Source organism: Ruegeria sp. CDSC051 (assembly GCF_059610665.1).
The window spans coordinates 113,647-166,777 of the sequence record NZ_JBXWOC010000009.1 but is presented as its reverse complement, the minus strand read 5'-3'; the positions used below and the strand labels follow the sequence as shown (position 1 = coordinate 166,777).

63 protein-coding genes (1 of these 63 cut by a window edge) are annotated in these 53,131 nt (G+C 57.5%); 26 read left to right on the top strand and 37 right to left on the bottom strand.

Going from position 1 to position 53,131, the window contains the following annotated elements:
• A partial coding sequence (locus AC2FH0_RS18300; protein WP_496692212.1) for a hypothetical protein occupies positions 1-197 on the top strand: 197 nt, incomplete at its 5' end.
• Here the strand turns inward: AC2FH0_RS18300 and AC2FH0_RS18295 are convergent.
• Both AC2FH0_RS18295 and parC read right to left on the bottom strand, forming a co-directional pair.
• Positions 194-784: a hypothetical protein gene (locus AC2FH0_RS18295; protein WP_496678806.1), complete on the bottom strand. Its 591-nt coding sequence runs from the start codon at positions 782-784 to the stop codon at positions 194-196. The two genes, AC2FH0_RS18300 and AC2FH0_RS18295, sit on opposite strands and share 4 nt — an antisense overlap.
• 95 nt (positions 785-879) lie before the next feature.
• A complete protein-coding gene (parC, locus tag AC2FH0_RS18290) occupies positions 880-3,228 on the bottom strand; it encodes a DNA topoisomerase IV subunit A (protein WP_496702993.1) in 2,349 nt (782 codons plus the stop codon).
• 201 nt (positions 3,229-3,429) lie between these two features.
• Here parC and AC2FH0_RS18285 point away from each other — a divergent pair, with 201 nt between their 5' ends.
• The 6 genes from AC2FH0_RS18285 (at position 3,430) to AC2FH0_RS18260 (ending at position 7,744) form a co-directional block, all read left to right on the top strand.
• A complete protein-coding gene (locus AC2FH0_RS18285; protein ID WP_496692211.1) occupies positions 3,430-4,032 on the top strand; it encodes an SH3 domain-containing protein in 603 nt (200 codons plus the stop codon).
• A gap of 68 nt (positions 4,033-4,100) precedes the next feature.
• The gene (locus AC2FH0_RS18280; protein ID WP_496692210.1) at positions 4,101-4,928 is read left to right on the top strand and encodes an SDR family NAD(P)-dependent oxidoreductase; all 828 of its coding nucleotides are present in this window, start codon (positions 4,101-4,103) and stop codon (positions 4,926-4,928) included.
• 80 nt (positions 4,929-5,008) lie between these two features.
• Complete coding sequence (locus AC2FH0_RS18275) at positions 5,009-5,212, top strand: twin transmembrane helix small protein (protein ID WP_142639289.1); 204 nt, start codon at positions 5,009-5,011, stop codon at positions 5,210-5,212.
• Positions 5,213-5,785 carry a cob(I)yrinic acid a,c-diamide adenosyltransferase gene (locus AC2FH0_RS18270; RefSeq protein WP_281973486.1) on the top strand — a complete coding sequence of 191 codons (573 nt, stop codon included), beginning with the start codon at positions 5,213-5,215 and terminating at the stop codon, positions 5,783-5,785.
• A 265-nt stretch (positions 5,786-6,050) separates the two neighbouring features.
• On the top strand, positions 6,051-6,815 hold the full coding sequence (locus tag AC2FH0_RS18265) for an electron transfer flavoprotein subunit beta/FixA family protein (protein ID WP_496790034.1): 765 nt from the start codon (positions 6,051-6,053) through the stop codon (positions 6,813-6,815).
• Positions 6,815-7,744, top strand: a complete 930-nt coding sequence (locus AC2FH0_RS18260; protein WP_142639283.1) for an electron transfer flavoprotein subunit alpha/FixB family protein — start codon at positions 6,815-6,817, stop codon at positions 7,742-7,744. The genes AC2FH0_RS18265 and AC2FH0_RS18260 overlap by 1 nt, the downstream gene beginning before the upstream one ends.
• A gap of 61 nt (positions 7,745-7,805) precedes the next feature.
• Here AC2FH0_RS18260 and AC2FH0_RS18255 read toward each other — a convergent pair whose 3' ends face one another.
• A complete protein-coding gene (locus AC2FH0_RS18255; RefSeq protein ID WP_496692209.1) occupies positions 7,806-8,627 on the bottom strand; it encodes a DUF6473 family protein in 822 nt (273 codons plus the stop codon).
• 162 nt (positions 8,628-8,789) lie between these two features.
• Between AC2FH0_RS18255 and AC2FH0_RS18250 the strand changes: the two genes are divergently transcribed.
• Positions 8,790-9,665 (top strand): 3-hydroxybutyryl-CoA dehydrogenase, encoded by an 876-nt coding sequence (locus tag AC2FH0_RS18250; protein ID WP_496709635.1) that lies wholly within the window; start codon positions 8,790-8,792, stop codon positions 9,663-9,665.
• A gap of 65 nt (positions 9,666-9,730) precedes the next feature.
• On the opposite strand, the gene AC2FH0_RS18245 is transcribed toward AC2FH0_RS18250, so the two are convergent.
• From AC2FH0_RS18245 to AC2FH0_RS18215, 7 genes are read right to left on the bottom strand one after another with little or no spacing between them, the layout of a single operon-like run.
• Positions 9,731-10,630 carry a lysophospholipid acyltransferase family protein gene (locus AC2FH0_RS18245; RefSeq protein ID WP_271951305.1) on the bottom strand — a complete coding sequence of 300 codons (900 nt, stop codon included), beginning with the start codon at positions 10,628-10,630 and terminating at the stop codon, positions 9,731-9,733.
• Between the two features lie 39 nt (positions 10,631-10,669).
• Entirely contained in the window at positions 10,670-10,939 is a 270-nt protein-coding gene (locus AC2FH0_RS18240) for an HPr family phosphocarrier protein (protein WP_142639277.1), read from the bottom strand.
• A complete protein-coding gene (locus AC2FH0_RS18235; protein WP_142639275.1) occupies positions 10,936-11,349 on the bottom strand; it encodes a PTS sugar transporter subunit IIA in 414 nt (137 codons plus the stop codon). The genes AC2FH0_RS18240 and AC2FH0_RS18235 overlap by 4 nt, the downstream gene beginning before the upstream one ends.
• A complete protein-coding gene (rapZ, locus tag AC2FH0_RS18230) occupies positions 11,346-12,227 on the bottom strand; it encodes an RNase adapter RapZ (RefSeq protein WP_496790033.1) in 882 nt (293 codons plus the stop codon). The genes AC2FH0_RS18235 and rapZ overlap by 4 nt, the downstream gene beginning before the upstream one ends.
• Positions 12,224-12,694, bottom strand: a complete 471-nt coding sequence (locus AC2FH0_RS18225; RefSeq protein ID WP_496690309.1) for an HPr kinase/phosphorylase — start codon at positions 12,692-12,694, stop codon at positions 12,224-12,226. The genes rapZ and AC2FH0_RS18225 overlap by 4 nt, the downstream gene beginning before the upstream one ends.
• A 4-nt stretch (positions 12,695-12,698) precedes the next feature.
• Complete coding sequence (locus AC2FH0_RS18220; RefSeq protein WP_496698416.1) at positions 12,699-14,417, bottom strand: sensor histidine kinase; 1,719 nt, start codon at positions 14,415-14,417, stop codon at positions 12,699-12,701.
• A 32-nt stretch (positions 14,418-14,449) separates the two neighbouring features.
• Positions 14,450-15,154, bottom strand: coding sequence for a response regulator transcription factor (locus AC2FH0_RS18215; protein ID WP_142639269.1), 705 nt, complete (start codon positions 15,152-15,154; stop codon positions 14,450-14,452).
• Between the two features lie 347 nt (positions 15,155-15,501).
• On the opposite strand from AC2FH0_RS18215, the gene AC2FH0_RS18210 reads away from it, so the two are divergent.
• The 3 genes from AC2FH0_RS18210 to AC2FH0_RS18200 all read left to right on the top strand — a co-directional run bounded on the left by AC2FH0_RS18210 (position 15,502) and on the right by AC2FH0_RS18200 (position 18,330).
• On the top strand, positions 15,502-17,100 hold the full coding sequence (locus AC2FH0_RS18210; RefSeq protein ID WP_142639267.1) for a phosphoenolpyruvate carboxykinase: 1,599 nt from the start codon (positions 15,502-15,504) through the stop codon (positions 17,098-17,100).
• A 360-nt stretch (positions 17,101-17,460) separates the two neighbouring features.
• Positions 17,461-17,751, top strand: a complete 291-nt coding sequence (locus AC2FH0_RS18205; protein ID WP_142639308.1) for a hypothetical protein — start codon at positions 17,461-17,463, stop codon at positions 17,749-17,751.
• Positions 17,752-17,787: 36 nt separating this feature from the next.
• Complete coding sequence (locus AC2FH0_RS18200; RefSeq protein WP_281973493.1) at positions 17,788-18,330, top strand: hypothetical protein; 543 nt, start codon at positions 17,788-17,790, stop codon at positions 18,328-18,330.
• Here the strand turns inward: AC2FH0_RS18200 and AC2FH0_RS18195 are convergent.
• Complete coding sequence (locus AC2FH0_RS18195; RefSeq protein ID WP_496702978.1) at positions 18,327-19,091, bottom strand: sulfite exporter TauE/SafE family protein; 765 nt, start codon at positions 19,089-19,091, stop codon at positions 18,327-18,329. The two genes, AC2FH0_RS18200 and AC2FH0_RS18195, sit on opposite strands and share 4 nt — an antisense overlap.
• A 144-nt stretch (positions 19,092-19,235) precedes the next feature.
• Here AC2FH0_RS18195 and AC2FH0_RS18190 point away from each other — a divergent pair, with 144 nt between their 5' ends.
• Positions 19,236-20,927: an acyl-CoA dehydrogenase family protein gene (locus AC2FH0_RS18190; RefSeq protein WP_496692202.1), complete on the top strand. Its 1,692-nt coding sequence runs from the start codon at positions 19,236-19,238 to the stop codon at positions 20,925-20,927.
• A gap of 214 nt (positions 20,928-21,141) precedes the next feature.
• A complete protein-coding gene (locus AC2FH0_RS18185) occupies positions 21,142-21,696 on the top strand; it encodes a hypothetical protein (protein ID WP_496709632.1) in 555 nt (184 codons plus the stop codon).
• 2 nt (positions 21,697-21,698) lie between these two features.
• On the opposite strand, the gene AC2FH0_RS18180 is transcribed toward AC2FH0_RS18185, so the two are convergent.
• Positions 21,699-22,928, bottom strand: coding sequence for an SGNH/GDSL hydrolase family protein (locus tag AC2FH0_RS18180; protein ID WP_496790031.1), 1,230 nt, complete (start codon positions 22,926-22,928; stop codon positions 21,699-21,701).
• Positions 22,929-23,160: 232 nt separating this feature from the next.
• Between AC2FH0_RS18180 and AC2FH0_RS18175 the strand changes: the two genes are divergently transcribed.
• Complete coding sequence (locus AC2FH0_RS18175; RefSeq protein ID WP_496790030.1) at positions 23,161-23,553, top strand: META domain-containing protein; 393 nt, start codon at positions 23,161-23,163, stop codon at positions 23,551-23,553.
• Here AC2FH0_RS18175 and recO read toward each other — a convergent pair.
• The 13 genes from recO to folK form a co-directional block, all read right to left on the bottom strand.
• A complete protein-coding gene (gene recO, locus AC2FH0_RS18170; RefSeq protein WP_496714049.1) occupies positions 23,537-24,262 on the bottom strand; it encodes a DNA repair protein RecO in 726 nt (241 codons plus the stop codon). The genes AC2FH0_RS18175 and recO overlap by 17 nt on opposite strands.
• A 96-nt stretch (positions 24,263-24,358) precedes the next feature.
• The gene (locus AC2FH0_RS18165; RefSeq protein ID WP_496790029.1) at positions 24,359-24,748 is read right to left on the bottom strand and encodes a SemiSWEET transporter; all 390 of its coding nucleotides are present in this window, start codon (positions 24,746-24,748) and stop codon (positions 24,359-24,361) included.
• Positions 24,749-24,830: 82 nt separating this feature from the next.
• The gene (locus AC2FH0_RS18160) at positions 24,831-25,160 is read right to left on the bottom strand and encodes a DUF1491 family protein (protein WP_142639253.1); all 330 of its coding nucleotides are present in this window, start codon (positions 25,158-25,160) and stop codon (positions 24,831-24,833) included.
• Positions 25,157-26,065 (bottom strand): GTPase Era, encoded by a 909-nt coding sequence (era, locus tag AC2FH0_RS18155; protein ID WP_496703723.1) that lies wholly within the window; start codon positions 26,063-26,065, stop codon positions 25,157-25,159. The genes AC2FH0_RS18160 and era overlap by 4 nt, the downstream gene beginning before the upstream one ends.
• Positions 26,066-26,267: 202 nt before the next feature.
• The gene (rnc, locus tag AC2FH0_RS18150; RefSeq protein ID WP_496678783.1) at positions 26,268-26,948 is read right to left on the bottom strand and encodes a ribonuclease III; all 681 of its coding nucleotides are present in this window, start codon (positions 26,946-26,948) and stop codon (positions 26,268-26,270) included.
• Complete coding sequence (gene lepB / locus AC2FH0_RS18145) at positions 26,945-27,784, bottom strand: signal peptidase I (protein WP_271951346.1); 840 nt, start codon at positions 27,782-27,784, stop codon at positions 26,945-26,947. Before lepB ends, rnc begins: the two co-directional genes overlap by 4 nt.
• A 57-nt stretch (positions 27,785-27,841) precedes the next feature.
• A complete protein-coding gene (acpS, locus tag AC2FH0_RS18140) occupies positions 27,842-28,261 on the bottom strand; it encodes a holo-ACP synthase (RefSeq protein ID WP_496707227.1) in 420 nt (139 codons plus the stop codon).
• Positions 28,258-28,881 carry a LysE family translocator gene (locus AC2FH0_RS18135; RefSeq protein ID WP_271951355.1) on the bottom strand — a complete coding sequence of 208 codons (624 nt, stop codon included), beginning with the start codon at positions 28,879-28,881 and terminating at the stop codon, positions 28,258-28,260. The genes acpS and AC2FH0_RS18135 overlap by 4 nt, the downstream gene beginning before the upstream one ends.
• Entirely contained in the window at positions 28,878-29,624 is a 747-nt protein-coding gene (locus tag AC2FH0_RS18130; RefSeq protein ID WP_281995877.1) for a pyridoxine 5'-phosphate synthase, read from the bottom strand. The genes AC2FH0_RS18135 and AC2FH0_RS18130 overlap by 4 nt, the downstream gene beginning before the upstream one ends.
• On the bottom strand, positions 29,617-30,315 hold the full coding sequence (locus AC2FH0_RS18125; protein ID WP_142639238.1) for a DUF2062 domain-containing protein: 699 nt from the start codon (positions 30,313-30,315) through the stop codon (positions 29,617-29,619). The genes AC2FH0_RS18130 and AC2FH0_RS18125 overlap by 8 nt, the downstream gene beginning before the upstream one ends.
• A 16-nt stretch (positions 30,316-30,331) precedes the next feature.
• On the bottom strand, positions 30,332-32,464 hold the full coding sequence (locus AC2FH0_RS18120) for a RelA/SpoT family protein (RefSeq protein WP_142639236.1): 2,133 nt from the start codon (positions 32,462-32,464) through the stop codon (positions 30,332-30,334).
• A gap of 26 nt (positions 32,465-32,490) precedes the next feature.
• On the bottom strand, positions 32,491-32,844 hold the full coding sequence (gene rpoZ, locus AC2FH0_RS18115) for a DNA-directed RNA polymerase subunit omega (RefSeq protein WP_142639234.1): 354 nt from the start codon (positions 32,842-32,844) through the stop codon (positions 32,491-32,493).
• Positions 32,845-32,938: 94 nt separating this feature from the next.
• Positions 32,939-33,508 carry a 2-amino-4-hydroxy-6-hydroxymethyldihydropteridine diphosphokinase gene (gene folK, locus AC2FH0_RS18110; RefSeq protein WP_496787658.1) on the bottom strand — a complete coding sequence of 190 codons (570 nt, stop codon included), beginning with the start codon at positions 33,506-33,508 and terminating at the stop codon, positions 32,939-32,941.
• Positions 33,509-33,648: 140 nt separating this feature from the next.
• On the opposite strand from folK, the gene AC2FH0_RS18105 reads away from it, so the two are divergent.
• The 6 genes from AC2FH0_RS18105 (at position 33,649) to AC2FH0_RS18080 (ending at position 37,475) form a co-directional block, all read left to right on the top strand.
• Positions 33,649-34,218, top strand: a complete 570-nt coding sequence (locus AC2FH0_RS18105) for a LabA-like NYN domain-containing protein (protein WP_142639223.1) — start codon at positions 33,649-33,651, stop codon at positions 34,216-34,218.
• Between the two features lie 190 nt (positions 34,219-34,408).
• Complete coding sequence (gene ispH / locus AC2FH0_RS18100) at positions 34,409-35,359, top strand: 4-hydroxy-3-methylbut-2-enyl diphosphate reductase (RefSeq protein WP_271951367.1); 951 nt, start codon at positions 34,409-34,411, stop codon at positions 35,357-35,359.
• Positions 35,356-35,808, top strand: coding sequence for a DUF3429 domain-containing protein (locus tag AC2FH0_RS18095; protein WP_496678771.1), 453 nt, complete (start codon positions 35,356-35,358; stop codon positions 35,806-35,808). The genes ispH and AC2FH0_RS18095 overlap by 4 nt, the downstream gene beginning before the upstream one ends.
• Positions 35,805-36,389: a class I SAM-dependent DNA methyltransferase gene (locus tag AC2FH0_RS18090; protein ID WP_282022241.1), complete on the top strand. Its 585-nt coding sequence runs from the start codon at positions 35,805-35,807 to the stop codon at positions 36,387-36,389. The genes AC2FH0_RS18095 and AC2FH0_RS18090 overlap by 4 nt, the downstream gene beginning before the upstream one ends.
• Entirely contained in the window at positions 36,382-36,849 is a 468-nt protein-coding gene (rnhA, locus tag AC2FH0_RS18085; protein ID WP_281973505.1) for a ribonuclease HI, read from the top strand. The genes AC2FH0_RS18090 and rnhA overlap by 8 nt, the downstream gene beginning before the upstream one ends.
• Entirely contained in the window at positions 36,846-37,475 is a 630-nt protein-coding gene (locus AC2FH0_RS18080; protein WP_496790026.1) for a trimeric intracellular cation channel family protein, read from the top strand. The genes rnhA and AC2FH0_RS18080 overlap by 4 nt, the downstream gene beginning before the upstream one ends.
• 7 nt (positions 37,476-37,482) lie before the next feature.
• On the opposite strand, the gene AC2FH0_RS18075 is transcribed toward AC2FH0_RS18080, so the two are convergent.
• From AC2FH0_RS18075 to def (AC2FH0_RS18055), 5 genes are read right to left on the bottom strand one after another with little or no spacing between them, the layout of a single operon-like run.
• Positions 37,483-37,719, bottom strand: coding sequence for a GlsB/YeaQ/YmgE family stress response membrane protein (locus tag AC2FH0_RS18075; protein WP_282022239.1), 237 nt, complete (start codon positions 37,717-37,719; stop codon positions 37,483-37,485).
• Between the two features lies 1 nt (position 37,720).
• The gene (locus AC2FH0_RS18070) at positions 37,721-37,957 is read right to left on the bottom strand and encodes a hypothetical protein (RefSeq protein WP_282022238.1); all 237 of its coding nucleotides are present in this window, start codon (positions 37,955-37,957) and stop codon (positions 37,721-37,723) included.
• A 6-nt stretch (positions 37,958-37,963) separates the two neighbouring features.
• Complete coding sequence (fmt, locus tag AC2FH0_RS18065; protein WP_142639213.1) at positions 37,964-38,878, bottom strand: methionyl-tRNA formyltransferase; 915 nt, start codon at positions 38,876-38,878, stop codon at positions 37,964-37,966.
• Positions 38,879-38,880: 2 nt separating this feature from the next.
• Positions 38,881-39,375, bottom strand: coding sequence for a peptide deformylase (gene def / locus AC2FH0_RS18060; protein WP_142639212.1), 495 nt, complete (start codon positions 39,373-39,375; stop codon positions 38,881-38,883).
• On the bottom strand, positions 39,372-39,890 hold the full coding sequence (def, locus tag AC2FH0_RS18055; protein WP_142639210.1) for a peptide deformylase: 519 nt from the start codon (positions 39,888-39,890) through the stop codon (positions 39,372-39,374). Before def (AC2FH0_RS18055) ends, def (AC2FH0_RS18060) begins: the two co-directional genes overlap by 4 nt.
• 94 nt (positions 39,891-39,984) lie before the next feature.
• Here def (AC2FH0_RS18055) and AC2FH0_RS18050 point away from each other — a divergent pair, with 94 nt between their 5' ends.
• On the top strand, positions 39,985-41,157 hold the full coding sequence (locus tag AC2FH0_RS18050) for a MalY/PatB family protein (RefSeq protein WP_496707213.1): 1,173 nt from the start codon (positions 39,985-39,987) through the stop codon (positions 41,155-41,157).
• A gap of 35 nt (positions 41,158-41,192) precedes the next feature.
• Here the strand turns inward: AC2FH0_RS18050 and AC2FH0_RS18045 are convergent, their stop codons facing one another.
• Positions 41,193-41,546, bottom strand: coding sequence for a hypothetical protein (locus AC2FH0_RS18045; RefSeq protein WP_142639206.1), 354 nt, complete (start codon positions 41,544-41,546; stop codon positions 41,193-41,195).
• 212 nt (positions 41,547-41,758) lie between these two features.
• Between AC2FH0_RS18045 and AC2FH0_RS18040 the strand changes: the two genes are divergently transcribed.
• Positions 41,759-42,748, top strand: coding sequence for a glutathione S-transferase family protein (locus AC2FH0_RS18040; protein ID WP_496790025.1), 990 nt, complete (start codon positions 41,759-41,761; stop codon positions 42,746-42,748).
• On the opposite strand, the gene AC2FH0_RS18035 is transcribed toward AC2FH0_RS18040, so the two are convergent.
• The gene (locus tag AC2FH0_RS18035) at positions 42,730-43,092 is read right to left on the bottom strand and encodes a response regulator transcription factor (protein ID WP_271951393.1); all 363 of its coding nucleotides are present in this window, start codon (positions 43,090-43,092) and stop codon (positions 42,730-42,732) included. The genes AC2FH0_RS18040 and AC2FH0_RS18035 overlap by 19 nt on opposite strands.
• Before the next feature lie 182 nt (positions 43,093-43,274).
• Between AC2FH0_RS18035 and AC2FH0_RS18030 the strand changes: the two genes are divergently transcribed.
• The 3 genes from AC2FH0_RS18030 to AC2FH0_RS18020 are packed head-to-tail and all read left to right on the top strand — an operon-like array spanning position 43,275 to position 46,332.
• The gene (locus AC2FH0_RS18030; protein ID WP_496709620.1) at positions 43,275-44,240 is read left to right on the top strand and encodes a threonine-phosphate decarboxylase; all 966 of its coding nucleotides are present in this window, start codon (positions 43,275-43,277) and stop codon (positions 44,238-44,240) included.
• Complete coding sequence (gene cbiB / locus AC2FH0_RS18025; RefSeq protein ID WP_496709619.1) at positions 44,237-45,157, top strand: adenosylcobinamide-phosphate synthase CbiB; 921 nt, start codon at positions 44,237-44,239, stop codon at positions 45,155-45,157. The genes AC2FH0_RS18030 and cbiB overlap by 4 nt, the downstream gene beginning before the upstream one ends.
• Positions 45,158-45,168: 11 nt before the next feature.
• Entirely contained in the window at positions 45,169-46,332 is a 1,164-nt protein-coding gene (locus tag AC2FH0_RS18020; protein ID WP_496692185.1) for a lytic murein transglycosylase, read from the top strand.
• Between the two features lie 20 nt (positions 46,333-46,352).
• Here AC2FH0_RS18020 and AC2FH0_RS18015 read toward each other — a convergent pair whose 3' ends face one another.
• The 5 genes from AC2FH0_RS18015 to AC2FH0_RS17995 all read right to left on the bottom strand — a co-directional run bounded on the left by AC2FH0_RS18015 (position 46,353) and on the right by AC2FH0_RS17995 (position 52,956).
• Complete coding sequence (locus AC2FH0_RS18015; protein WP_271951405.1) at positions 46,353-47,150, bottom strand: class II glutamine amidotransferase; 798 nt, start codon at positions 47,148-47,150, stop codon at positions 46,353-46,355.
• Positions 47,151-47,312: 162 nt separating this feature from the next.
• Positions 47,313-47,663 carry a hypothetical protein gene (locus tag AC2FH0_RS18010; protein WP_281973514.1) on the bottom strand — a complete coding sequence of 117 codons (351 nt, stop codon included), beginning with the start codon at positions 47,661-47,663 and terminating at the stop codon, positions 47,313-47,315.
• A 54-nt stretch (positions 47,664-47,717) separates the two neighbouring features.
• Positions 47,718-51,173 carry a chromosome segregation SMC family protein gene (locus AC2FH0_RS18005; RefSeq protein ID WP_496790023.1) on the bottom strand — a complete coding sequence of 1,152 codons (3,456 nt, stop codon included), beginning with the start codon at positions 51,171-51,173 and terminating at the stop codon, positions 47,718-47,720.
• Positions 51,174-51,313: 140 nt separating this feature from the next.
• Entirely contained in the window at positions 51,314-51,721 is a 408-nt protein-coding gene (locus AC2FH0_RS18000; protein WP_271951414.1) for a hypothetical protein, read from the bottom strand.
• Positions 51,722-51,765: 44 nt separating this feature from the next.
• Complete coding sequence (locus AC2FH0_RS17995; protein ID WP_496790022.1) at positions 51,766-52,956, bottom strand: aminotransferase-like domain-containing protein; 1,191 nt, start codon at positions 52,954-52,956, stop codon at positions 51,766-51,768.
• A 150-nt stretch (positions 52,957-53,106) separates the two neighbouring features.
• Between AC2FH0_RS17995 and AC2FH0_RS17990 the strand changes: the two genes are divergently transcribed.
• Positions 53,107-53,131, top strand: the beginning of a protein-coding gene (locus tag AC2FH0_RS17990; RefSeq protein WP_142639185.1) for an FCD domain-containing protein. 746 nt of this gene lie beyond the right edge of the window; only the first 25 of its 771 coding nucleotides appear in the window; its start codon is at positions 53,107-53,109; the stop codon falls past the right edge of the window.

Below are 53,131 nucleotides of genomic sequence, written 5' to 3'. Positions count from 1 at the left end.
GTCTTGCCGTGGTCAACGTGCCCAATCGTGCCAATGTTGACGTGCGGCTTATTACGCTCAAACTTTTCCTTTGCCATTCCTCAGGCGCCCTTTTGTGCTTTGGGGGACCCTTGGTCCCGTGGTTACATCTGCGCGCGCGAGATATTGGGTTCAAAGGAGAAAATCAAGCACATCCTGCGGGAAATGCCGTTCTTTAAGCCGGATTTTGCGTTGCTTCACCTGAATCGAGTGGCTGGATCAGTTCGGGACGCCGGTCGAACCAACCGTTTTCCAAATGTTCCTCGGCCAACCATTCTTCGACTCGGTCCGCAACTTTCAGAGCCAGCCCGCTCATTTGCTCTTGTTTCGTCCGTTCATGACCCGACCCTTTCAGGGCACTGCCACCGGTTGTGTCTTCCAGCACCTGGAATTGCTTACCTTTGGCAAGAAATTCTTTCTTGTTCACGTCATAAACGTTGACCAGAACAATCGCAGTGCTCTTGGGGTTGTAGATCACCGGAATTCCGGGAGGGGCCAGCATGTAGCCCTCGAGGCTGATTCCGATGTCGTATTCCTGTGCGCCCGTATAGCGCCCAAGGCGGATGTCCACCGCGTTTTGAATGGCCGCAGTCCATTCGTCTGGCGTCGCATCCCGGCTTACCGGCCCCTGCACCGCCTTATCGGCAAAGGCATAGTTTACCCGCAACTTGAATTCGCCCAGCGACTCAGGCTCTTCGTAAACCTGCGTTTGGGTGCAGGCGCCCATCAGGGCCAATCCGGTGATCAGTGTCAAAATGCGCAACATGTCTCGTCTCGATAGGCCTGTTTTTCTTTGATCTAACGCACCGATACGGCTTGTGCCAAGCCGTATCGGCATAAATCCTCTGTGACCGGGCCTGATCAGGAGAATTTAAAATCACGCGGGAAGCCGTATGGCGGCTTTTTCCCGACGCTGGCACGCTTGGCCAGCCATTGCGAAAGATCTGCCTCGTGCCGGGTCTTGTCGCCACCCATGGACCATTTCAGGCCCTCTTCCCAGTTGAAGGTGGTGATATCTGACAGCCCGCCGTCCAATTCCAGCGTCCCCTGCCGCCCGCGCGCCATATTGTATTTCTGCAGGCGAACGCCCTTGCCGCGGGTCATTTCAGGCAGTTCCTCGGTCGGGAAGACCAGAAACTTGCCGTTCTGAGAAACCACTGCAACGTGGTCACCTTCGATCGCCTTACAGATAATCGCTGTTTCGTCGCCTTTAACGTTCAGCACCTGTTTGCCGTTTCGGGTCTGTGCCAGCACGTCATCCTCGGGCACGGTGAAGCCGTTACCCGCATCCGAGGCCACCAGCAGCTTGCGCCCCGGTTTGTGGATCAGGATGTCGATTATCTGCGCCTCATTCGGCAGGTCGACCATCAGGCGCAGCGGCTCGCCCATACCCCGACCGCCGGGCAGATTCGCGGCGCTGATCGTATAGAATCGACCGTTCGAGGCAAAGACCAGCAGCCGATCGGTGGTTTCCGCATGGAAGATAAACCGTGGCCCATCGCCATCCTTGAACTTCAACTCGCGGTTCAGGTCGATATGGCCGGTCATGGCGCGAATCCAGCCCATCTGAGAGCAGACAACCGTGATCGGTTCGCGGTCGATCATCGCCTCAAGCGGGACCTCTTCGACCTGACCGGCTTCGGCAAACTGGGTGCGACGCGCGCCGCCCTCATAATCCTTGCCGAACGTTTTCTTGGTCTCTTTCAACTGCTCGGCGATGCTGGCCCATTGCAGGCTTTCGTCGGCTAGAAGATCTTCGAGATTGGCACGTTCCAACATCAGCTCATCGCGTTCGCGAACCAGCTCCATCTCTTCCAGACGACGCAAGCTGCGCAGACGCATGTTAAGAATTGCGTCGACCTGGACCTCGGACAGCTCGCCCTCGCCCCGTGTGGGCGAGACATAGTCGGCCTCATTGGTGGCGCGGACATGGTCGATGCCCCAGTCTTCGCGCATCAGCGCAGCCTTGGGGTCATCGTCATAGCGGATAATGTCGATCACGCGGTCAAGATTCAGGAAGGCAACGATAAAGCCCTCCAACACCTCCAGCCGATGGTCGATCTTGGCCATCCGGTGGCGCGACCGGCGCAGCAGAACCTCTTGCCGGTGATCAAGGAAGGCGCGAAGCACTTCTTTCATCGAGCAGACTTTGGGTGTCACCCCGTCGATCAGCACGTTCATGTTCAGGCTGAACCGCACCTCAAGGTCCGAGTTGCGATAGAGCATGCCCATCAGAACCTCGGGGTCCACATTCTTGGAACGCGGCTCAAGGATCAGGCGGATGTCATCGGCGGATTCGTCACGAACGTCGCCAAGGATCGGGATTTTCTTGGTCTGAATCAGCTCGGCGATCTTTTCGATCAGCTTCGATTTCTGAACCTGATAGGGAATCTCGGTGACGACGATCTGCCACTGACCGCGGCCCAGATCCTCGACCTCGAACTTACAGCGCAGGCGGAATGACCCGCGCCCGGTGCGATAGGCCTGCGCGATATTCGCAGGCGGTTCAACGATTACGCCGCCGGTTGGGAAATCCGGTCCGGGCACGTAGTTCAGAAGCGTATCGTCGCGCGCATCCGGCGTCTTGATCAGATGCAAACAGGCGTCACACAGTTCCGAGATGTTATGTGGCGGGATATTCGTCGCCATGCCCACCGCAATACCGCTGGAGCCATTGGCCAGCAGATTCGGAAATTGCGCGGGCAGAACCACCGGTTCGGTCAGCGTGCCGTCATAGTTGTCACGGAAATCGACAGCATCCTCGTTTAGACCCTCAAGCAGAGCCTCGGCCACGATGGTCATCCGAGCCTCGGTATAACGAGAGGCCGCCGGGTTATCGCCGTCGATATTGCCGAAATTCCCCTGCCCGTCGACCAGCGGATAACGCACGTTGAAATCCTGCGCCAAACGCGCCATCGCGTCATAAATCGCGGCATCGCCGTGCGGGTGATAGTTACCCATCACATCGCCCGAGATTTTCGCCGACTTACGGAACCCGCCCGTTGCACTGAGTCGCAACTCGCGCATCGCATAGAGGATTCGCCGATGCACCGGCTTCAAACCATCCCGTGCATCGGGCAAGGCCCGGTGCATGATGGTGGACAGCGCATAGGTCAGATAACGTTCACCAATCGCGCGGCGCAGCGGTTCGGCTACTTCGCCCCCGTTTTCGGGGGCCACCATATTGGGGTCGTCGATCGTATCATTCATAGATGATGTGATACGACGCAAGGGCGCGCGGGTAAAGCAAGCAAGACATATTTTATTGGGGACAAGTGGCGCTTTTTGCAACAGGGGGAGGCAACCCCCCGATTTCCCCCGTTTTTCGACTTGGGTCGCGAATTATGCTAGGATGTCTGACATTAGTCTGCTGCCTTTTTTTGTTTTGATTGATCGACCGGGGGATGCGCCATGACGCGCCTGATTGTAATGAGTTTCGCTGCACTTGGCTGGTGCTTTTACGTCATGAGTGGCGGGCCTAATTTCGAGCCGCGCGGTGTGCGGTCGGAACAGCCTGTGCGAGTCGCCTCGAAAGCGGCCCCCAAAAGCGTAGCACCGTCTCCGGCAAAAGAGCTTGTGACAAATGTCGCTATGCGCTCGCCGGTCGTGCGCGAGCGCCCGATTGATCCCCAGCCAGCAGTCGCAGCGATTGTCGCAGAACCTGCCAGTCTGGACACTTTCAACGCGCTTTCGGTGTTTGACGATCAGACTGCCAGCATCACGCTTGCGTCTCTGGAAGACGGTGTAACTGGCCTGAAGCAAATCACCAAGGACGTGCAGCCTGAACCCGCTGCCCAGCCTGAACCCAGGAAAGATATCCGGGAAATCTCCGGGACCCGCGTGAACATGCGTGACGGCCCTGGAACGATCTACCCGATTGTTGGCAAAGCGCGCATCGGCCAGAAGGTCGAGGTGCTAAGTGACTCGGGCACCGGATGGTTGCGACTGCGCGTGTTGCCGCAGCAACAGGTGGGGTGGATTTCGACCTCTTTGGTCAGAAAAACACCAGACTGACGTGGAGCAATGATTGTTCCCATACTCTGTGCACCCTAGCTTGGGGCTGGTTCAGAATCGGGAAAATCATGCAGAAAACCATTCTAATTACTGGCTGCTCATCGGGCATCGGACTGGATGCGGCGCATGGGATGCGCGCGCGGGGTTGGCGCGTGTTTGCCTCGTGCAAACAACAGCGCGATTGCGACCGGTTGCGGGCGCAGGGGTTTGAAAGCCCGCGCATTGATTATACCGACACGGCCAGCATATCGTCGGGTTTGAACGAAGTGTTGGAGGCCACCGGAGGCACCCTGGACGCGCTGTTCAACAATGGCGCACATGGCCTGCCCGGCGCGGTCGAGGACCTGCCGACCGAAGGCCTGCGTCAGATTTTCGAGGCGAACTTCTTTGGCTGGCACGAACTGACCAGACAGGTCATCCCGATAATGCGCAATCAAGGACACGGGCGAATCGTTCAGAACTCTTCGGTGCTGGGTCTGGTGGCCTATCCGTGGCGCGGCGCCTATGTGGCCACGAAATATGCAATCGAAGGGCTGACGGATACACTGCGCCTAGAACTGGCTGATACGGGGATCAAGGTCATTTTGATCGAACCCGGCCCGATCACATCTAAAATCCGCGAAAACTCGATCCCGTTCTTCGAGCGGTTCATCAACTGGCAAAACTCGGCCCTGCGCGAGCGTTATGAGTCCTCTTTGTTGAAAAGACTGTATGAATCGTCGGGGCCGGATCGGTTTGAACTGCCCGCATCAGCAGTTACGACCAAGCTGGCCCACGCCGTAGAATCCAAGCGCCCGCGCCCCCGATACTATGTGACAACACCTACATTTATCGCCGGTTGTTTGCGCCGCATCCTGTCGACACGTGCGATTGACCGCATCCTTGCAGGGGTCTGAGGCGAAATAACCCGTTCGCTTTTGGCACGCACGGGGCTAGATGATAGCCCTAGGCAAACAGAAACGCGGACGGTGTACTCATGGACCTAATGATGGTCATTTTGCTTTTGGCCATGGCGGCGGTTGTCGTCGTATTGGCGCTTGGCATCTCGAATTTTGGCAAAAGCGGCAGGGACGCGGCACTGAAAAGCAACAAGTATATGCGCCTGCGTATCCTGTTTCAGTTCATCGCCGTGATTCTGATCGTGCTTTACGTCTGGCTGCGCGGTCAGGGAGGTCAGTAAATGGTCGTATTGAACAAGATTTACACCCGCACCGGTGATGATGGCAAAACCGCTCTCGGCAATGGCGAACGCGTTGCCAAATACTCGGGCCGCGTGACCGCTTATGGCACCGTGGACGAGTTGAACGCCTTTGTCGGCGTCGCCCGGACCGAGGCAGATGGGGATGTCGAAGCTGCACTCGCCCGCATTCAGAATGACTTATTTGATCTGGGCGCAGATTTCTGTCGTCCCGATATGGAAAAGGATGCCGAAGCAGACTATCCGCCTCTGCGCATCGTGCCCTCGCAGATTGACCGGCTCGAGGTTGAAATCGACGCGATGAACGAAGCCTTGGAACCGCTGCGCAGTTTCATCCTGCCCGGTGGCTCGCGTCTTGCGGCGCATCTGCATGTATGTCGAACCGTATCTCGCCGGGCCGAACGGCTTGCGGTTGAGCTGACCAACATGGAGCCGGTCAACGAAACCGCAGTCAAGTACCTGAACCGTCTGAGCGACTGGTTCTTCGTCGCAGCCCGTTGTGCCAATGAAAACGGAACCGAAGATGTTCTGTGGGTTCCGGGCGCGAACCGCTGAAAGCGGCGTTGCGTCCAGTGGACGCGGCGGCGACCGGAAGGGCGAAGCCCCGGCCCGACGGGCGGGCGCAAACCGATAGCTTCCTGCCTTTTTGGGTGGGTGTGTGGTGCTTGGTCACGTCAAAAATAGCAAAACGCGACGTCCGTTGCAGATGACGTGACGATTTTGCCCTGTTGCCGCCTGAATTGAATCGCTATTCAAGCCCTCATGAACATTGGTGGAGTCGCGACGCGGCTTGCCGTTTTTTGTGAGGAGCTAGCGCAAAATGAAGGTACTCGTGCCTGTCAAACGCGTGATTGACTATAACGTTAAAGTTCGCGTCAAAGCGGATGGCAGCGGTGTCGATCTCGCCAATGTCAAAATGTCGATGAACCCGTTCGACGAAATTTCTGTCGAAGAGGCAATCCGTCTGAAAGAAGCCGGCAAGGCAGACGAAGTCGTCGTTGTTTCTATCGGCGTAAAACAAGCCCAGGAAACACTGCGCACTGCGCTGGCCATGGGCGCGGACCGTGCCATCCTGGTCATTGCTGCAGATGATGTCCATCAGGACATCGAACCCCTGGCCGTTGCCAAGATCCTGGCCAAAGTGGTCGAGGAAGAGCAGCCCGGTATCGTTCTGTGCGGCAAGCAGTCTATCGACAACGACATGAATGCAACTGGTCAGATGTTGTCAGCTCTTTTGGGCTGGTCACAAGGCACCTTTGCGTCCGACATCGACATCGACATCGACGGCGACAGCGCAAAGATCACTCGCGAAGTCGATGGTGGCATGCAAACCATCAGCGTCAAAATGCCGACAATCGTGACCGTGGACCTGCGCCTGAACGAGCCCCGTTACGCGTCGCTGCCCAACATCATGAAGGCGAAGAAAAAGCCGCTGGACGAGAAAACCGCCGCCGATTACGGCGTCGACGTCTCGCCGCGCCTGGAAGTCGTCAAAACCGAAGAACCACAGGCACGTGCCGCTGGCATCATCGTCGGCTCGGTAGACGAGCTTGTCGCGAAACTCAAAGAAGCGGGGGCTGTGTAATGGCTGTTCTTCTTCTCGCCGAAGTCAACAATGGTGAACTGGCGCTGGACGCAACCGCCAAAGCTGTAAACGCAGCAAAGGCACTGGGTGATGTAACCGTTCTGGCCGCAGGCGGTTCCGCTGCTGCTGCCGGTGAAGCTGCCGCCAAGATCACCGGCGTCTCAAAGGTTCTGGTCGCCGAGGACGAATCGCTGGGCCATCGCCTGGCGGAATCCACTGCTGCGCTGATCGTAGGTCTGGCTGATGGTTATGAGCACATCGTTGCCCCCGCCACCACCGATGCCAAGAACGTTATGCCGCGCGTTGCCGCGCTGCTGGACGTCATGGTCATCTCGGACGCGTCCGGTGTCGTCGACGGCTCGACCTTCGAACGCCCAATCTATGCGGGCAACGCGATCCAGACCGTCAAATCTGTGGACGCCAAAAAAGTCGTCACTTTCCGAACCGCAAGTTTTGATGCTGCGGGCGAAGATGGCTCGGCAGCCGTTGAGACCATCTCGGTCGGCGAGAACCCCGGTCTATCGTCCTGGGTCGAAGACAAGGTAGCCACAAGCGACCGCCCCGAGCTGACTTCGGCTGGCGTTGTTGTGTCGGGTGGCCGTGGTGTCGGTTCTGAAGAGGACTTCAAGCTGATCGAAGGTCTCGCTGACAAGCTGGGGGCCGCAGTAGGCGCATCGCGCGCCGCAGTCGACTCGGGCTATGCTCCGAACGATTGGCAGGTGGGTCAGACCGGCAAGGTTGTTGCCCCGGATCTGTATGTCGCTGTCGGCATCTCGGGTGCGATTCAGCATCTGGCAGGTATGAAAGACTCTAAAATCATCGTGGCAATCAACAAAGACGAAGAAGCGCCGATCTTCCAGGTTGCCGATTACGGTCTGGTCGCCGACCTGTTCCAGGCCGTTCCGGAACTGACCGAGAAACTCGGCTGATCAACGGGCTAGACTTTTCCACGAAGAATCTTGCATTGGGCCCGCCATCGGCGGGCCCTTTTCATTGCAGGTTTCTGATCGGACCGACCAAGGCGTCAGCAATCGACCTGTGTGCCGCAGGACCTATCATATATTCCGCCATGGGCTGTTGCAGTGTTCCAAACAGCATATCTTCAAGCTCATCGGACTGCCCCGACACGCTGACCGTCACCTCAACGATCTCGGCGCTGAGAGGGCGCAGGGCCTCGATCATCTGTGGCGTGATCCGAATATCAGCACCGTGCTTGGGCTGATCACTTTCTGCCTCACGCAGGACCTGCAAATTCAACAAGACAACAGGCGCTTCAAGCGCCTCAACAAGCCCCCCAATGCGGTCGATCCAATTCCGTCGCAGCTCTTCTGTGATTACCTCGAACCGCGCATCATTGCGGCCCTGCAACAAAATCATCAGGTGATGTACGAAATGGACATCGGCAAAGTCGATCTCGGGATAGAGAGATTTCAGATCCTCTGTCGGAGCCAAAAAACGGTCGTTGCGTCGGGGATGAACCCGGTAGAATCGATTGGACTGCCCCAATATGTCGCTAAGCTGAACCAAGCAGAGCTCTGCTTGGTTCAGTAAACCCCTCAACTCCGTGTCATCGCACAGCGCATCTACACCGCAAAAAAGACTTCCGAAATTCAGGCATCGTCTGTCCAACCTCTCTTCGAGAACTGCCGCGAATGGCTGCTCGACGAATCGCCCGAATGTTTCGGTCCCACCTGCGCAGGCCACAAATGACGTCTCCAGCGAACGCATTGGCCCACGAAACCACAATCGTGACTCACCGTATTGGCACACGTCATGCTCGAGTCGCCCCGAGCCAGCTTGATGATAGCTCATATCACTCACCCAATTTTCACCCGGATGCCATCTTGCAGCCGCAAGTCTTGAGAATCTCCTAATGTGCGCATTTGAAGCAAAGTCGAACGGTCTGATCCCCTTGCCGCCCGCCCCGATCTGCCGATAGTGTCATCCTACCCCGTGGCACAGAGGCATCAAAAAATGGATGTAAAATCAGTCGGAGTGATTGGCGCAGGCCAAATGGGCAATGGTATCGCCCACGTACTGGCTTTGGCGGAATATGACGTTCTGCTGAACGACGTTAGCCAGGACGCGCTGAACAGCGCCATGGCGACGATTGAAGGAAATATGGCGCGCCAGGCATCGCGCGGAAAAATTTCGGATGAGGAGATGCAATCCGCGCTGAAACGCATCACGACTACAATGGAGCTGCCAAAGCTGGGCCAGACTGACCTGGTGATCGAGGCCGCAACCGAGCGTGAGACCGTCAAACAAGCCATTTTCGAAAGTTTGCTGCCACATCTGCAACCGCATACAATCCTGACGTCAAATACGTCATCTATTTCGATCACACGTCTGGCGAGCCGAACAGACCGGCCCGAACGCTTTATGGGTTTTCACTTCATGAACCCAGTTCCGGTGATGCAACTGGTTGAACTGATCCGGGGCATTGCTACGGATCAACCAACATTTGCTGCCTGTAAGGCCGTTGTAGACCGCCTGGGCAAAACCGCCGCCAGCGCCGAAGATTTCCCGGCTTTCATTGTCAACCGCATCCTGATGCCGATGATCAACGAGGCCGTATACACCCTGTATGAAGGCGTGGGGAATGTTCAGTCGATTGACCAATCGATGAAATTGGGCGCAAACCACCCGATGGGACCGCTAGAACTCGCTGACTTTATCGGCCTAGACACCTGTTTGGCCATTATGAACGTGCTGCATGATGGATTGGCCGATACCAAATATCGCCCTTGCCCGCTGTTAACGAAATATGTCGAAGCGGGCTGGCTGGGACGTAAAACGCAGCGTGGTTTTTATGACTATCGGGGCGATGCCCCGGTGCCGACCCGGTAAAGGCCACCGCCCGGAATTCATCCGGGCGCAGCCACGAGATTGTCCTGATCAGGTGAAATTGCAGGTCAGAGCTTGGTTGCCTGCCCCAGACCCAGCGTGTGTTTTCTGAGCCAAGCCATAAAGCCGCGCGGATCTCGTTCCAGCAGCTGCATATCCTCATCCGAGATCGGTTCTCCGATCACCGGGGATTGCGGTTTGTTGCAGGATCGAACGATCTCGTGCAGCAACAAACCCTGCCGCAGAATCGCAGAAAGCTTGTTGGCGATCTGGTAGGCACGCGAATTCCTGCCAGGGAAAAAGATCGGCAGGACCTGCGCGCCGGATCGACGGATCATTTTGGCCGTGAACACGTTCCACTCACGCTCGATCACCGGCCCGAACCAGTCATCCGAAGACATCACGACGCCTGAAGGGAACAAGGCCACAACACCCCCGTTTTTCAGATGCTCCATCGCATTGCCGCGCATCTCAAGCATCTTGGCCTGTGCCTCGGGATCGTGCGGGAAGGGCACCGGAATCATGAACGACGTCGCCGCTTCGTCCAAACCTGTCAGAACCGAACGGGTCAAGATCCGATAGTCGCTGCGGACCCTGCCGATCAGCTCTGCCAGAATCATGCCGTCGACCATGCCATGGGGATGGTTGGCTACGACGACCACGGGCCCCGTTTTCGGAATACGCGCGATCTGTTCCTCTGGCGTGGTCAGGTCGATGCCCATTATGTTAAGCGCACCTGCCCAGAACCGTTGGCCGCGGAATTGTTCATTCTGCTTCTCGAACTTGTTAACCATACCCAAAATGGTCAACTTACCCGTACACCATTCAATGGTGCGGATCGCTGTTGCAGTCCAAGGGTCGTCGAACGAGTTTGCGTAGGTCAGGGTTTTACGATCATAGATCTCGCCCTGGTCCTTGGTCCCATCCACCACCGGGCCTGTCTTGGTCTCGTGCGTTGTTTCCGCCAATTCCTGGTTATCCCGTTCTTCGTATCACGGCGGGTGCGGTCAGAAACCTTCTCCGAACTTGTCGTTCACCAGAGTCTCCAACGCATCAGCCAACGCCTCAGCATCCGGTCCGGACGTCTCGACGTCAATAGTCGTTCCACGAGACGCTGCCAACATCAAAAGACCCATAATGCTGTCGCCGGATGCGGAAAGCCCGTCTTTCGACACCTCGGCCTGAGCGTCGAACCCTTCTACCAACTCGACCAGCTTGGCCGAGGCGCGGGCATGCAGGCCCTTTTCATTGATAATTTTCAAGCTTCGGGTGGTCATTCTTTATCTGTCCGGTTCTCGTCAAACGTCACATTTTGCGCATTGATATACTTACGTCCAGCTTCCATTGCCTGCCGCACGGCTTCGCCAATCGGCAGGTGGCGGGATTTGGCCAGTTTTATCAACATGGGAAGATTTGCGCCGTAAAGGATACGGCGATCCTGCGGCGCGCAGGCACGCAGGCTGAGATTCGACGGGCTTCCGCCAAACAGATCGGTCACGACGACAACACCGTCACCAACATCGACACTGTCGGCGGCCGCACAGATTTCCGATTGCTTCGCTTCGCGATCATGATCGGCCTCGATCGAGATCGCGGCCAGGCCGGGCTGATTGCCGACCACATGCTGCATCGCGGCCAAATATTCTTTGGCCAGCCCACCATGTGCTACGAGTACGATCCCGATCAATCCGGCCTCACATTCAACGATCGTCTTTCCATTTCGCGATGCCTAACTGCCACCTGCTGCCCCCCCTCTGCAAGGGCCTTTGCAACCGCTTCGGCCATTGCAACCGATCTGTGTTGCCCTCCGGTACAGCCAAAGGCCACGGACAGGTAGGCTTTGCCCTCGGCCCGGTAGGCGGGCAACAACAAAGTCAGCAGGTCAACCACCCTTTCGAAGAAAGGCGCATAGTTCGCGTCGGTTTGAATATAGCTCGCCACATCCGAATTGCGACCATCTTCGGCCCGTAGCTCGGGACGCCAGTACGGGTTGGTGAGAAAACGGCAGTCAAAGACCATATCCAATCCGCGAGGCAAACCACGCTTATAGGAAAATGATTCGATGGTTACCGCCAGATGCCGCCCACCCTGAGGTGCAAACCAGCGCTCAACCTCTTCGCGCAGTTGGTGAACATTCAGTGGCGTGGTGTCGATCAACGTATCTGCGAGTTCACGAATTGGGGCCAGCGACTCTTTTTCCTGGCGCACTCCGGTTTCAGGACTCGCATCCGCAGACACCGGGTGACGTCTGCGGGTTTCCGAATACCTGCGCAGAAGGACTTCATCGCTGCAATCGAGATAAAGCGTGGTCAGGTCAACCTGTTCCATCCACCGAAGCTTAGCCAGCAATTCGATGACGCCAATCGTGGAAAAATCGCGGTTGCGTGCATCAATACCCAGCGCCATGGGACGGTCGGTTTTTGGCCCGTCTAATAGACGCAGTAAAAGACCCATGGGAAGGTTGTCGATGGCCTCGAACCCCAGATCCTCTAACACACGGATTGCGGTGGACCGGCCTGCGCCGGATGGGCCGGTGACAAGTACGATGCGTCTTTGGGTCGTCATTGATTGGGCCATTCCGGGTCTGCGCACCCGTTTTTCATCAGTAGCAAGAGCGCTGCTGGTAAATTGGAGACGCCAGCGCCCCGAAGCAAGGGAACAGTTTGCCTCAAGATAAGAATTGAACGGGGTTCTGGCAGGCGCTCGGGTTCTTCTTGCGCCATGTCCACCACAAAGCCAACCGGCACCGGCCCAACCGAGACTGCCCGTAACAGGCCAAGACCTCTTGCCTCGATCAGTCCACCGATATTTGGAGCCGCCTCTGCCAGGGCGAGATTGCCATCCATATACAACCGAACCCGATCGTCCGCGACCAGATCGGCCCCCAACGCCATCATCTGCAAAGACAGCGCTGACTTCCCGGTGCCCGAAGGTCCCACGATCAAAACAGCACGGTCTGCTACCGCGACGCAAGAGGCGTGAACGATGGCAGTATCTTTGTGTTCAACAGAGGAGAGTGCGGACGTGCTCACCGCGTCAAACCGGCAGGCCCACGACAAATCGCGCGCCTTGAGGGTCTGATGTTATGTCCGCTTCGGTCGGGCGGATATTTTCGGCCCAAATCACCCCGCCATGCGCCTCGACGATCTGCTTGGAAATTGCCAGACCCAACCCCGAATTATTGCCGAAATGCTCGGCTGGTCGCTGGGAATAGAACCTTTTGAACACTTTGGTCAGGGCTTGCTCGGGGATGCCTGGGCCGGTGTCTTCAACAACAACCAGAACCCGATCCTCGCGCCGGCGTACCCACACACGTATGGCATCGCTTTCTTCGCAGAAGGAAATCGCATTGGTGATCAGGTTTACGAACACCTGCGCCAATCGCGCCTCAAGCCCGGTCACGGTGATTGGTTCGGGCGGCAGATCAGTGATGTAATCGATTCCCTTGGCGCGCGCATCCTCGCCCAGATACTGACCGAGGTTTCCGATCAGGTTCAACAAATCAAATGGCTGCTCTTCCTCCTTGACCAGTTCGGCATCCAGGCGCGAGGCGTTCGAAATGTCGCTGACCAGACGATCCAGCCGACGGACATCATGTTCGATCACCCCCATCAGCTTGTCGCGCTGGTCGTCTCTTTTAACCATGCGCAACGTGCCCACAGCGGATTGAAGGCTGGCTAGGGGGTTTTTGATCTCATGCGCCACATCTGCCGCGAATTGTTCGTTTGCATCAATCCGGTTGTACAGCGCTGTAACCATGCCGCGCAAAGCTCGGCTGAGTCGTCCGATTTCGTCCGGTCGCGCGCTCAGATCGGGGATGCGGATGCGGCCCGGGTTGACCCCCGCACCGCGGTCTTTACCCATCTCGGCGGCGGATGCCAGGTCGGCCAACGGGTTGGCGATGGTCGATGCAAGGACAAGGCTCAAGCCAACGGAAACCAAAAGCGCCACGACGAACATGCGCAGGATCCGCTCTTGATCACGGCGGGCCAATGCGTCGATTTCTCCGGCGGGACCGGCCATGGCAACTGCGCCAACGGGCTTTCCATCCAGTTGGATCGGGGCCGCAGCAACGATAACCGTTTCGCCTGCATCATCCTGAACCGCCTGAACCTGAATATGCCCGGTCAGCGCCTGTGGAATGATGGCCTGAACGCGTTGGGCCAAGGTTGGCGCTTCGCTGGTTTCATCTTGTTTGAACACTTTGGACAGCCCGGTCCAGACCGCGTTCAAGGCATCACTGATCAGTGTGCTTCCAGTCTGCGCATCAGCTTCTGAGCGCAGCATGACCGGCATCTCTGAGACCGCAGGCGCGCCGCGCGTCCAACCAATCAGCGTCCCTCGGGCATCGTAAACAAAGACTTCACCGCCGACCGGCAGGCTGAGACCAGCCAACGTATCTTTGACATCCAGGATGGCCGCGTCGCGGGTAATGCCAGTCACATTCTGTCGCAGCTGGGTTTCAAATACGTTGCTGACCAACTGCGCATCACCAACCAGGTTCCGGGCGGTCTGCTGCACCTGTTCTTCTCGCGAATTATCCAGATATAGCAATCCGGTGACCAGAATCACCAATGCAATCATGTTGAATGTGATGATCTTGCGCGCCAGAGGCGAGCCCCGCAGGGAAAACAGATTGCGGCGGCCGCGTGTGGCCCTGAGTTCGGCGGAATCGTCGCTCTGGGGGATGACCCAGTCATCTCCAAGAACGACGTCACCGTCGCGTAACTCGTTTTCTTGCTCAGTATCGCGCACGAGACCCAGTAACCCCTTAACTTAGGCCACGCTTATTCTTCGTTGTACCGATACCCAATACCATACAACGTTTCGATGGCCGAAAACTCCGGATCAGCAGCGCGCATCTTTTTGCGCAGACGCTTGATGTGGCTGTCGATCGTGCGGTCATCTACATAGACCTGATCGTCATAGGCAACATCCATCAGCTGATCGCGGCTTTTGACAAATCCCGGACGCTGCGCCAAGGCCTGCAGCAACAAGAACTCGGTCACTGTCAAAGAGACATCCGATCCCTTCCAACTCACCGCGTGGCGCAAGGGGTCCATCCGCAATTCGCCCCGTTCCATCACCTTGGCGTCGCCTGTGTTGGCAGCCACGGGATCACCCGAGGTCGCTTCCTGACGGCGCAGCAAGGCCCGTATCCGTTCTACCAGCAACCGTTGCGAAAAGGGCTTTTTGACATAATCATCAGCACCCATGCGCAAACCCAGAACTTCGTCGATCTCGTCATCTTTCGAAGTCAGAAAGATCACCGGCATCTGAGTCTTCTGCCGCAGTCGCTGCAGCAAATCCATGCCATCCATACGCGGCATCTTGATATCCAGCACTGCCATATCGGGCAGCTTCTTGTTAAACGCATCCAGAGCAGCCTGCCCGTCGTTATACGTTTCTACCTCGAAACCCTCGGCTTCGAGCGTCATGGATACGGACGTCAGAATGTTCCTGTCGTCATCCACCAGTGCAATCTTTGACATCGGGTTAACCCCTATTCCTGCTCTCATACGAAACAATTCGCTTATTTGTAGGGCATTTTTGTCGTTTTTATGGCCGCGAATCAATCGCCATCTACGAATCGTGCGATTGTTGTCACACACATGCGGCAAAAAAGCCGTTAATGGTCTTCGAAAAGTGTCTGTATTTCCGGCAGAAAAAACATGGTGGCGCTAAACCTGAACTTGGTTGCGCTAACTGCGCCAAACCGTCCTGTTCACGCCCTAAACGACCATGATAAGACCCGCCCAATCGCCGGTTTTCCCGGTACACTGCCCCAAGAGCGCACCTTGGCCAATCTGCCGCCGCGCCGCCACAGGAGAAGACACACATGACATCTGGACGGGTGAACCCGCAATTCCGCCTCGAAGATCAGGGCATCGAGGGTCTGGGCAATGTCTATTACAACTTCATGGAACCGGCACTGATTGAAGAAGCCCTCAAGCGGGGTGAAGGTACACTTGGCAATGGCGGAGCTTTTCTTGTCAGTACCGGCAAGTTCACTGGCCGTTCTCCCAAGGACAAACATGTTGTCCGCACCGACAGTGTCGCCGATTCGATCTGGTGGGAAAACAACGCCGAGATGAGTCCCGAGGGTTTCGAAACGCTTTATGCCGATATGATCGAGCATATGAAGGGTCGTGACTATTTTGTGCAGGATCTGGTCGGTGGCGCCGACCCCGCTTATTCGATCAACGTGCGCATGGTCACCGAACTGGCATGGCACAATCTGTTCATCCGTCACTTGCTGCGCCGCCCGGATCGTGAAGACCTGGATGAGTTCATCGCGGATTTCACAATCATCAACTGTCCCAGCTTCCAGGCTGATCCGGCCAAGCACAACTGCCGTAGCGAGACAGTGATCGCACTGAACTTCGACCGCAAATTGATTCTGATCGGCGGCACAGAATATGCTGGCGAAAACAAGAAGTCCGTCTTCACCCTGCTGAATTACATGCTGCCCGAAAAAGGCGTGATGCCGATGCATTGCTCGGCGAACCACGCGGTCGGCAATCCCGTTGATACCGCAGTCTTCTTTGGCCTCTCGGGAACTGGCAAGACCACCCTGTCCGCTGATCCGGCCCGCACCTTGATTGGCGATGACGAACATGGATGGTCAGACCGTGGCACTTTCAACTTCGAGGGCGGGTGCTATGCCAAGACGATCAACCTGAACGCCGAGGCCGAACCCGAGATCTATGCAACCACCAGCAAATTCGGCACCGTGATCGAGAATATGGTTTTCGATCCCGAGACCAAGGAGCTGGATTTCGAAGATGACTCGCTGACCGCAAACATGCGTTGCGCCTATCCGCTCGAGTATATCTCCAATGCCTCGAAAAGCGCGTTGGGCGGGCATCCGAAGAACATCATCATGCTGACTTGTGACGCGTTTGGTGTTCTGCCCCCGATTGCGCGGCTGACCCCGGCTCAGGCGATGTACCACTTCCTGTCGGGCTTCACCTCGAAGGTTGCTGGCACAGAGCGCGGCGTGACCGAGCCCCAACCCACATTCTCGACATGCTTTGGCGCGCCGTTCATGCCGCGTCGCCCAGAAGTCTATGGCAACCTGCTGCGCGACAAGATCGCCCAGCACGGCGCGACCTGCTGGCTGGTGAATACCGGCTGGACTGGCGGCGCCTATGGCGTTGGCAGCCGGATGCCGATCCGTGCGACCCGCGGTTTGCTGACTGCCGCTCTGGATGGATCGCTTCGGGATGCGGAATTCCGCAAGGATGCAAATTTTGGCTTTGATGTGCCGGTTTCCGTCCCCGGTGTCGCCGAAGTTCTGCTGGATCCGCGTCGCACCTGGGACGACCAGGCCGCTTTCGATAAACAGGCTGAGAAGCTGGTTCAGATGTTTGCCGAAAACTTTGAGCAGTATCTGCCTTTCATCGACGAAGACATCAAAGCCGTAGCAATCGGCTAATGTTGCAAAAGGGGGCCAACCTCTCCCCTTTTTTCGGACAGCACATCTGCAGGCAATCGTCCTTATTCGTCTAACGTAAGGTGTCCTTACAAATTCGTTGCCCGATTTGCCGGTTTAAGCTATCCAATGATGTCATTAAGACAAATTCGCCCGACGCAATCGCGCCGGGCGTTGTTTAAAAAATACCTTGGGTAACTCAGCCGCGCACTCACATTCGCGAATTGAGAAACCTAATCAGATAGCAAGTGTATGCCAATGGGGATGAGTGTCAATATGAGACCTTCTGAACATTCAGATTTCAGTTCGTCTCATACCGCTGCTTTGTCGCAGCGCGTGACATGGGAAACGACAGGTAACGAAATGACTGAAATCTTGAAACTGACCGAACTGCGCAAACTGATGCAAAGCATGGAGCGCACGCTGGGGCTGGAACAACTCTCACCGGTAGAGCGCGATATCTATTACGCCGCCGAAGAACTGTCCAAAGCTGACCAGGAAGTTCGGACATTTGGCTTGATTGAACACACGCTTGTGCAAAGCGTCTCGCGCCCGACCTTTTTTCGTGCGCTGAAGTCGCTGGTGCAGAAGGGGTATTTGTCACAAAGCGGTAGCGCGAACCGTGGACGGTATGTTGTGCATGCGCCTAAGTAATAAAGCGTTTGATCTGCGCATTGCTGGCTGACCGCCGTGCGCAGATGGGCCTCTGAAACGTTCTTTGCCTCACTGGCCTACGTGATTGCCTCGTTCCTTACGTTCGAGGTTCTGATGCCACTGCAGAACGTATTCTTCCCCGAATATCCCAGCAAGGCCAGCTTGCTGTTTCTCCCGCATGGTGTGCGTGTGCTCTCTGCTTGGTTGTTGGGGTGGCGGGCGATTTTTGCGCTCTTGCCCGGTGTCTTTCTTGTCTTTGCCTTTCTCGGCGGAAGCGACGTCTTCCTGCCCAACCGTCTGGCCGCCATAGCAATCGCCGTCACAACCGTTCCTGCTGTATTTTACCTATGCAAATGGATCGGCTTCGATCTGTTCCCCCACCCGGACCGCAAACCATGCTGGTCCTGCGTCATGGGGGTCGGGATCGTCACGTCAATATTGGTGTCCGTACTGACCAATCTGGCTTTTGGCAGCGGTGGGCTGGAATATATCGCCTTCCTGATCGGCGATATCTCGGGCCTGTTCTTTCTGATGCTGGGGCTTTATTTCACGCTGCGCGCGATAGATCGGCGTGCCTAGCCCATCAGCCCGCGTCGCAACAGGTTCAGCCCTGCGATAAGCAGCACGAACAGGGTGATCTTGCGAAACAGCGCCTGATCTATGCGCGACTGCAGTTGCAACCCTACCCACATGCCAGCCAGCCCCGGTAGCACCAGAGCAGCCGAGAACGGCGCGGTTTCGGCGCGGAAAATCCCGGAGCCCATATGCGCGAACAGCAAGCCCAACGCCCCCAAACCATAGATGACCCCCTGCACCCGCATCTGCACCGCTTTCGGGGTGTTTAAGGCGGTCAGATAGGCCACGGTTGGTGGTCCCCAAATTCCAGACATCCCCCCGACAAAGCCTGCAACCGCGGCGATCATGGCCTCTATTCGGGCAGATGGGCTGGCCAATTTCAGACGCAGCCCCAATACTTGGATCAATGCAAAGACTGTCACCGGGATGCCAATCATCAACAAAAAAGTTGATGCTGGCACTGCGCTGACCAACTGAGCACCAATCAGCAGAAACACCAACCCGACAACCAGAAATACACGGAACTGACGGATCGAGGACACGGCGGCCGGAACACCCCCGCGCAATGCCTGCACCCCATTTGTCACCAGGGTTGGCAGGATAAGCCCCGCGATCGCCATATCCGGCGAAAGGAACATGCTCAGCCCCGAGATCAGAACCATTGGCATGGCAAACCCGACCATGCCTTTGACCCAACCGGCAATGAAGGCAACCCCACAGGCCAGCAGCAGTTCTTGGGCAGAGAGCATAGAAAACAACGTCATGTCCCCCTGATATCACTCCTGACGGGTGCTGCACTGCAAAAATGATCAAGCAACTTTAGAACTTTTTAGTCGCATAATTCGTATTTTTGTTGCGCTGCATGTGCAGCATGATATGACCAGACGACTTTAGGAGAAAGCTGATTCATGGCCCATGACGGACAGGATATGACCCAGATGATTACATCCGCGATTTTGCCCGAGCTTCTAACGCTGACACGTGCGGCTCTGCCCGCCGTGGAGACCGTATTCGAACGCGCCCGCGAGTCGGTTCGCGCGATGGTGACAGAAGATGGTCGCGTGTCCGGCGCTCTGATCGAGGCCAATCAGACCGCCGCTCATGGGTTGGCATGGCTGGCGACATACAACCAGTCGCTGCAGCAAATGCAACGCTGGGCCGATGCTTTGGAGGCAGAAGGCAAATTCGGCGAGATCGAACAGCTGCTGCACCAAATCGCCTTTGGTGAATACTTGCATCAGGTCGCGGGCGGCATCCCAATGAACCAGGGTGAGATTTTGCGTCTTCAGGACATGGGTCTGGGCTGGGACGCGCTGTCCGGTTTCCAATGCGCCGAAGTTCAGACACTGATGGCACAGGCCAATTCACAGGCCGCACGCGGTCGCTTGGTTGAACTGATGGAAGAACAGGCCGGTGCCACGATGTTCGGAACGTCGGGCTTGGACGAAGAACTGGAAATGATCCGCGACCAGTTCCGCCGCTATGCCCAGGAAAAAGTCGAACCAAACGCCCATGATTGGCACCTCAAGGATGAGCTGATCCCGATGGAGATCATCGAGGAACTTGCCGAGATGGGTGTCTTTGGCCTGACCATCCCCGAGGAATTCGGCGGGTTTGGCCTGTCCAAAGCCTCGATGTGCGTGGTGTCCGAAGAATTGTCGCGCGGCTATATCGGCGTCGGTTCGCTGGGCACCCGGTCCGAGATTGCGGCCGAGTTGATCATTGCCGGCGGAACGGATGAGCAGAAAGCCCAGTGGTTGCCCAAGATCGCCAGCGCCGAGATTCTGCCGACGGCTGTTTTCACCGAACCCAACACGGGCTCGGACCTGGGCAGCCTGCGCACCCGTGCGGTCAAGAATGCGGATGGTGATTACGAGATCACCGGCAACAAGACCTGGATCACCCATGCGGCGCGAACCCATGTGATGACTTTGCTGGCACGCACCAACTCTGACACCTCCGATCATCGCGGCCTGTCGATGTTCCTGGCGGAAAAGACGCCCGGCACGGACGACAACCCCTTCCCCACCCCCGGCATGACTGGCGGTGAGATTGAAGTGCTGGGTTACCGCGGCATGAAGGAATACGAGCTGGGCTTTGATGGCTTCAAGGTCAAGGGTGAGAACCTTTTGGGTGGCGAAGAAGGCAAGGGATTTAAACAGCTCATGGAAACCTTCGAATCCGCCCGCATCCAGACCGCAGCCCGCGCCATCGGTGTGGCCCAAAGCGCGCTGGACATCGCCATGCAATATGCGCAGGACCGCAAACAGTTCGGCAAGTCGCTGATCAACTTCCCCCGCGTGTCCGGCAAGCTGGCGATGATGGCCGTCGAGATCATGATCGCACGACAGCTGACCTATTTCTCGGCTTGGGAAAAAGACAACGGTCATCGCTGCGATCTTGAGGCCGGGATGGCCAAGCTGCTGGGCGCCCGCGTGGCCTGGGCTGCTGCCGATAACGGCCTGCAGATCCACGGCGGCAACGGCTTTGCACTGGAATACAAGATCAGTCGCGTGCTGTGTGACGCACGTATTCTCAATATTTTTGAAGGGGCTGCCGAAATTCAGGCACAGGTGATCGCGCGGCGTCTGCTGGGCTGACCTGTTACGGCAATCCTGTTTCCCCAACTCGACCCGGCGCACGCGCCGGGTTTTTTTTGCCCGCAATACTACAATCTTCTGTTCCCAGTATTATTATTGATACCTGCCCTCATGTCCACGCTCGACCATGACCAGCCGCAGCACAAACTTCCCCCTATCACTGCGTCGATTATCCCGGTAGATCAGCGATTGATCACGAACCAGCGGCGAACACATGACCCGATCCATTCTTGTCCTTCTGGCCACGCTTGCGGCACTGGCCCTTGCCGGCTGTGCCACCCCTCAACCGACCGCAACGCAGAACGACATAGACGAGCTGGCGCTCGCCATCCGTTCTATGGGCCCTGAGGTTGATCCAGCCGAGGCACAGAAGGCGGCCACCATTGCCTATACCTATTCGCAGCGTCTGGCCCGAGAATGGCAGGTCACCGACCCGGCCATCATCCACAACGCCAAGGTCATTAACGGATTTCGTGAGCGCGGCCTGTGCAACGACTGGGCCGAAGCGATGACCAGCCGTTTAAGGGCAGAAAACTTCCGCACCCTGGAAATGCACTGGGCTACATCACCGCCAACGCCGCTGAGGATCATCCACCATTCCGCAGTGATCAGCGCAAAGGGCGACACGATGTTCGAAGGCATCATCCTTGACCCATGGCGCAACAGTGGCGCGCTGACATGGGCGCCAACGCGCGAAGATACGCGATACAACTGGCGTACCCGCATGGAGGTGCGCACCGCTTTGCTAAACGGAGAGCAACCCTACTGAGGTCAGGACGGGGTCTTACACTGGCTGATCCGTTCCGCCACCACGGGCAGCATCCGCGCAGCCACCAGCTTTGACCCTTCGGGCGTCAGATGCGTGTAATCGACATACAGCACCTTGTCTTTGTGGAGGGGGCCGCCGATCTCGGCAATATCGGTGAAAGGCACATTGGCCTCTTCAAACAAAGCAGGGAAATCGACCCGCGCGCGATGCATCAGATCTTCGCGTCCCGGCTTGTACCAATCCCGCGTGAGCTGGGCGATTTCGCGGTCGGTCTTGCTTAGGACATTGGTGTCCTCATAGACGACCTCAGGCTGCAAAAAGACGTGATAGCAAAACCCGTGGTAGTCGCCGAATGTTTCGATCAGCTTGTAATTGCGCAAAAATCCGACCTTTGCAGTCTGCGCAAGCTCTGCTGAAAAGTCTCTTTGCAAGGCGGTAACATCCCCATACGTGATATTTTTGGGGATTTCATAGCGGTCGAACAAGCCTTGCGTAAATTTCGAAGCCAGTTTGAAGGTATAGGAATACTGCGCCGGGTACCGCAGGAACGCATAGGCTGAAAAGAAGGGTTTGCGATCATTCAAGGCGTCAATCATGCGTGCGGACGAGTAAGCATAACTTTGGACCGGATTATCGACCCCAACATTGTAAAAATCATTGTGGCCATCCAGAAACACAATCATGTCCGGGCTGTACTCATATAGCGTCTCGTACAGGTACAACACATGTTGAAAACTGTGATACGCAACAACTCCGGCGTTGATCACCTCAATCGTCACACCGGGCATCTGATCGCCCAACCGCTCGCGCAGGTCCTGCTGCAGGAAATACGCAACCGTTTCCTGATTGGTGAGCGTTGGGTGGTCAGGATAAATACTGCCCTGCGATCCGATGGCATAAGCAGTTGAGCCACCCATCAGAAAAATGCGGAACGTGTCGTCGGGTTTTGGCTGTTCAATCAGCGTATCGTGGCGGAACCCTTGATCGGAATGGATACGCTGCCCGCCAGTATCAAATCCTCGCTGATAGTCTGGGTTCAGTTTGTGACCACGGATCGAAGAGTATAGATGTCGCTCTGCCGTATTGCCCAGCGTGTTGTCATACACATAAACCACGGTGAAATACGAAAGCAGTTCAACCAGCAGGAAGAGAAAGAGGGCATAGATCAAAATCATAAAAAACTTGGTTACAGGTCGCATCCGCCCCATGCCAACATCATCATTTCCGCTCACTACGAAGCTCCAATTCTATCAGGTCAAAATCAAATAAACCTGGCGTAGATACCGGTGTAAAAATTCCACCTAACTGCCCAAATCTTAGGAAAGGCCCGTTATTCGCTTTCAATATGTCCAAGATGTTTTGCAAGTCAACGGTCAGCATTGTATCCGATTCTTTACCTAGTCGGTTCAAAACAATGCGTCCAAGCCCAGGAAACTGTTCTTCGCTGAATTCAGGAATTCTGCCATGTTGCGTTACATAATGCTGCTTTCCCTTTCCGGATTACTCCAATGTCAGAAGGATGAAACCGTTGCGGCCTATGGTGCTGCCGAACGGGAATGGGCCCTGCAAGAGATCAACGGTCAGCCCTACAATGCCAGTGCCTTATTGCGATTTCTGGAAGAAGGCAAAGTAGCGGGCAACGCCCCCTGCAACAGCTACACGGGCAGGCTTAACGCGCCCTATCCATGGTTTGAGCTGACCAGCCTGACAGCGACCCGTGCCGCCTGTGCCGGGCTTGAGGCAGAAGGGATCTATTTCGCCGCCCTGCTTGCCATGACCCAATCCGAAGTATCAGGGAACCTGCTGATATTGCGCAATGAGGACGGGCAGGAAATGGTGTTCAAAGCTGCCGATTGATCTGATCAATAAACCGCGCCCGTGCGCCGGGCAGAGGGTTGTTCCCCAACGACGGAGCGACATGGTTTTCTAGAAAATGTCCGGTGGTCAACAATCCTTGCACCAATTCGGTATCCGGCGCGTCGCCCACGCCACGTAGGCAAGGTGGCAAGGGAAGCAACCTATCCACCCAGTCCCCTGCCCCATCAACGCTGACCGCACGACCTGTTTTCGGAGATACATATTCCAAACCTTCTGTTACCCCGGTCACGGCACAGCGTGTCAGGTCAAGGCCAAACCCCAGCTCTTCCAGCAGCGACAATTCCCACCGCAGATAGGCAAGCACCCAAATTTCGTCCTGACCCAGCAGGTCCATCAACTGTTCGGTTTGTTTATAGATGCGCGGATGCGCTTCGCGCTCAGGCAAACAGAACGAGAGCAGGGCCACCACCGCATTCAATCCGGCCAGCGCAAGCCTACCCGAAAACGCCGCCGCCGCCCGCGACCGCAGGGGCTCGACCTGAAAAGTGCCGATATGCTCCTCGAGCCGCGCGCGCCAAAGCACATCTAATTGCGCCCCGGGCTGCAGAATCGGCGCGATCTTGCGGCTGGTTCCACCACGTACGACGCCGGCATGACGACCGTGGCCTTCGGTAAAGACCTCGATAATTGCCGCCGTTTCGCCATGGCGGCGTGAGGTCAGAAGTATGCCGTGGTCGCGCCAGTCCAAAGCGTGTCCAATCTTGTGGGGTCAGTCCTGCCCGAGCAAAAGAACGCAAAGCCGGGACCACTGCAAGAGAGACCGGGAAATCGACGACCTATTGGGTCAGAACGTGACCCCCGCGTGGATCAGGATGCCCAGGACCATAAGAAGGTTCAGCACCATAGAAATGCCGTTGCCAACATAGATGGGCAACTTCTTGACGATCAGACCGTAGATGAACCAAAGCAAAGACAACGCCGCATAGAGCGACCATGTTAACAGCGATTGGCCCGACGCATGTTGAGAGTGGGTAAAGAAGAGCTTCACAAGCTGTGGAAGCGTGGCAAATGGACCTAAAATGCCGACAAATACCATGAAGCCCTCGAAGTGCTTCATCACGAGACCAAGGTTTGACTTTATGAACTTCTGACTAAATGTTTCAGCCAACGTAAGACCTCTATCCTCGTCATATGCTGCAACAACCCGTTTCAGCACCATCCGATAAATACGCATACGAATAGCGAAAATGGACCATCTTACCAAGACCTATGACATAACTTTGGCAGAGGCCTGCACCGCGTCTGTGCTACTACCGCTAATCCAGACCGTCCTCACCCAGCAAATGGCGCCCCTGCCGGTCTTCGACCTCAATCACCCAGAGGTCAGGGTCAAAGCTGCGCTGGCGTTGGATAGCCTCGTCCACATCGACCTCGGGACCAGAGGAGAGTTCAACCCACTTGCGCTCACCGCTCATCAGATCAAAGCTGCGCTGGAAGGCAGTGGCCTGACCGTCCAACGTGTTGAGCTTGATCAAAACCGCGCCGGCTGTGTCGTCACCATGGGCCACAACAAAGGCCGGTATTTCCTGAAATCGTAACCGTGCCAGATAGGCGTGAACCCAGAAGTCTGCCGTCAGTCGCGTCATGCGTTTCCGTCTTTGAATTCCAGACCCATTTCCGAATAGCGCTCGGATTCCTCCAGCCAGTTTGGCCGGACTTTGACCTGCAGGAACAGGTGGATCTTGCGATCAAGGAATTCTTCCAGCTCGGCCCGGGCCGCTTGGCTGACGGCCTTGATGGTCTCGCCCTTTTTGCCCAGAACGATACCTTTATGTCCATCGCGCATGACATAGATTATCTGGTCGATCTTTGCCGACCCGTCCTTGCGCTCTTCCCAATTCTCGGTCTCGACGGTCAGCTGATAGGGCAGTTCCTGATGCAGCCGCAGGGTCAGCTTTTCGCGTGTCATTTCAGCCGCGATCATACGCAACGGCAGATCAGCGATCTGGTCTTCGGGATACAGCCACGGGCTTTCGGGCAATTCGCCCGCCAACCATTTTCGCAGATCGTCAACGCCATGGCCCTTCTCGGCCGAGATCATGAAGGTCTCGGCGAAAGAATAGCGGGAGTTGAGATCGCTGGTCAGGGCCAGCAGCTTTTCTGACTGCACCCTGTCGATCTTGTTGATGGCCAGCGCGACGGTGCGGCCCTGCCCGATCTCGTTCAGACCTTCAAGGATGCGCTCTACGCCCTCGGTGATGCCACGATGCGCTTCGACCATCAGGACAACCACATCTGCATCCGCGGCCCCGCCCCAAGCAGCGGCCACCATTGCCCGATCCAGACGGCGACGCGGTTTGAAAAGGCCCGGCGTGTCCACAAAGACCAGCTGCGCATCACCTTCCATCGCCACGCCCCGGATGCGGGCGCGGGTCGTCTGAACCTTATGTGTCACGATCGAGACTTTGGCCCCGACCATGCGATTCAGAAGGGTGGATTTGCCTGCGTTGGGCTCTCCGATCAGGGCGATAAATCCGGCGCGTGTCGTCATCTGGGGTTTGATCCTGTTTGCAGATGGGCCTCCCTATCGCAGAAAGAGGCAGCGGACCAGAGCGATTTGCAGCTTTGGCACATGCGTTCAGGATGGCATTGGGTGGGGTATGTTGGGCGACCTATCACCGGATAGGACCCGTGTTCGACCGATAGGCATTTCCGGCCAGCCCTCAGGAGACTGACTGTTTTTACCCGGTAGACTAATTCTGCAAACGGTCCAGCAACGACTTGGCAGCCGCCTGTTCGGCCTGACGCTTTGACCCTGCTGTTGCCTGCTCTTCCGCCCCGTCCTGAAGACGCGCAGCAATGGTGAAGACCGGCGCATGGTCCGGGCCAGAACGTCTGACTTCGACATAGCTGGGCGGTTTCTGGCCCCGTGCCTGCGCCCATTCCTGAAGCGCCGTTTTGGCGTCACGGGCGTCGGCCTCGACATCGTGGATGCGATCACCCCAGAGCTTTAGGATAACGGCGCTGGCGACCTCGAACCCGGCGTCGCGATAAACCGCAGCAATGACTGCCTCCATCGCGTCGCCAAGCAAAGCTTGTTTGCGCCGCCCTCCGGACAGCATTTCAGATCGGCCCAATTTCAGTACAGCACCCAAATCAATCTGCAGCGCCACATCTGCACAGGCCTCTTTGCGCACAAGCGCATTGAACCGGGGTGCAAGCTGACCTTCGCTCGCTTTTTTGTCCGCCTCCAGCAAGGCCGTCGCCATCACCAGACCCAGCACCCGGTCGCCCAGAAACTCGAGCCGCTGGTTGTCCGGGCGCGTAGCCGAGGATACCGATCCATGGGTCAACGCGCGCACCAACAGCTCGGGGTTGGCAAATTCATACCCCAGACGCTTTTGAAACGCCTTTATTTCGGCGGATAGCTTCAATTCACGGCCTTAAAGAAACGGTCTCCGCGCCAGGTCCAGAAGAACAGCATCGACCGGCCAGCGGATGAGAACATGATACGATCTGCACGACCAATCAAGTTTTCATAGGGTACATATCCGACACCCCCGGCCGATTGCGGCAGGCGGCTGTCGCTGGAATTGTCGCGGTTATCGCCCATAAAGAAGTATTCGCCTTCGGGCACTGTATAGACGCCGGTATTGTCCGACCCCTGATTACCGATATTGAGCACATCATAGGACACCCCGTTGGGCAGGGTTTCGATCATGCGGGATTTCTCACACACGCCACCACGGCCAACCGGGCCGTTTTCACAGCGCGGGCGCAACCCTTGCGGACCTTGCGGCGCCGCGACCTCGGTGAAGACGCCATCGGGTTGCTGCGGAACCGGAGTACCGTTCAGGATGATCTGGCCCTCGATGATCTGGATACGATCGCCGGGCAGGCCAATCAGGCGTTTGATATAATCGCGGCCCGTTACCGGATGACGGAATACGATCACATCACCGCGCTCGGGATCGCCGGCCCAAATACGGGTGTTGTCATCACTTTGCATCCAGCCACAAACATCCTCGGCGTCGATATTGAGGCCGACGCTAGGAATAATCAGACTGGGGCAAGAGGCATAGGAATATCCATAGGCCATTTTGTTGACGAACAGGAAATCCCCGATCAACAAGGTCTGTTTCATCGACCCTGACGGAATCCAGAACGGCTGAAAGAACAGGGTACGGAAAACGCCCGCGATCAACAGCGCATAGACGATGGTTTTGATCGTCTCCCACACGGGATTTCCGGTTTTGACGTCCTCGGCCATACTGCTCTCCGGTCCTTGGTTTGTTGGGGTGCTACATGCGCGGCGCGGCGGGGTTAGTCAAGACAGAGCGCTGCGTTCGCGAATTGGGCGCGCCTCGATCACCACGAAGGCCTGCGCCCAGGGGTGGTCATCGGTTAGGGTGACGTGGATGATCGCCGCATGACCCTCGGGGGTCATATCGTTGAGCCGTTCCGCCGCCCAACCGGTCACATGCATCACTGGCTGGCCGGTTTTAAGGTTGGTCACAGCCATGTCCTTCCAGGAAATCCCCATACGAAGCCCGGTGCCCAGCGCCTTGGAGCACGCCTCTTTCGCGGCCCAGCGCTTGGCATAGGTGCCTGCTGTGTCGGCGCGGCGTTCGGCCTTGCGCTGTTCGATGTCGGTAAAAACACGGTTGCGAAACCGGTCACCAAACCGGTCGAGCGTGCCTTGAATGCGGTCTATGTTTGCGAGGTCTGTGCCGATGCCTAGGATCATGACAACCGCACCGTCAAAATCTTGTAACTTGCCACCCCAAAGAACCCGGCAAAGGCAAAATCGAACCAGCGGCGGGCGCGGCGGTAGGCGCGGACTGTGCGTTCGGAAGAGAAAAGGAATGCATAGCTGATGAAAATGAGCAGCGAGCCCGCGTAAAGCAGGCCGAAATAGCCAAGCAGCATCGACAAGCTGGCGTCATTCGGGGCAACGATAGCGTAGATCGAGCCCCAGCTGAGGATCGCCTTGGGGTTGGTCAGGTGAATCGCCGCGCCTTTGGCAAAGATGGTGCGTAGCGAGCCGGTGACCGGGTTGCCCAACGCCATCTCATCCGATGACAGCGCCCGTTTCAGGGCCTTGAGCGCCAGCCAGCCCAGATAGGCTACACCAACATAGCGGATTACTTCGAACACCCAGACATTGGCCAGCATGATCGCCGACAGGCCCAGCGCGGCGGCGATGCCCCAGGCAGCGGACCCCGCACAGATGCCCAGTGCAAAGACCAGACCGGCGCGGCGGCCTTCGTTCATTGCAGTTCCGGCGATGCCCATGGTTGCCGGACCGGGTGAGCCTCCGGCCATCAGCCAGGCGATCCAGATTGCTATGAAACCCGAGGTTATCATCCCCGCGCCTCATCCATCAGGCGGCGCATTTCCTGAATGGCGGGGGTCATGCCCAAAAAGATCGATTCGCCAATCAGAAAGTGACCAATGTTCAACTCGCGCACCTCGGGGAAAGCGGCGACAGGTTTGACCGTGTCGTATGTCAGACCATGTCCGGCATGCACTTCGAGGCCAAGCGAATGGGCAAAGGTGGACATGTCGCGCAGGCCTTCCAGCTCTTGCGCTGCCTCATCCAGTTTGCCTTCGGCATGGGCGTCACAATAGGCGCCTGTGTGCAGTTCGATCACTTCGGCGCCGATGCGATGCGCGGCCTCGATCTGGCGACGGTCGGCGGCGATAAAGATCGACACGCGACAGCCCGCATCACGCAAAGGTGCAATGAAATGGGCCAGTTTGTTTTCTTCGCGCGCGACTTCCAGCCCGCCTTCGGTGGTCCGTTCCTCGCGCTTTTCGGGGACGATGCAGACCGCGTGCGGCTTATGGCGCAAAGCGATTTGTTGCATCTCGGGCGTGGCTGCCATTTCAAAATTCAGAGGTACCGAAAGAACCTCCATCAACCCGTCAATATCTGCGTCCGAAATATGCCTGCGATCTTCGCGCAGGTGAGCAGTAATGCCATCTGCACCGGCTTGCTCGGCCAGCGTGGCCGCGCGCAAAGGGTCGGGATAGACCCCACCACGTGCATTCCGCACTGTGGCCACATGGTCGATATTCACACCGAGACGCAAACGGTTCTCAGACATCCTTTGATTCCTTTCCCAAATCCTGGCTCGAGCCTAGTTGGTTTGACTCTGGAACGGCAGCCTCGGATTCAGCCAGACGTTTGATTTCTTCAAACTTCTTTTTGATCCTGTCGCGACGCCGTTGCTGATAGGTGTGGACCAGCGGCAGGCTGAGATAGTAGCAAACCACCCCAGCCAGCAATCCGGGAAGAATGCCGCCAATCAGGTACGGAAAGAAAACCTCGTCGTAGAAAATTCCCAGCCCGTGCCAGTCAGCCACCCGGTCGGTGAATACTGCAATCAGGTTGTCTTTGAGATCACCGATAGCATTGGCGAACTTCCCCATAAGCCCATGGGTGTCGCCCTCTTCAAACTCGGTGCCCAACAGGAAATGCCCGGTCTGAAGGCAAACCACCCCGATGGGCACATAGGTCAAAGGGTTTCCGAAAAACGTACCGCTGAGTGCAGCCAGCATATTGCCGTTGAACAATCGCGCAGCCAGGGCGGCAATGCCAAAATGCAGCCCGTAAAAAGGTGTAAAGGCCGCAAACACTCCAAACCCTACCCCGCGGGCGATGCGTTCAGGTGAATCCGGCAATCGCCGGACGCGGTGTTTCACATAGTGGAAGGCCCGGGTCCAGCCACCACGAGGATAGACGAATTCCGATGCGATCTGGACAGGCGAGCGTCGATCTCGGCGCTTGAATACCACTCCTGATCACCCCTTCTCAGCCAGCCGCAACTGCGGATTTAGCTCTGTCTCTGAAACGTTCAACCGCTGCAACATCGCTTTCGGCCTCAAGCATCAACATCAACGAATGCAACTGCTCAAGGTCGCGCAGTTCTACGTTGACCAGCAGGCGGTAAAAATCCGGTTTGCGATCCACAAATTCTAGGTTCGAGATATTGGCCTTTTTCTCGCCGATCAATGTACAAATGCGACCCAGCACACCTGCGTCATTGCCAATCGTAACATCAATCGTTGCCCCGTAAACAGCCGGGTGAGTTCCCGAGTGCCAGTGCAGATCGACCCAGCGTTTGGGCTCACTCTCGTATTCGCTCAGGCGATCACAGTCGATTGCATGCACGACAACACCTTTGCCGCGATAAGTGATCCCGACGATCCGTTCACCCGGCAATGGCTGGCAGCAAGGGGCGCGGTCAAACTTCTGCCCCGGCTCAAGACCGATCACGGCCCGGCGCATCGGAATGGCATCACCATCATCCTGCGTCAGTTCTGGGTAGACGGCGCTTACCACATCATGGGCAGTTAGTTCTGCACTGCCCAGGCGCGCCAGCAGCTCATGCCGGTCTTTCAGGCGCAGATGCTTGGCAGCAGTGTCCAGCGCCTTGTCGGTCGCTTTGCGCCCGACATGTTCAAATCCCGATCGCGCGAGTTCTTTGCCCAGCTTGATGAACCGCTCTCGGTCAACCTCGCGCAGGGCGCGACGAATGGCTGTACGGGCTTTGCCGGTGACGGCAATTTCCAACCACGTGACTTGGGGAGTCTGACCGTCAGCTGTTATGATATCCACCGACTGCCCGTTCTTGATCCGGGTCCAAAGTGGCACGCGAATACCATCAACCTTGGCCCCCACACAGGCGTGCCCGATGCGCGTGTGGATGGCATAGGCAAAGTCGATCGGCGTCGCACCACGCGGCAGTTTCACCACGTCCCCCTTAGGCGTGAAACAAAAGACCTGGTCCGAATACATCTCGAGCTTGACCGCCTCGAGGAAATCCTCGTGATCCTCTTCGCTGTCGAATTGTTCGGTCAGGTTGGCGATCCACTTAGCCGGGTCGACTGCAAAGGGGTTTTCCGAACGCACGCCATCCCGATAGGACCAGTGCGCGGCCACGCCAGTTTCGGCGACATCATGCATCTGACGGGTGCGGATCTGAACCTCGACCCGCTTGCCGTCACGGCCTGAAACGGTGGTGTGGATCGACCGGTAACCGTTCGATTTCGGCTGACTGATATAATCCTTAAACCGCCCCGGCACGGCGCGCCAACGCTGGTGGATCGCGCCAAGGGTTCGATAGCAGTCTTCTTCGCTTTGCGTAATGATGCGGAACCCGTAGATGTCGGACAGACGCGAGAACCCCTGGTCCTTTTCCTGCATCTTACGCCAAATCGAATAGGGTTTCTTGGCACGGCCAAAAACCTCGGCTTCAATCCCGGCCTTTTCAAGTTCGTGCCGCATGTCGCCGGTGATCCGGTGGATCACGTCACCCGTTTCGCGCTGCAGCGTGATGAAGCGGCGGATGATGGACTGGCGGCCTTCAGAGTTGAGAACGCGGAAGGCGAGGTCTTCCAGCTCTTCCCGCATCCATTGCATACCCATACGGCCTGCAAGCGGCGCGTAGATATCCATCGTCTCGCGCGCTTTGACGATCTGCTTTTCGGGCCGCATCGCCTTGATCGTGCGCATATTGTGCAGACGGTCTGCCAGCTTGACCAGAATGACCCGCAAATCCTTGGACATCGCCATGAACAGCTTGCGGAAGTTCTCGGCCTGTTTGGTTTCGCGGCTGGACAGCTGAAGGTTTGTCAGTTTGGTGACCCCATCAACCAGCTTGGCGACTTCTTCGCCAAACAGCTCAGACACTTTGCCGTAATTGGCCTTGGTGTCTTCGATCGTATCGTGCAGCAGCGCCGTGATAATAGTCGCATCATCCAGACGCTGTTCGGTCAGGATGGCGGCAACGGCAACAGGGTGGGTGAAATAGGGCTCGCCAGAATGGCGGAATTGCCCATCATGCATCTGCTTGCCGAACTCATAAGCTTTGGCAATGCGGTCTGCATTCGTCTTGGGATTGTAGTTGCGGACCAGCGCAATCAGGTCTTCAGCAGAAATCATCCGGTCCGCACCTTCATTTGTGGGGATTACCCCTGGCCTTGAGCCTCCATCAGAGCGCGCAGCAGCTTTTCTTCGGACATGTCGTCATCCGCAGGCTTGTCTGTTTCCGCACCCATCAGCAGCGCCATCTGGTCTTCTTCAGGTTCGTCGACCTCGATTTGGGTCTGGTTGGCCTCGATCAGCCGCTCGCGCAGCTCATCAGCGCTCTGGGTCTCGTCGGCGATCTCACGCAGAGAAACAACCGGGTTTTTGTCGTTGTCACGGTCAACGGTGATCGGACCACCGGCGGAAATCTCGCGCGCACGATGGGCGGCAAGCATCACCAGTTCAAACCGGTTCGGAACCTTGTCTACGCAATCTTCAACCGTCACGCGGGCCATGGGGCGCTCTCCGTTACTGAATCCATGTCAGGAAGAGGTTTATCTAAGGGCGAATCCCTGCCTTGACAAGCAGGAAATGCTGCAAATGCACCAATCATAACGGGGTAACTGCCGCAATATCGTCCGAAGGAAGCCCCGCAAGCATTTCCCTGACGGTCAGGTCCAGTATCGGATGCCGCCAATTCGGGGCAACATCCGCCATGGGAACAAGCACAAACGCACGATCCTGTACCCTTGGGTGCGGCAGGATCAACTGATCCGGCGCCTGCTGTTTCTGATCTTCGGGCGGCAGCGATAACCAGCTTTGAAAAACCTCGCGGTCGGGCAGAACCAGATCATCGTAACAGACCAGGTCCAGATCCAACGTCCGCATTCCCCAGCGCTGAATCCTCTCGCGCCCGTAATCATGTTCAATTCCATGCAATATCTGCAGCAACTCAATGGGTGACCTTTCAGTCTCGATCAACACGGCCGCATTCACATAGTCAGGGCCCGCGCCCGCAGGAAAACAAGGGGTCGCATAAAAGCGGCTTTCAGCCCGAATCAACAGCCCCTGGCGCAAAATCGCGTCAATGGCATGCCGTAGCGTCAGATGGGGCTCAAAACCTCTCACTTTGAGATTTGCACCGAGGGCAAGCACTGCTTTTGAGGTGGTTTTGCGCATCCTACTCCCTATATTCGGCGAATTGCATACTTGCGATACACCATAAAACCCCTAATTATGGAGATATCAATGCGCTGTATTTTCCCAAGACTCACTCACGTAACACGCAGCGCGCTGATTTGTACCGGAAGGACCTATTTATGTTTTATAAAGACGAACGGCTAGCGCTGTTCATCGACGGCTCGAATCTTTATGCAGCCGCAAAAGCACTGGGGTTTGACATTGACTATAAACTGCTGCGCCAGGAATTCATGCGCCGCGGTAAGATGCTCAGAGCTTTCTATTACACAGCGCTACTTGAAAATGACGAGTATTCGCCCATCCGTCCACTGGTTGATTGGCTGCATTACAATGGCTTCACCATGGTTACGAAACCGGCAAAAGAATACACCGACAGCATGGGGCGTCGGAAAGTCAAAGGTAACATGGATATCGAACTGACCGTCGATGCCATGGAGCTTGCACCACGTGTAGACCATATCGTGCTGTTTTCCGGCGACGGAGATTTCCGCCCGCTGATCGCAAGCCTGCAACGTCAGGGGGTACGCGTTTCTGTGGTGTCGACCATCCGCAGCCAGCCACCCATGATCTCGGACGAATTGCGCCGCCAGGCCGACAACTTCATCGAGCTGGAAGATCTCCGCGACGTGATCGGTCGTCCGCCGCGCGAAATGCCGATGGAACCGCGCACCGTTGCCGCAGGCGGGTAGTAACTGGCCCCAAAGCAAACTCGGTTGAAAATTAGCGCGGTCAGGGGAAACCCTGGCCGCGCTTTTTAAACAAAGATCAGGTGCTGAAAACACCTATTGGCTAGCATTGAACCATGTCGGATCAATGACATTGTCCTGACTGGACCATGGCCGTGAAAAGACTTACCTGTGTCGGTAAGGAGAACGCGACATGACCAAGCCCCCCCTGACCCTCTATCTCGCCGCCCCGCGCGGGTTCTGTGCTGGTGTCGACAGGGCCATAAAGATTGTCGAGATGGCGCTGCAGAAATGGGGCGCCCCGGTTTATGTTCGGCACGAGATTGTCCATAACAAATTCGTGGTCGATGGACTGCGTGCCAAAGGTGCGATCTTTGTCGATGAACTGGAAGACTGCCCCGACGATCGCCCAGTGATATTCTCGGCGCACGGGGTTCCCAAATCGGTACCCGCGACGGCGGCGCAGCGCCAGATGGTCTATGTCGACGCCACCTGCCCGCTGGTCTCCAAAGTCCATGTCGAAGCACAGCGCCACGCCGAAGCCGGGCTGCAGATGATCATGATCGGACATAAGGGCCATCCCGAAACTATCGGAACGATGGGACAGCTACCGGAAGGAGAGGTTTTGCTGGTCGAAACGGTTGCAGACGTTGCAGACGTCCAGGTCCGCGACCCTGACAAACTGGCCTTTGTCACTCAGACGACCCTGTCGGTTGACGATACAAAGGATATCATTGCAGCGCTTCAGACCCGATTTCCATCTATCGTCGGCCCTCACAAAGAAGATATCTGTTACGCCACAACCAACCGGCAAGAAGCAGTCAAGGTTGTGGCCCGGAAGTCAGATGCCCTGCTGGTTGTGGGGGCGCCGAATTCATCTAACTCGCGCCGTTTGGTCGAGGTCGCGGCACGCGCAGGATGCAGCTATGCCCAACTGGTGCAGCGCGCGACCGATATCGATTGGCGCGCCCTCGAAGGTATCTCTTCGATCGCTCTGACAGCAGGCGCTTCTGCCCCCGAGGTTCTGATCAACGAAGTTATCGATGCGTTCCGCCAGCATTATGATGTGACGGTCGAGATGGTCGAAACAGCGACCGAGAATGTCGAATTCAAAGTCCCGCGCGTCCTGCGCCAACCCGCATGAGCGGCATACCAAGGGCGCCGCTGTTTCTGGGGTTGGCCGGGCTGATCCCCTTCATCTGGGGCGCGCTGACCTATCTGAACGGCGATCTGAACGACTGGGGCCGACAGGCACTGGGCGCACGTTTTGTCGGTCCGTATATCCAGTTGTATTATGGCGCGATCATCCTCAGCTTTATGTCCGGCGTGCTGTGGGGGTTTTCCAGTAAAACCTCTGGCAGCAAGGCCGCGACCTGTTATGCGCTGTCCACATTACCCGCCCTGTGGGCCTTTCTGAAAACCGGCAGCGGGCCTGTCAGCACTGGCACAAATCTGATGTGGGGGTTTGGCGGGCTACTGGTGTTAGATGCCATCTTTTCGTATTGGCGGCTAACACCGGTCTGGTGGATGCGGTTGCGCATTTTGCTGACCGCAGTCGTATTGGCCTGCCTTGCCGTCGGAGTCTATCTGTGAGCGATCCCAAAACCATCAACGCCTATACCAACAACGTGGCCGAATACCTCAAGGTTCCTCTACCACCGGAGCAGCTGACATCGCGTCAGGAATTCGCCGATGCCGTCGGTCAGGGGCTTGTGCTGGATCTGGGCTCGGGCCCCGGGTCGGACAGCGCGTTCTTTCTGCGTCAGGGTCTGAGCGTGCGCGCATTGGATGCGACGCCCGCTTTTGTTGACTATGCGCGCGCCAATGGCGTGGACGCGCATCTGGGTACTTTCGACGACGTGACCGAAGTGGCCGCATATGACGGCATCTACGCCAGCTTCTCGCTGCTGCACGCGCCCCGCAAGGATTTCCCACGCCATTTGGTGGCCATCCACCGGGCGCTGAAACCGCAGGGCGTTTTTTTCCTGGGCCTCAAACTGGGCACGGGCGAACATCGCGATCATCTGGATCGCTATTATAGCTACTTCTCGCAGGCCGAGATCGAGGAGGCCCTGGCAGATGCCGGCTTTACCATCGACGGGATTAGGACCGGGATCGGCAAAGGTCTGGCGGGTTCTTACGATGGCTTCATTCTGGTGCTGGCCCATGCCTGAACTGTTTGCCTATACTGACGGTGCTTGTTCCGGTAATCCAGGCCCGGGTGGCTGGGGCGTGTTGCTGCGTGCAATGGACGGCGACACAGTCCTGAAACAGCGTGAACTGAGCGGCGGCGAAGCTGAAACCACCAACAACCGAATGGAATTGCTGGCCGCGATCAGCGCGCTTGAAACGCTCGAACGTGCCTCGAAAATCACCGTGATTACTGACAGCGCTTATGTGAAAAACGGTGTCACCGGCTGGATATTCGGTTGGAAAAAGAACGGCTGGAAAACCTCGAACAAAAAGCCGGTCAAGAATGTCGACCTGTGGCAACGGCTGGATGAGGCGCAGGTGCGTCATGATGTGACCTGGGAATGGGTCAAGGGCCATGCGGGTCACCCGGAAAACGAAAAGGCCGATGAACTTGCCCGCGCAGGCATGGCCCCATTCAAACCAACGAAGGCACAGACATGAGCGGTTTGGACCTGCTCGATTATGCCTCGGTTCTGGTTTTTGCGCTGACCGGCGCATTGGTCGCCAGTCGCGCGCAGCTTGATCTTGTAGGGTTTGCCTTTATCGCCTGCCTGACCGCCGTTGGCGGCGGCACGGTGCGTGACCTGCTGTTGGATCGGAATCCGGTGTTCTGGGTTGGCCAGCCCAGCTATGTCCTGATGGCCTGCAGTGCGGCGGTGCTTGTGTTCTTTACAGCCCATCTGGTCGAAAGCCGATATAACTGGCTGGTTTGGTTGGACAGTTTCGCCCTGTCCATTGCAGTAGCTGCCGGCACGGGCGTCGCATTATCCTTGGACCAATCCGGCACGATCGTGGTGTTGATGGGTGTCACCACCGGATGCTTTGGCGGCCTGATGCGGGACGTGGTCTGCAACGAGGTTCCGCTGGTGCTGAAACAGGGTGAACTTTATGTGTCTTGCGCCCTTGCAGGCTCGGTAGCGGCCGTTATTGCCAACCGGATGGGGTTCGAGGAGCTGACCGTGCTTGCCGCATGCGCCCTGATCTGCTGGGCATTGCGGGCAGGATCGCTGCTGTTCGGCTGGACACTGCCGGTCTACAAAAGCCGCCCGCCACGCAGTCGCCCTTGATCAAGGCTTAGCGGCGCTTATAGGTCTGCCAGATCCAGATCACCAGAAGCGCCCCCAGCACAGCGCCGACAAACCCGGACAGCCAGCCCATCATCGTGACCAATGCCCGCAGAAGAAACCCACCAACCAAGGCACCAATGATACCGATCAGCATGGTGGTGGGAATATCTGCCTCGATCCGCATCAGGCGGGTGGCCAGAAAACCCGCAGCGGCGCCGATGACGATCAGGGCGATGACGGGCATGTCACTTCCTCCAATGAGTCGGAACGATGATCAGCGCCCCGATCGAGGACAGCACTGCATCCAGACCGGGCGGGCCAAAGCTGATCCCAAACATGATGCGCACGAAATAGAACAGGAATGCACCGCCTACGCAGATGATGATCGACTGCAAAATGCCATTATGGGTAAAGCCGGATTTCTCGGACAGATAGCCGACAATCCCAGCAATAACGACAGTCCCCATCAGGATCATGAACATGGTGGCCTACTCCGATGACAGGCGGGTACCAACGGCAATCGGCCACCCCCGCAGAAAAGTTTCCCTATCCTGCGCCCCTTTACCCGCCCGTTGCAAGCGCAGTAGCTCAATCGCGTCATCGTCACAGGCAACCTTCAGTTGGTCGTCAAGAACCTCTCCTGCAACACCCTGCCCCTCGGCCAATTTGGAACCAAGCAGCTTGATCCGCTCGCCATTCATCTCGGTCCAGGCGCCGGGAAAGGGGGACAGGCCACGGATCTGACGGTCAATTTCGACCGCGGGTCTGGCCCAGTCAACACGCGCCTCAGCCTTGTCGATCTTGGCGGCATAGGTCACGCCGACGTCGGGTTGAGGCTCGGGCGTCAGGTTCGGCAGTTTGGACAGTGCCTCGACGATCAGAGAAGCGCCCATTTCAGACAGCCGGTCATGCAACTGCCCTGTGGTCTCCTGCGCACCAATGTCGGTGGCCCGCCGCAACAGGACTGGCCCGGTATCCAGACCAGCCTCCATCTGCATGATGCAAATACCGGTTTGCGCATCACCCGCCATGATCGCCCGATGGATCGGCGCAGCCCCCCGCCAGCGCGGCAACAGGCTTGCATGAATGTTCAGACATCCCTGCGTAGGCGCATCCAGAATCGGTTGTGGCAACAACAGACCATAGGCCACGACGACAGCCACATCCGCATTCAACGCGGCAAAGGCGTCCTGTTCTTCCGCTGATTTCAATGAGACCGGATGCCGAACGGTCAGTCCCAATGCCTCGGCCCGAGCATGAACGGGGGTTGGACGATCCTTTTTGCCTCTGCCCGCTGGGCGCGGAGGCTGGCAGTAGACGGCGGCAACCTCATGCCCCGCATCAATCAGCGCGTCCAGCACCGGAACCGAGAAATCGGGTGTCCCCAAAAAGATCAGCCGCATGCCTACCCCAGCTTTTTAGCTTTGCGCAGCAGAATGTCTCGTTTGACCTTGCTGAGCCTGTCGAAATACATCTGCCCGTTTAGATGGTCGATCTGGTGCTGCACGCTGGTGGCTTCGATCCCGACAAAGTCACGGCGGTCGATGATGCCTTTTTCGTTGAGAAACTTTACCGTCACAGCCCGGGGACGTTTCACATTGGCCGACACGCCAGGCAAGTTTGGGCTGGCTTCTTCATGCTCGCGCAATTCGACCGATCTGTGCAGGATCTCAGGGTTTGCCAGCCGCACAGCCCGCCCCCTCTCGGTCGAGCCATCGACCACCGCCAGCCGGAGCATCACGCCGATCTGCGGTGCGGCAAGGCCGACGCCGGGCATCGCCTCCATTGTGTCGATCATGTCATCCCAGATGGCACGAACCTCGTCAGTAATTTCGGTGATATCTTCGGCTTTAGTCCGCAGACGCTTATCAGGCCATGGCAGGCAGGTACGAACGGTCATTCGCGCGCCTGCTCGCGTTTCAGCTTTTGCATTTTTCGGGTGATCATCTGGCGTTTCATAGGCTTAAGATAATCGATGAACAGCTTCCCGTTCAGGTGGTCAATCTCATGCTGGACACAGGTTGCCCAAAGGCCATCGAATGTTTCCCGCTGCGCGTTACCATCACGATCGATCCAAGCCACGTCCACGATCTTTGGGCGCGTGACTTCGGCGAATTGTTCGGGGATCGAAAGACAACCTTCTTCATAGACATTCGTCTCGTCCGACGATGCGACCACTTCGGGGTTGAACATAATCAGCGGGCGTGGAGCCTCGCCCTCTTCCTTGACACAGTCCATAACGATCAGCCGGTCCAGCATCCCAATCTGAGGCGCTGCCAGCCCGATACCAGGCGCATCATACATCGTCTCAAGCATGTCATCAGCCAGCTGGCGCAATTCGTCCGTCAGATCCACTACGGGAGAGCAGATCTTTTTCAGGCGGGGGTCGGGATGGATCAGTATATTGCGTTTCATGAGGTTGATTTAGGCCATCACGCCCTAAGCCGCAACGCCCCCCTTGCACCTGCCGAATTTGCGGCTAGCTTTCATCCGGACAGATGGAGCAGATATGACATTCAACGACCTGATCGACCGCCGCGGCACTAACAGTTCGAAATGGGACAAGCTTGAAAAGCTGTATGGCCTTTCGCCGGATGACAGTCTGGCAATGTGGACAGCCGATTCCGACTATTCTACGGCGCCTTGTGTGATTGACGCTGTGCGTAACGCGGCGGATCACGGTGTTTTCGGATATTCCTGGATGCACCCGGACTACCTGAATTCCGTCCAATGGTGGATGAAGAACCGCCACGGGTGGGAGATCGATTCTGATTGGATTCTGACGTCGCAGGGTCTGGGAAATGCGATTGCGCTCTGCCTCGATGTCTGGACCAGTCCGGGCGACGGAGTGGTCATCTTTACACCCGTCTACCATGAGTTTGCACATAAGGTGAACAAGTCGGGCCGGCGCGTGGTGGAATGCCCCCTGATGCGCGACGGCGACGGCTATGGCCTTGATCTGGAAGACGCGCAGTCGCGGCTGGACGGAACCGAGAAGATGCTTTTGTGGTGCTCGCCTCAGAACCCCTCGGGTCGGGTCTGGACGCCAGAGGAATTGCGCGCAGTCGCGGCATTTGCGGAACGGAACAGCCTTATTCTGGTTTCGGACGAGATTCACCACGATCTGGTCTATCCCGGCACGACCTTTGTTCCGATGGATGTCGCCGCGCCGGATGCGCGGCCCTGGACCGTGACACTGACGGCAGCGTCCAAGACTTTCAACATCGCCGGTCAACGGACGGGGAATATGATCATCCCCGACCCGGACCTGCGCGCTGCGATGCGTCACCGAATCCAGACACTGGACTATGACCCCAGCGCATTGGGAGTCGCAATGATCACCGCTGCTTATTCGCCTGAAGGGGCCGCTTGGGTGGATGAACAGATCGCCCATCTTGATAGCAACCGAAAAATCTTTGACGCTGCAATCGCAGAAATCCCTGGCCTGTGGTCAATGCCCTTACAGGCAACCTATCTGGCTTGGATTGATTTCTCGGGCACCGGAATGGACCACGCAGAATTTACCCGGCGTCTGCGCGAGGATGCAAAAATCGCCACCTCGCCCGGCCCCGGCTTTGGTGCGGGCGGAGAGACATTCGAGCGGTTCAATCTTGCGACGCAACGCGGGCGTGTCGAAGAGGCCAGCAAACGGCTGAAACACGCGTTTTCCGATCTGCAATAGCGGGATGCCCATCGGCAGACCCGATGGGCAAAAGCCTAGTCCTTGTTTCCAAGCAGCGCGATGGGCGCGTCCGGAGATCGATAGAAATCCAATGGGGCCTTGTCGGAGGCGGCCGTGCTGCGCTTGAATTCATAGCGCATTTCGCCTGCCTCACACTCATCGGCAATGATCAGGCATTGATATAAGTGACGCGCGCCATCGTAGATATCGACCAAACCGCGCAATCGAGGCGTGGTCGCGGCCTCTACGGTGAAGCCATCCTTCCACAATCGGAGAATTTTGTAGGTATTGTCACCCAATTCGACACGAAGCCGGCTGGTTTTCTTCAGACTCGCGATTCGCGCAGCATCCAATTCGGCGCTGATTTCTTTGGAAACATAGGTACTCATATCAAAACTCCCCCGCAGCGGACTCTATTTTGGAACGTAGACTGTAAAAATCCAGTGAAGCCGATCACTCAACGCGGTCGAATCCAAACCTGTTGCACGGAAATCCCATTCCAACCTGTGCGAAAACGCAGGCACAATGCGCGGCGGCTCGCATAGGATCGGTTCCCTTCAAAGCGTATGTTCCGGGAAACCGCATTACGGAGGATCAAAGCATGGGCCTATTGGTCGACGGCAAATGGCACGATACATGGTATGATACCAAATCCACAGGCGGCGCCTTCAAGCGAAGCGCGGCGCAATTTCGCAACTGGTTGACCGCTGATGGCAGCGCCGGACCCTCGGGCACGGACGGCTTCAAAGCCGAACCTGACCGGTACCATCTTTATGTCAGCCATGCCTGCCCCTGGGCCCACAGGACACTGATATTCCGCGAACTGAAAGAGCTGTCCGATCTGATCCCGGTTTCGGTCGTACACCCCGACATGCTGAACAAGGGATGGACATTTGCAACCGACGAACACGGGGCGGCGGGCGACGTACTGTACGGAATGGACTATGCCCACCAAATCTATACCAAGGCTGACCCGACCTATTCGGGGCGCGTAACCGTTCCGATCCTGTGGGACAAGGAACAGGAAACCATCGTCTCGAACGAAAGCTCGGAAATCATCCGGATGTTCAACTCGGCCTTTGACGGGATCACTGGGAATACCGATGATTACTGGCCCGAGGCGATGCGTGACGAAATCGAACAGGTTAATGCCCGCATCTATTCCGACATCAATAACGGGGTCTACAAATCCGGCTTTGCCACCAGCCAGGCGGCATATGACGCAGCCGTTGGCCCGCTCTTTGACACGCTGGACTGGCTCGAAGACCGGCTGTCCACCAGCCGCTATCTGATGGGCGACCGCATCACCGAGGCCGACTGGCGGTTGTTCACCACGCTGATCCGGTTCGACCCGGTCTACCATCTGCATTTCAAATGCAACCGGCGGCGTCTGATCGACTATCCCAACCTGTGGGCCTATACCCGCGAGCTGTACCAGTGGCCGGGTGTTGCGCGAACCGTGAATTTAAACCATATCGTGCGCCACTATCACTACAGCCATGAGAGCATTAACCCGCACCGGATCATCCCGACGAACCCGATCCTGAACTATCTGGAGCCCCATGGGCGCGATCAGCGCCCCGCCGCGTAATGCTCAACCATCGCCGCCAGATCCTCTGGCGGCGTGCCGCTTTGCACATAAGCGCAGGCATTCGGGCTATGGGCAAAGATCGAGCCATCCGAAAAGAAAGTGGTGTTGGTCACGAAAATCACACGAGCCTCGGGCCTGCGATAGCTGGCAAAGTCTGCCACGGCCAAAGCGCTGCCGGTCTCCAGCACCAAATCCAGAACGATGATTTCAAACTCGGCCCCATACAGGGCGAGGATTGCATCCTCCTGACCGGCCACAAGCGTGACATCGGCACCCTGGCGTTCAAGATGCCTTTTCCAAACCCGACCTAAATCGGGGTTACTCTCAACAATCAATACATTCATTCTCAACAACCTCGGCACATATATGGTGAGTGGTGCCGACCCCTAAGGTTTGTGTTCACGCCAATTCATTAACAAAGTGTTAACCGAGCCGGAGCACGCCCCTGATCACGCGGATTTGCTTGTAAAACTGGCAAAAATCCGCTTGAAACAGGCAAAATTTGGTGATTCCGGCGAGGGGCCCGATGGCGCGCGAAAATAGAGATTTGAATCCGCGGGCCGCTCGGGACCATGGCGGTGGGCTGGATGGGGCCATGTCAGTTTATGGCGGCAAGCGAACCGATTGGATCGACCTGTCCACCGGAATCAATCCGGTTCCATGCGAAGTTGCCGGGCTCACCCCATCGGATTGGATGGAATTGCCCGACCATGGCGCATTTGAACGGCTGGCCGATGCGGCCCGCAGTTTCTGGTCAGTTCCCGAGGGAGCAGAGATCCTGCCTGCACCCGGCGCATCTGCTCTGATCGCCCGCATTCCTGCGTTGGCTGCAACCGGCCGGGTTCAGATTACCACTCCGACCTATAACGAACATGCCGCCGCCTTTGCCGCGCAGGGCTGGACGCTACAGAACTCCGGCCCAGTCGAGGCGCGCGTGATCGTGCACCCCAACAACCCAGATGGGCGCATCTGGAGCGTGAACGATGTGAATGCCCCCCTGACGATTATCGACGAGAGCTTTTGCGACGTCACGCCCGATGCCTCGCTGATCCATCTTGCCGACCGGCCCGGAGTTATCGTGCTGAAAAGCTTTGGCAAGTTCTGGGGGCTGGCGGGGCTACGGCTGGGATTTGCCATCGCACGCTCCGATCTGATCGCACGTTTGAACGATCTGACCGGGCCTTGGGCGGTCTCAGGTCCCGCCTTGCGGATCGGAGAGCAAGCGTTGCGCGACACGGCTTGGGCTGACGAGGCCCGCCTGCTTTTGGCGGCCGATGCCGCTCGGATGGATCGGATGGTAACGCAGAAAGGCGCGCAGCTGATCGGCGGCACCAGCCTGTTCCGGCTCTATCAGGTCGACGACGCCAGTGCCTGGCAAGACCGTCTGGCCCGCGCACATATCTGGAGTCGTGTATTCCCCTATTCGCAAACCTATCTGCGCCTTGGCCTGCCACCGGCAGATGGCTGGGCGCGGCTTGAGGCGGCCTTGTGAGCACCGCCTTTATCCTGGTCTGCGCCATGTGTCTGGATGCGGCCCTGGGCGAGCCGGATTGGCTGTGGTCGCGCGTCGGGCACCCCGCCGTCATGATCGGTAAACTCATCGGGTGGCTTGACGACCGCCTGAACCATGGCTCGTACCGTCGCCTCAAGGGCATAGCTGTTGCCGCGCTGCTGGTCGCAGGTGCCGCTGGGCTTGGGGGGCTTCTGTCTTTGCTTGGCCCGATCATCGGCACCATTATCTGCGCTGTGCTGTTGGCACAAAAATCGCTGGTGGAACATGTCCGCGCTGTTGGCGAGGGTTTGCAGACCTCGCTGGTCGATGGGCGCGCGAAGGTCGCCATGATCGTGTCACGCGACACCAAGGACATGACCGAAGCACAGGTCGCCCGATCCGCGATCGAGAGCGCGGCTGAAAACCTCAGCGACGGAGTCATCGCGCCGGCCTTCTGGTTTCTGGTGGGTGGCCTGCCAGGGCTTCTGGTCTACAAGGCGATCAATACCGCCGACAGCATGGTCGGCTATCGCACGGATAAATACCGTGATTTCGGATGGGCAGCTGCGCGGTTGGACGATCTCCTCAACCTGATCCCCGCGCGACTGACCTTTCTGTTAATCGTCATCTTGTCAAACCAATGGGCCAGATGGGGCGAGATGGTCGGCGATGCGCGCCGCCATATCTCTCCCAATGCTGGCTGGCCCGAGGCGGCAATGGCACGCGCACTGAGCGTGGCCCTTGCCGGGCCGCGCAGTTATGACGGAAAGCTCCGTGATCTGGCCTGGGTCAACGGCGAGGCCCCGCGCGACATCGGCGCGCCAGAGGTTTTCCGCGCATGTGACATGCTTTGGAGGATATGGGGGCTTGCGCTTGGCCTCGTGTCAGTGTGGGTTGGGGTCAGCTTCATAATCTGACGGACCTGTCCATGCGTTTTCTTTCCGGCCTTGTTGCCGCCGCCTTGTTTGCTTCACCTGCGTTTGCCCAATGTGGCGGGGGTTTCAATTCCTTCGTGAAGGGGTTGAAGGCCGAAGCCGTTCAGCAAGGCTTTGACAAATCCACCGTCAATGCCTTCTTCAAAGGTGTGCAACAAGACAACGCGGTATTGAAAGCCGACCGGGCACAGGGCGTGTTCCAGAAACCGTTCATTGATTTTTCGCGACACCTGATTTCACAAAACCGGATCGACCGGGGTCAGGCCATGTCGCGCAAATACGACGCGGTGTTTGACCGGATCGAGCAACAATATGGTGTCTCGCGCGGGGTGCTGTTGGCATTTTGGGCGTTCGAAACGGATTACGGGTCGTTTCAGGGGGATTTCAACACCCGCAATGCGCTGGTGACACTGGCGCATGATTGCCGTCGTCCAGAATTGTTCCGGCCTCAGGTGTTCGCTGCGATTGAGCTGTACAGCCGGGGAAATTTCGACCCGGCCCGCACGTCAGGTGCCTGGGCTGGCGAGATTGGAATGGTGCAGATGCTGCCCCGAGACATTCTGGAAAACGGGGTCGATGGCGATGGTGACGGCAAGGTTTCGCTAAAGACCTCTGCGCCCGATGCGCTTATGTCGGGCGCCAAGATGCTGTCGCATCTGGGCTGGCAACCGGGGCAGCCTTGGCTGCAAGAGGTCACCGTACCCGCACGGATGGATTGGTCGCTATCGGGCCCGGGCAAACCGCGTTCGGTTTCTGACTGGCAGGCGATGGGCGTTCAGGCACGCAACGGGTCCCTCACCAACCTGCCCGCCTCGCTGATCCTACCGCAAGGGCATAACGGGCCTGCCTTTCTGGCCTATCCAAATTTTGATGTGTATTTCGAATGGAATCAGAGCTTTGTCTATGTGCTGACCGCAGCCTATTTCGGCACCCGGCTTGAAGGGGCGCAGGTCTATGACGCGGGCAACGCGGCCCAAGGCTTATCGGGTGCACAGATGAAGCAGCTGCAAAGCAAGCTGCAGGCGCGCGGCCATAATGTGGGCAAGATCGACGGGATTCTGGGCGCAGGGACCCGCGCGGCTGTCCAGTCAGAGCAAGCACGACTAGGCCTGCCTGCGGATGCCTGGCCAACGGCTGAGTTGTTGAACCGGCTCTAGTCGCTCTTCGATACGGCGATCTAGGCGACTTCGGCGTCCAAAGATCGCCCGTTCGGCTCAAACACATGCATCTGCAGCCTATCGCCGCGTGTTTCGATGGCGGTATTTGCCGGGATCTCGGCCCAATCGCCATTCTTCGCATCCAGCGGCTCAGACGCGATAATGATCCCATCATCGCAGGGCCTGTAATGCAGGCTGGGTGCGAAACGGTCCGAGGCATAGCGCGCAGCAAACAGGCGATCTCCATCGGACCAGCAGGCGGCAAAGCGCATATGGGGTAGGCTTCCTTTGGCGCGGGCAAGCACCTCGACACGGTGCACCGCACGCTCCATCGCGGCGATGGGTTCGGCGTCCAACCCTTCGCCATGGGCAATCAGAAAAATCGCCTCGCTTTCAGTTGCGCCAAGGCGATGATCGTACAGGTGGCTAGGTATCATCCCGTCAAGCTGTTGGCGGATACGGTCATGGCCGCCGGCCTGCCCGTTATGCATAAAGCTCCACTTACCACAGCCAAAGGGATGGCAGTTGTTCCGCGACGTGGCAGTCCCCGTTGAGGCACGTACATGCGCCAGGAACAGGTGCGATTTCGTGTGATGGGTCAACTGTTTCAGGTTGGCATCCGACCAAGCCGGGTTGGTGTCTTTGTAAAAACACGGCGTTTCGCGTCCGGAATACCAGGCCAACCCAAAACCATCCGCGTTGATCGGCGTTTTGCCAATCAGGGCGTTTCTGCTTTGATGCACCAGCGACTGTTCCTGGTCCATAACAAGTTCGTCCAGAAACCGTTTCGCACCCGCCCAAGCCAGAAATCTGCACATCGACCCGCCTCTTTTGATCCGTTGTTGATACGGGAACTTACAACAACGCGGGGTGAGATTTCGCCCCTGATCCCCATCTAATTTTGAAATATTACGATTAAATGACCACCAAAAACCCACATATTCAGATCAATTTCAATAGTTGCCGCGGTTTCTTGAATGTCACTCGGGCCGTACCGGGAAACGCTCTCCCTTTTCCGTGATCAGGATCAGGCGTCCAGCACTCAGGACATAAAGATCACATCGACCGAACCCGTTTCTGTATTGCACGCAGATACTGCCATCCTCCGCGATGGAATAGGTTCCGAACGCGGATTCTCCGCTGGCATAGGTATAGGAATAGGCCCCGCCAGCCGAGTATCGCGACTGCCCGTCATCATAAAAGGTCAGCGTCCGACCCGCCAGCGCCGTCAACTCTTGTTGGGTCAGAGGGACGTCATCGGGCTTGGTCGTCCATTCCGCGGCCCCTAAAGGGGTAGCAGTCAGTAGCGCGATGATCAGGAAACGGGTCATGGCAGCAGCCTAACCCAATTCTTACGAAACCGCTCATAACGTTGCAGTGAGAGGTCAGGCGACCATCTGTTCGGCTTTCTTCAGGTCGACCGAAACCAGTTGGCTGACACCCTGTTCTTGCATAGTGACGCCGAACAGACGATCCATCCGCGCCATGGTCACCGCGTGGTGGGTAATGATCAGGAACCGTGTGTCGGTCTGGCGGCACATCTCGTCCAGAAGGTCGCAGAACCGGGTCACGTTGGCATCATCCAGCGGCGCATCGACCTCGTCCAGAACACAGATCGGAGCCGGGTTCGCCAGAAAGACGCCAAAGATCAGGGCCGTCGCGGTCAGGGTCTGTTCACCGCCCGAAAGCAGGCTGAGCGTCGACAATTTCTTGCCCGGCGGCTGGCACATGATTTCAAGGCCGGCATCCAGCGGGTCGTCGCTTTCGACCATGACCAGATTGGCCTCGCCACCACCAAAGAGATGCTTGAACAACATGGCGAAGTTCGAATTCACCTGTTCAAACGCGGTCAGTAGCCGTTCGCGTCCTTCGCGGTTGAGGCTGGAGATGCCGCTGCGCAGCGCTTTGATCGCCTCTTCGAGATCGGCCTTTTCGCCGTTCAGCGTGTCGAATTCTTCCTGAACATCTTTGCTGTCCTCTTCGGCACGCAGGTTCACCGCGCCCATTGCATCGCGCTGGCGTTTGTGGCGGTTGACCTCGGCCTCAAGAGCATCGGCAGCCGGCATCTGGTCGGGATTCACATCCAGCTGGTTCAGCAACTGGTTCGGGGTTAGCTGTTGATCCTCAGCGATACGCTCGGCCGCTGCCGATACGGCCTCTTTGGCTGCATCACAGCGCGCCTCAGCGGCGGCGCGGCTTTCGCGCGCCTCCGAAGCCAGACGTTCCGCTTCGCGCTCAGCCAGCACAATCTCTCGCTGGCGGGCCTCGGCGGCAGCCAACTTGTCGGCGGCCTCGGCCCGGCGGGCTTCGGCAGTTTCGATCAATTCGTTCAACTCTTCACGCGCCTCGGCGATTTCGCCCGGAGCAGCCATCGCTTCGGATAGCTCTTCCTCGGAACTTTCCTTGCGCTCGGCCAGTTCCGAGATCCGCTTTTCGGCGCTGTCCAGGCGGTGCCGCCAACCGCTGAGGTCTTTGGTGACCTCTTGTGTACGGCGGGTACGGGCCTCGCCCTCGCGGCGCAGCTCGTCATGGGACGAGCGGTGAGTCAGCATCGTGATCCGCGCCGCCTCGACCGTCTGTTTGATGTCTTCGACCTGCGCGCGGGCATTGTCGAGATTGCCCAGACCGGTTAAGGCGCCCTCGGCCTCGCGCAGTTGGGCGCGGGCGGACATCGCATCCTCTTTGTGGCGATCAACGGCAAGCGCCAGCGTTTCCAGCCTGCCCTGCGCCAGATTGCGATCGGCCTCGGCCCTGCTGAGCAGACGCGCGGTTTCAGCCATGCGCTGATCGGCGGCGCGGCGTGCCTCGCGGGCGCGGCGGTCAGCCTCGGTCACGTCGGCCAGTTGTTGCGACAGCGTCTCGTGCGCGGCGCGGGCCCCGTCGGCCTGCGCCTCGGTCCGGGCCAGTTCCTGTTTCAGTGCCTCAAGTTTGTTGAGCTGTTCAAGCCGCAGGGCGGCCGCACTTGGCGCATCCTCGGCCCAGGCACGGAACCCGTCCCACCGCCACAGATCGCCGGAACGCGACACCAACCTTTGGCCCGGCTTCAACGATGCCTGCAACCGCGCGCCCTGATCCGCATCGACCAAACCAATCTGCGCGATCCGGCGGCTGAGGCGATCAGGACCGGATACATGCAAGGCCAGTGGTTCGGCCCCATCGGGCAGCGATTGATCGGCATCGTAACCCGCCACCGGAACCCAGCCTGATGGCCCGTCGCCCTCGACCAACGGCGCCCTCAGATCGTCGGCAAGCGCAGCACCCAACGCCTTTTCATAGCCCGGTTCCACGCGCAGCATGTCGAGCACCTGCCCGCCTTCTGCGGTATCCCGTTCAACCAGCTTGGCCAGAGCTGTGGTCTCGGCGCGGATCGCACCCAGCTCACCTTCAGCTTCGGATCTTTTCGCACGCGCCTCGGCCTCGCGGCCCTGGGTTTCATTGCGTAACTCGTCAGCGGCGGCCAGTGCCTCTTCGGCGGCTTCAGAGGCCTCGCGAGCCTCTTCTTCACCCTCTTGCGCGGCCTCAAATGCCTCGGCGGCGCGGGTCAGGGCTGTTTTCGCCTCATCCACCGCTGCGCGGGCCTTTTCCTCTTCACCTTCCGACCTGGCCAGCGTTTTGCGGCTGTCGTCGACCAATCGCTGGCCGGACTGGTGGCGCGCAACCAGACGCGCCATATCCTCAGTCTCTTGTGACAAGTGGTCTTCGCGGTCTTGCAGGACAGAGGCCGCTTCGCGCGCGACCTCGGCTGCCTCGGCGACTTTTTCGTCGTGGCCATCGGCAGCTTTGGCCAATTCACGAGCTTCCCATTCCAGCCGTTCGATCATCTGCCCCGCATCGCGGTTCAGCCCGGCCTCGCGCTCGATATCGTTACCAAGCTGCTGAATGCGATTGGTCAATGTCTCAATCGTCTGACGGGCGCGGGTTTCCTGATCCGACAGCTGATCGCGCTGCACCTGTTGGCGCTGCAGGACGGCGGCGGCAATGGCCTCTTCCTCGCGCAGGGGCGGCAGGGTTTCTTCGATTTCGGCCCGATTGGCGACGGCTGAGCGTGCATCAGCTTCGGCGCGCGACGCCTCGGTCAGGCGTTCGCGCAGCTTTTCCTCGGCCTGCTGACGGGCCATGTCGGCCTCTTTCCAGCGACGATAGAGCAACATGCCTTCGGCTTGGCGCAGCTGCTCTCCGATTTCGCGATAGCGGGCGGCCTGACGCGCCTGACGGGCCAGCTGCGCCAGCTGTCCGCCCAGTTGTTCCAGCACGTCATCCACACGGGTCAGGTTGGCCTCGGTACCCTTCAGCTTCAACTCGGCCTCGTGTCGGCGCTGATAGAGGCCCGAAATTCCGGCCGCCTCTTCCAGAATGCGGCGGCGAGAGCGGGGTTTGGCGTTAATCAGTTCGGCAATGCGGTTCTGTCCGACCAGCGCCGGAGAATGTGCACCCGTTGACGCGTCGGCGAACAACATCTGCACATCACGCGCCCGCACATCCTTGCCATTGGTCTTATAGGCGCTGCCGACATCTCGGGTGATGCGGCGGACAATCTCAAGCTGGTCGCTGTCATTGAAACCCGAGGGCGCGAGCCGCTCGGAGTTGTCCATGGTCAACACAACTTCGGCAAAATTGCGGGCCGGCCGCGTGGCGGCCCCGGCGAAAATCACATCTTCCATCGCGCCACCGCGCATGGATTTGGGTCGGTTTTCCCCCATCACCCAACGCAGAGCTTCCAGCAGATTGGATTTGCCACAACCATTAGGCCCCACAACACCGGTCAACCCATCCGCGATAATCAGATCGGTCGGATCAACAAAGCTTTTGAAGCCGGTGAGTTTGAGTTTGCTAAAGCGCAAAGGCAATGGGTCCCGTGATTCCTATACCTTCGAAGTCTGCGCAACGGATTGGGGGTGAGTCAACGGAGTCGCGCAGGATATGGGATATATGGTCCACTTATCCACAACATCTTGCCTAAATCCGCAAGAAAAAGCGCGATTCAGTAGGCTGTACACTCAAAGACCTGATAGCCGTCGCCGTCACCAAGGTCTTGAAACAGCCCGGTATCAATGCATTCGTAATTCGGGACTGAAACCGCCGTCAGCAGCAACCGCTTGCCCATGGCGCGGTCACAACCCAAAACGCCAACGGTCACGGCCGCGTCGCCCAGGACATCCAGTATCGGGCATCCCGAGACCTGAGCCATCGCCATGGCCGCTCGTTCGCGGATCGGGCCAAGACGCGGAGCGTATTGCAAATTAACCCGAACGGCTTCGGCCAGATCTCCGCGCACGCGAACATCAAATACGCTGCCATTCACAGCGATACGCGTCGCCTGAACATCGCGAAAGTGGGGGGTCCCGGCCGAACATGCTGCCAGCATCAGAAAAGACAAAATCCGGATCATATCCGCATCATTGCCAAAACTGGTTAACAGAACCTTTCCTTCGCTCAGGCCCTAAGTACTATTCCCAAGCGGCGAATACCTTCGCGGATCGTATCCTCATCCGAGTTCGAGAAACTCAACCGGATCGTATTGGCGCCCGAGCCATCTGCGAAAAAGGCCCGACCCGGTACAAAGGCCAGTTTCACTGTGTCGAGCGCACGGGCCAGCAGGTCTGCCCCGTTCATACCAGTAGGCAGAGTCACCCAGATGAACATACCACCCTGGGGATGCGTCCACTGAACGCCATCGGGCATGTTCTGTTGTAACGCATCCAGCATAGCATCGCGTCTGGCACCATAGGTCTGGCGCAAAAGCGGGATGTGCGTGTCAAAATGCGCGTGAGCTACCTGCTCAACCGCCATCTGGTTCAACGTGGGCGAATGCAAATCCGCCGCCTGCTTGACCAATACCAGTTGCGAGATAATGGGCTTGGCGGCCACCACCCAGCCAACGCGCAAACCGGGAGACAGCGTTTTCGAGAAGCTACCGCAATAGATCGTACGGCAGGCCTCGATCGACCCTTTTCGCGCCTGTTCTAACGCCAAAACCGGAGGGATGGCATCTCCTTCATAGCGCAGAGCCTGATAGGCGCCGTCCTCGATCACCGCTATATTCAGATCATCGGCAAGATCCAGCAGGTATTCTCGACCACGCAGGTCAACGGTCTCACCGGTTGGATTTGCGAAATCAGGCGACAGATAAGCGAATTTGACCGCGCCCTCGCCAGCAGCTTCGGAATATTCGGCGGCACCTCTATTGCCGTTAAGCATAAGACGGTCGAACCGGGGCTCGTAGGCATCAAAGGCGTTGATCGCCCCCAGATAGGTCGGCCAGCCGATCAACGCAGTATCCTCTGGCGACAAATAGAGCTTGCCCAGATAATCCAAGGCCTGTTGCGATCCCGAGGTGATCAGGATGTTATCGACACTACAATCGACGCCGATCTCGCGCATATGCTGCACAAGCCATTCGCGCAATGGAACATAGCCCTCGCTGACTGAATATTGCAGCGCCTGCGGCCCAGCACTCAAAGCGGCCTGACAAGCTTGGGCAAAGGCCTCGGTGGGAAACAGGTTTGGGTCTGGGATGCCGCCCGCGAACGAGATGATTCCCGGCTGATCAAGAAGTTTCAACAACTCGCGGATTTCCGATGCTTTCATCCGGGACGCCCGCGTTGCAAACAGATTCTGGGTCATCCTTGGCCTCCTCCTGCCCTGTTGCGACCCACCCTAGGTGCAAATTTTATAATGTCAATATTGCTGACCTAAATTCAACTCCACCCCCCTGCTTGAACCAGGCCCGGATACGTGGTCATATGAATTGACCAATTTCGAAAACGCGCCGCCATGCCCTTCCAAAAGATCCAAACTG

Excerpts from the sequence above, each read along its gene's own strand:
- AC2FH0_RS18285 (WP_496692211.1), top strand. The coding sequence starts at position 3,430 with ATGACGCGCCTGATTGTAATGAGTTTCGCTGCACTTGGCTGGTGCTTT.
- AC2FH0_RS18015 (WP_271951405.1), bottom strand. The coding sequence starts at position 47,150 with ATGTGCAGATTTCTGGCTTGGGCGGGTGCGAAACGGTTTCTGGACGAA.
- AC2FH0_RS18050 (WP_496707213.1), top strand. The coding sequence starts at position 39,985 with ATGACATTCAACGACCTGATCGACCGCCGCGGCACTAACAGTTCGAAA.
- lepB (WP_271951346.1), bottom strand. The coding sequence starts at position 27,784 with ATGGCCGAGGACGTCAAAACCGGAAATCCCGTGTGGGAGACGATCAAA.
- AC2FH0_RS18105 (WP_142639223.1), top strand. The coding sequence starts at position 33,649 with ATGTTTTATAAAGACGAACGGCTAGCGCTGTTCATCGACGGCTCGAAT.
- AC2FH0_RS18020 (WP_496692185.1), top strand. The coding sequence starts at position 45,169 with ATGCGTTTTCTTTCCGGCCTTGTTGCCGCCGCCTTGTTTGCTTCACCT.
- AC2FH0_RS18270 (WP_281973486.1), top strand. The coding sequence starts at position 5,213 with ATGGTCGTATTGAACAAGATTTACACCCGCACCGGTGATGATGGCAAA.
- AC2FH0_RS18190 (WP_496692202.1), top strand. The coding sequence starts at position 19,236 with ATGGCCCATGACGGACAGGATATGACCCAGATGATTACATCCGCGATT.
- era (WP_496703723.1), bottom strand. The coding sequence starts at position 26,065 with ATGACGACACGCGCCGGATTTATCGCCCTGATCGGAGAGCCCAACGCA.
- AC2FH0_RS18165 (WP_496790029.1), bottom strand. The coding sequence starts at position 24,748 with ATGCGTATTTATCGGATGGTGCTGAAACGGGTTGTTGCAGCATATGAC.
- AC2FH0_RS18240 (WP_142639277.1), bottom strand. The coding sequence starts at position 10,939 with ATGACCACCCGAAGCTTGAAAATTATCAATGAAAAGGGCCTGCATGCC.
- AC2FH0_RS18095 (WP_496678771.1), top strand. The coding sequence starts at position 35,356 with ATGAGCGGCATACCAAGGGCGCCGCTGTTTCTGGGGTTGGCCGGGCTG.
- AC2FH0_RS18030 (WP_496709620.1), top strand. The coding sequence starts at position 43,275 with ATGGCGCGCGAAAATAGAGATTTGAATCCGCGGGCCGCTCGGGACCAT.
- ispH (WP_271951367.1), top strand. The coding sequence starts at position 34,409 with ATGACCAAGCCCCCCCTGACCCTCTATCTCGCCGCCCCGCGCGGGTTC.
- def (WP_142639210.1), bottom strand. The coding sequence starts at position 39,890 with ATGAAACGCAATATACTGATCCATCCCGACCCCCGCCTGAAAAAGATC.
- parC (WP_496702993.1), bottom strand. The coding sequence starts at position 3,228 with ATGAATGATACGATCGACGACCCCAATATGGTGGCCCCCGAAAACGGG.
- rapZ (WP_496790033.1), bottom strand. The coding sequence starts at position 12,227 with ATGACGACCCAAAGACGCATCGTACTTGTCACCGGCCCATCCGGCGCA.
- AC2FH0_RS18175 (WP_496790030.1), top strand. The coding sequence starts at position 23,161 with ATGTTGCGTTACATAATGCTGCTTTCCCTTTCCGGATTACTCCAATGT.
- AC2FH0_RS18035 (WP_271951393.1), bottom strand. The coding sequence starts at position 43,092 with ATGAATGTATTGATTGTTGAGAGTAACCCCGATTTAGGTCGGGTTTGG.
- rpoZ (WP_142639234.1), bottom strand. The coding sequence starts at position 32,844 with ATGGCCCGCGTGACGGTTGAAGATTGCGTAGACAAGGTTCCGAACCGG.
- AC2FH0_RS18130 (WP_281995877.1), bottom strand. The coding sequence starts at position 29,624 with ATGTCTGAGAACCGTTTGCGTCTCGGTGTGAATATCGACCATGTGGCC.
- AC2FH0_RS18195 (WP_496702978.1), bottom strand. The coding sequence starts at position 19,091 with ATGACGTTGTTTTCTATGCTCTCTGCCCAAGAACTGCTGCTGGCCTGT.
- AC2FH0_RS18135 (WP_271951355.1), bottom strand. The coding sequence starts at position 28,881 with ATGATAACCTCGGGTTTCATAGCAATCTGGATCGCCTGGCTGATGGCC.
- AC2FH0_RS18185 (WP_496709632.1), top strand. The coding sequence starts at position 21,142 with ATGACCCGATCCATTCTTGTCCTTCTGGCCACGCTTGCGGCACTGGCC.
- AC2FH0_RS18215 (WP_142639269.1), bottom strand. The coding sequence starts at position 15,154 with ATGTCAAAGATTGCACTGGTGGATGACGACAGGAACATTCTGACGTCC.
- AC2FH0_RS18080 (WP_496790026.1), top strand. The coding sequence starts at position 36,846 with ATGAGCGGTTTGGACCTGCTCGATTATGCCTCGGTTCTGGTTTTTGCG.
- AC2FH0_RS18070 (WP_282022238.1), bottom strand. The coding sequence starts at position 37,957 with ATGTTCATGATCCTGATGGGGACTGTCGTTATTGCTGGGATTGTCGGC.
- AC2FH0_RS18160 (WP_142639253.1), bottom strand. The coding sequence starts at position 25,160 with ATGACGCGACTGACGGCAGACTTCTGGGTTCACGCCTATCTGGCACGG.
- AC2FH0_RS17995 (WP_496790022.1), bottom strand. The coding sequence starts at position 52,956 with ATGACCCAGAATCTGTTTGCAACGCGGGCGTCCCGGATGAAAGCATCG.
- AC2FH0_RS18250 (WP_496709635.1), top strand. The coding sequence starts at position 8,790 with ATGGATGTAAAATCAGTCGGAGTGATTGGCGCAGGCCAAATGGGCAAT.
- AC2FH0_RS18045 (WP_142639206.1), bottom strand. The coding sequence starts at position 41,546 with ATGAGTACCTATGTTTCCAAAGAAATCAGCGCCGAATTGGATGCTGCG.
- AC2FH0_RS18265 (WP_496790034.1), top strand. The coding sequence starts at position 6,051 with ATGAAGGTACTCGTGCCTGTCAAACGCGTGATTGACTATAACGTTAAA.
- AC2FH0_RS18120 (WP_142639236.1), bottom strand. The coding sequence starts at position 32,464 with ATGATTTCTGCTGAAGACCTGATTGCGCTGGTCCGCAACTACAATCCC.
- AC2FH0_RS18255 (WP_496692209.1), bottom strand. The coding sequence starts at position 8,627 with ATGAGCTATCATCAAGCTGGCTCGGGGCGACTCGAGCATGACGTGTGC.
- AC2FH0_RS18280 (WP_496692210.1), top strand. The coding sequence starts at position 4,101 with ATGCAGAAAACCATTCTAATTACTGGCTGCTCATCGGGCATCGGACTG.
- def (WP_142639212.1), bottom strand. The coding sequence starts at position 39,375 with ATGACCGTTCGTACCTGCCTGCCATGGCCTGATAAGCGTCTGCGGACT.
- rnhA (WP_281973505.1), top strand. The coding sequence starts at position 36,382 with ATGCCTGAACTGTTTGCCTATACTGACGGTGCTTGTTCCGGTAATCCA.
- AC2FH0_RS18075 (WP_282022239.1), bottom strand. The coding sequence starts at position 37,719 with ATGCCCGTCATCGCCCTGATCGTCATCGGCGCCGCTGCGGGTTTTCTG.
- AC2FH0_RS18205 (WP_142639308.1), top strand. The coding sequence starts at position 17,461 with ATGACTGAAATCTTGAAACTGACCGAACTGCGCAAACTGATGCAAAGC.
- folK (WP_496787658.1), bottom strand. The coding sequence starts at position 33,508 with ATGCGCAAAACCACCTCAAAAGCAGTGCTTGCCCTCGGTGCAAATCTC.
- AC2FH0_RS18040 (WP_496790025.1), top strand. The coding sequence starts at position 41,759 with ATGGGCCTATTGGTCGACGGCAAATGGCACGATACATGGTATGATACC.
- AC2FH0_RS18295 (WP_496678806.1), bottom strand. The coding sequence starts at position 784 with ATGTTGCGCATTTTGACACTGATCACCGGATTGGCCCTGATGGGCGCC.
- AC2FH0_RS18260 (WP_142639283.1), top strand. The coding sequence starts at position 6,815 with ATGGCTGTTCTTCTTCTCGCCGAAGTCAACAATGGTGAACTGGCGCTG.
- AC2FH0_RS18010 (WP_281973514.1), bottom strand. The coding sequence starts at position 47,663 with ATGACCCGTTTCCTGATCATCGCGCTACTGACTGCTACCCCTTTAGGG.
- AC2FH0_RS18000 (WP_271951414.1), bottom strand. The coding sequence starts at position 51,721 with ATGATCCGGATTTTGTCTTTTCTGATGCTGGCAGCATGTTCGGCCGGG.
- fmt (WP_142639213.1), bottom strand. The coding sequence starts at position 38,878 with ATGCGGCTGATCTTTTTGGGGACACCCGATTTCTCGGTTCCGGTGCTG.
- acpS (WP_496707227.1), bottom strand. The coding sequence starts at position 28,261 with ATGATCCTAGGCATCGGCACAGACCTCGCAAACATAGACCGCATTCAA.
- AC2FH0_RS18275 (WP_142639289.1), top strand. The coding sequence starts at position 5,009 with ATGGACCTAATGATGGTCATTTTGCTTTTGGCCATGGCGGCGGTTGTC.
- AC2FH0_RS18210 (WP_142639267.1), top strand. The coding sequence starts at position 15,502 with ATGACATCTGGACGGGTGAACCCGCAATTCCGCCTCGAAGATCAGGGC.